The following is a 44,212-nucleotide window of genomic DNA, read 5'->3' as shown; positions in this document are numbered from 1 at the left end:
CCCGGAAGCATATAGGACGGTAAACGGCTACTCAGATAAGTGCGCAAATCAGAGGTATTCAATAAATCTACACATACAAGATAAGCAACCAACTCTTCCATTTCATCACCTAGCTTCCTGCCAGTCACTACCACTCCCTCCACGCCGGAATAATCCAATAATACACGCTCTATCTCCCCTGGCTCAATCCGGTAACCACGGATCTTCAACTGCTCATCCTTACGGCCTATAAGCTCGATGTTCCCATCACAAAGCCATCGCCCCAGATCTCCTGTCCGGTACATCAACTCTCCTAAACGGTAAGGATTCGCTACAAATTTCTCCGCAGTCAGCTCCGGAAGGTTCAAATAACCACGGGATAACCCGGCTCCACTCGTGCAAAGCTCTCCTACTACACCAACTGCACATAAACCATTATCCTTCCCCAATATATATTGGTAGGTATTCTGGATAGGCCGACCGATCAGTAAATGATCCTCTGAGCCTGACAATACATAGCTCATCGTATCATTTGATAACTCCGTCTGTCCATACGCATTCATCAACCGAAGTCCCGGATTCCCATCATAACAGCACTGCACAAAACGTGAACTTAACTTCTCCCCAGTCAGAATCAGAAACTCCAATCCCGTAAGGTCAATCTTATCCCCATGGCCAGACAGGTAACTGTTCAGCTGAGAAGGAATTACCTCCAGGATACGGCTATGATAAAATGACACCTTTTCCAATACAAGGCTCATGTCCTGCAACTCAGCCTGTGCACACAAAACAACAAACCCCCCACTGATCAGTGGCGACCACAGCTGCCAGAGACCTCCTACAAAATGTAATTGTGAATTATGACAAAGACCCTCTGAAGGGGCCATAGACAGCAAGTTGATCTTGCTGTATAACTGGTTCACAATACCTCCATGTTCAATCATCACCCCTTTTGGAGTACCGGTACTCCCTGAGGTATAAATCACATAGGCCAGGTCCGATGAACCATTGACCTTTACCAGGTTATCTTCACTATAATCACTTAGCAACGGTTCCAGCCGGGACAGCTCATGCTCATCAAGTAAAACACGGATTCCACTGTCCTTCTCCATATAACTGATCCGCTCCTGAGGATACTCAGGATCAATTGGCACACAGGCCCCGCCTGACTTTAAGATCCCCAGCAACGCAATCACCAGTAACTCGCTTCGATGTAATTTAACCCCCACCAGCTCATCGGGCCGGATGCCACCTGTTGTTCGCAGATAAGCCCCCAACTGATTCGAACGCCTATTCAACTCACCATAGGTCAGCTCATGCTCTTCAAATACCAGAGCCACCGCTTCAGGAGTCAATGCCACCTGAGCCTCAAACAAATCTACAATCGTCTGGTCACGAGCATATCCAACTTCGGTCGCATTGAACTCATTCAGCAGCTGATTCCGCTCTGCTCCACTCAGATACTCCAGATCACTCAAACGCATATCGGGAGCTTGATATAATGAGACCAGTAAATTATTAAAATGATTAAGTAAATTGTCAGCGACAAAGTTTGAAATAGATTCCTCTTTATAATCTAGAGAAAGAGTCACATCTCCTGTTTTAGAAAACTCAAGTAAATGAAAAGCCAAATCTTCCTGCTGTTCTCCACTGTGGATATATTTAATCGTTGCTGCCGCCTCACCAAGTTTAGCCTGGTAACTGCTTTTTTGATACGAAAAGGAGGCATTATATATATTCCCAGCGCTATCAAGTTTTTCTAATGCGCTATATAAAGGAAATCGTTCATGTCTGTAACACCCTTTCAGTTTATCCTTAACATGCTTCAGTATTTCTATAAATTTCCAGCTTTCTTCTAAATTGACAGAGAAAGGAAGCATATTCACAAAAGCACCAAATGTATTTTTATATTTTTTATTTCTTCTATTAAGCAGAGGCAAACCTAGTACAGCCCCTGAGTTATCATATAAATGATTTAAAATAAAAATAACAGCTGTAAAATAATGAAAAATGGTACAATTGTATTGAGTACTGAATCCATTGATACAATTAACCAATTCTCTAGATAATCGTATTTCTTTACGCTTAGAAGCAAAAGATTTCCGCTTTTCTGAATTTAAGCAAGATTGAAAAAGTCTGGATCCCATAAGAGGTTTCAATCTTTCCAGCCAAAATTCACTGTCTTTAACAAAGTCCTCAGATGATTTATATGTCACATACTCATCTATAAAATCCTGATATTTAAAAACTTCAAAAGAAGGAATATTTTCCTTCATCATTTCGGTATATAAATAAGATACTTTATTAAAAAACAATGACATAGAGTAACCATCAAATATCAAATGATGGACCTTCACATACCAATAAAATTTATTCTCAAAAGATTTAAGGACCCTAATTTTAAGAAAGTTTTCCTTTAAATCGAAAGCGTGATTAATATCTGAATTAATCCAGCTGGTGCAGAGATCATCTGCGTTCGATTCTTTGGAAAAATCTAAAACCGAATAATCTATTTTTTGAAAAGCATCAAATTTATCTTCTTTATCTTCATTAAAAGCACAAAAACCCACTTTAATGATATCAATATTCAGCAAAACCTGTTCAATTGACTTAAGTAAAATCACTGTATCAAGCTTTCCCTCAATTAAAGCATAACCACCTACATTATATATGATGGATTTACTAAAAATATTTTGGGTAAGTAAAATCGGCTCTTGAATAGGAGAGATATTTTTCATATAACTGATAATTTGTGGAAATACTGGCCAAAGAAGAAGTGACACTCCTAAAGCACAATTTAATAAGAATAAAGTAACACAATTCGATAAGCCAAGGGGAGTGAACAGCCAGATAAAAGCTCTCCTATATATAAACTCAGATACAGAACACCCAAAAACAAACGGTTTTTAACAATACCAACTTGATTAAAAAATAAATTGCAAGCGATATGTTAGCGACAGAAAAAATATTTTATTTATATATTGAATTTCACCTCCATTAAGATGTGTTTAAAAAACAGAAACAATTCTTTAAGTTTCACGGCATAAAAGGCTAAGCCCTAAGAATAAACCTCATTAGCCATTAAATCTTCAAGAAGTGCTAACCTTATTTTATCCTGTCAACAGCATCGCTGTTACCAAGATCTTTATTTGGCGTTGCAATCTTTGCTCTTCCGAAATTATAAGTGAAGCCAAGACTAATTCTTTGACTGTCTTGAAAAAGGCTATTTGAAGACCTATAAACACCAAAATCTTGGTAAGTTCGATTATTGTTACGTTTTAATATATCATTTCCCCCAACTCTTATTTCCCCCTTACCATTTAAAATACTTAATAATAGTGACGCATCAAAATTCCCTATGGCACCATTCTTAGTTAAGCCACCCGTGTAAGGAGAATAATAATAGCAGTCTACCTGCATTTTTAAATTCCTTGAAAATTTAAAAAAATGACTGGATTTAATATTCCACCAATTTGAAGAGATTTTAAAAAGTCGTCCTAAAACGAATCCATTAGCTTCTGAATGTCCGTAAGGGGAAATATTATTTTCAGTATTCCACCATGAGAACAATTGGAAAGGATAATAAAGATAAACATAGTAATCTTTTGAAGCATTAAGATTTTGAACGGAGAAAAAAGTAACTTTAGAATTAAAATCTCGATTTAAAGGCAGCTGAGTAAAGATCCCTTTACTATCGATGTAAGTTGCACCAATATTTAATTTTTTCAATTTAACACTTAAAACAAATTCATTATCAAATTTTGGTTTTAAATTTGGATTCCCCTGATAAACAGTATACTGATCAATAAATGTGATATAAGGAATTAATTCTTCATATGGTACTCTAGATACCGATCTTTTATACGATAAAGCAAAATTATAATTATCATTAATTCTGTGCTCATAGAGTACATTAGGAAATAGTTGTGTATAATGCTGAGACAAAATACTTGAAGTGGTTGCCTGGGTATTTTCTAATCTTAAACCCAATTGTAATTTGTCTTTACTCCATCCTTTGGACAGAGTACCATAGATACCGTAAATCTTTTCTGAAAAATTATTGTTACTGGAATTTTCAGGAATATTTATGAATTGATCAGCATTTTGTAAATCATAACTTATCATAGATTTTGAATTGGTATTTTGAAATTTAATTCCAGCTTCCAGCTTCAGCTGGTCTTCAAAAGAATGAATGTAATCCAATTGTGTAATAAATATTTTTATTATTGGGCTATTGGTAGTCTTAAAGACTTTAGGGATACGTATGACATTACCTGAGGCATCGACAAGTACTGAAGGGAAGCTCTGCCTTAGTGTATTTTCATAGGGTGTGAAAGTAGCTAAAGCTACTAATTCACTCTTTCCAGAATCCACTATTAAATGATAATTTAAATTGAAATTAAATGTTTCAGATTTGAAGTCAACAGTGCTTTTGGTAAACAGAACTGAGTCCGCGGGGGCATTAATTTCTCCAAATGAAACATTCGATGGGATATTGCCATTCCAGCGATTTACATTGCCGTTTATTAAGGCACCAATAGTTTGACCCTTACCGATTTCAAGATCTGCACCTACCTGGTAAGTATAAATATCGTCATCAATCCTGCGAATTGTCTTATCTACAAGCTGACTGGAGTTATTCCCGTCGCTAAATTCTCTGTGTTGTTCACTATTTATGTACACCTCTTTTCGTTCATATCCTATAGTACCATAAGCTGTTAAATTCTTTTTTCTATAAGTTAGGCTACTATTAATTCCGTACTGCCCATATCTCCCTAAAGAACCATTGATTCTCACATTTCCAGTAATCCCTTCTAATTGATTTTTTTTTGTAATGATATTTATAACAGCACCATAAGCGGCATCATATTTTGCAGACGGGTTGGTAATCAATTCAATCTTCAAAATGTTCCCTGCCGGCAGTGCTAGTAAAATATCTTTTATTGATACATCAGGAAAAGGTTTGTCGTCTATTAATACAAGGGTTTTTTTCCCTTGTAGAGATATTTCATTACTAGGTGAAACCTGTACAAAGGGTGCCGATTTTAACAACTGAATAGAATTCCCAAAAGCCATTGTGCTATTTTCAACATTGACTATATATCTGTCAACCTTCTTTTCCACTAAAGGACGAGTCGCACTAATCGTGACTTCATTTAAGGTTTTTGTTAATGATAAAAGAACAGTTTTACCTAAGGATAACTTCTGCCCCGCTTTTAAAGTAAAAGAAGGTAGAAAAGCCTGACGAAAACCCATTGAAGTAGCCTTAATTCTATAATTACCAGCGTTAACCGCAGAAAACACATATTTTCCATTTAAATCACTTAACGCATTCATTACAAAAGAAGAGTCGTTACTTTGTACAAGAGTTAATGTAACAAACTCAAGTGGCCGCTGTTCTTCATCAGCAACATAACCTTCAATATATCCGTTTGATAAGGAATCAGCTAAATCGTCACCCAAATTACCTGGATTAGAAATCAAAGTTTGATGCCGATTTAAAGAAGACATGTAATAATTTTTGCGGTTGACTTTATGCCATTTTAAGTGTAACGGAGTAGGTAACTCATCAAAAATAGCTGAGATCTTTCTGGCTGATAATCTATTGTCATGGACGGATATTTTTTTGGAAATCAAAGCATTTTCTTCATATAGTAAATTTGCATCATATTTATTGGTGCATTTTTTAAGCACTTCACCTAATGGAGTAGCGGTCATGTTCTTTCGAGTTACTCCAGCAGAGCCGTGTACAAATAAATTGCACAATAACAATATTAGGAGTATATAGGATGTAATTTGATCAAATCGACCCATTGGCTCTTAATAATTAATTGGTGAGTGTAGTTGTCTTTAAGTCTAAAGTAAATATAAGAGAGGAATATGCACGTTTAAGCAGCCTTTTTCCTGTAACGCATATATCACACTTTAAAAGTTCCCGTATGACTTTCTTTTCCTGCCGTGGACGGATATTAACTATGTAACGGCCTGCCAGAAATCGTCATATTTAAATTTCCTGAATTAAATAAATTGTTCTTTTGGCAGAGCTATCGCTACAATCAGTAACATTTACTTGAACCATTTTTTAACTCTCTTTTAAAATTTAATCTTCCAGTATTTGACTAAATAATAGGGAAAACCCTATATTTATTTTACAATTATCATAATTAGTGAGCAATCAGCTTGTACCGATATTTGCTGCTTTCGTATAAGCGAATATACCGGTAACAGTAGGCGGCAAAGTAGTTATTGTATGTGAAAAATTTATGGCTGAGTAATTCTGCAAGTTATGATAATTAACAACTGTTCTTTTATTCAATACTAATTTTTTCACTGCTGATTTGTTTTTCATAACTCTTTTTTATGTGGAATCAAAATGAGTACAATTATTACCTATCAAAAATCTATTACACGAAATGGACATTTCAATACACGAACGCAAGAAACTTTACCGTTTTTTTTATAAACTAAAAGCCAAGTTTCCTTTAAAATATAAATTCGGAAAAGACATCAACTCGAAAAAAGTACTTGTTCATCTAGCTATATGGGTTGCTTATTTCTTTTACGAAAACGGTTCCGTTCTGGTCATTAGCCCCGAAAGTGTATTCCTTCTCTCTTCCTTCCTTTATTTCCTTCTCAACGCATTGATCTTTTACGCACATGTGTACTTGCTTACTAGAAACACAAAGAGAACACTTAGCACTGCCTGGAAAGTATTTATTTACTTTCTAGCAATCTTAATCTATTTGACAAGTAATTATTTTCTGACAATTTTTATTAATCATGTCGGTATCCAGACGATAATGACAATCAGCCCACTAAAAAACTTTATTATCCTTCGAATATTCAGGTTGTTGTATCTCATTACAATGAGCTACACTTATTGGTTGATTATATATAAGATAAATAATGAAAAAAAGCTCTTTCAGATAGAAAGGGAGCGAGTTGAACAACTTGAAAGAACAACCATCCTCGAAAATTCCAATTTAAATGCGGAATTAAATTACCTTAAATACCAAATCAATCCTCATTTCTTGTTCAATACACTTAGTTTTATTTATGCAAGAGTTATCAAATTTTCAGATGAGGCTGCTAAAAGCGTTATGCTACTATCTAATATTATGAACTATGCTTTATTGAATAATGATATTGAAGGAAAAATTGAATTGAACCAAGAGCTCGAGCATTTAAAAAATCTCATTGAAATTAATCAGCTTCGTTTTAACAAAAATCTACACATATCTCTTGAACTACCTTCAAGTGAAGAGTTAGCAGAAATAAAAATCCCTCAACTAACACTTGTAACTTTTCTGGAAAATGTATTTAAATATGGTGATCTCAGTTATAAAGATCACCCTGTTAAAATAAGTGTCACTGTAACCAATAATTTTTTAAGATTCTACATCTCTAACAAAAAATCGACTTCAATAAGACAAAAAATACAGAATGGCATAGGCATTGCTAATGTTAAGAAAAGATTAGACTTGCTTTATTCAAAGGAAGATTACAATCTTATAATTGACGACGAACCCTTAACTTTTTCGGTAACATTTTATTTACGTATACAGCCATGTTAAACTGCATTATTATCGACGACGAGCCACATGTGATTGATCTTCTAGAAATACATGCTAAAAAGATCCCCAACGTTAACATAGTCAAAACTTTCAATAATGGATTTGAGGCACTTAATTTTCTGGAAAACACAAATATTGACCTCATTTTTGTTGATATACAAATGCCAGAAATATCAGGGCTTGAATTCATCAAGGTTATTGGTAAAAGATTTGACATCGTAATAATTTCGGCATTTCGGGAGTATGCTATTGATGGCTATGAAAATGAAATTGTAGATTTTCTCCTTAAACCCGTCTCTTACAGCAGATTCGTTAAAGCGCTTGACAAGGCAAATGAAAAAAAATTAACAAGGGAACAAAACATCACTTTACCAACTAATGATGACAATTTTATTGTGCTTAAAACTGAATTCAAGACAAAGCTTTTAAAGGTTGATATTGACGATATCATGTATGTAGAGGGGCTAAAAAATTATGTATCTGTTTTTACTAAGGAACAAAGAATCATAACGCTACTTAACATGAAAGCTTTTGAGGAAAAACTCCCAAAAAATAAATTTATCCGTACCCATCGTTCATACATAATATCTTTGAGTAAAGTCAGGCTTATTGACGGGAATCGAATTTATTTGAAAGATCTAGAGACGGGTATTCCCCTTGGCGATAACTATCGTGAAAATTTTTATAACAGAATGAAACAGAATATGGTATACAATAAGTAACCTGTAAACTCATTCCACATATTTCAGGCCGTTAGATTAAATAACATTTCACGCAGACTAACAAACTTGACTACCAACGTTTATGGTTATATTGGAGCAATTTGATAGAAGCAGGCTTGTCTTTTCGGCTTTCATATGGTCAGCAAAAAAAGCGATGATTGCGACTGTGCGAGCTGCAGTTATACCATTATTATTGTTAGATGCACGTATGAACCGAATGGATAGTCAATTAAAAAATTCAATTTAGAAAGATTGTTGCTTCAAATTCTCATAAGACGGCTATGTTTAATATCAAGTTAGATATCTCGACAATTTGATCGATTTTCCCTGATTTTACATAATCATAAAATAATGGTTAAGGTGGCACTTTAAATTTCGGAGAAACCTATTCCGGCAATGCTTATTCTGACACGATCGACTTCTTCTATTATAAGAAGGACTTGGTGGTTCCAATGCAATTACACTGGATGCCGATATGATTACAGTACTATAATTACAGAATTTTTTTAATGTGATCATTGATAATAATGAAGGTGGAGATATAATTGTTAACTTGGTGATGAAAGTAAACCTATGATCAACTGTAACAGATTAATCCAATCGTCCAATGACTCCTTACAAATTTGTGATATTAAGGTCTACCCTACTAAGTTTAAACAAGATCCAAGAAAAACCTGAAGTCTCAGGACATTTTGAAGAAGGTATTTATTTATCGTCACCGGATCTTTGGAAAGTCATAAAAAAAAGATAACCAGGACAACACCAAGATAGCAGAAACAATTCTTAAATACTGGTTAAGATCATGTTCAAGATGCACACCATTTGGAGTATTTGCAGGAAGTTGTCTAGTAGCTCTAGGAAACAAAACAGAATTAACTCAAAACAAGGCAGATCTGCATGATAAAAAAGTAAGAATAGATACACATTACTTTAGTAAAATTCTCTCCTTTTTAGAAAAAGCTCCTCGAGTTAGAGAACAACTATTATTTTATACTAATAACTCATTGTATGAAAATCTATCTGAATGGCGTTATGCAGAATATGCTAAGGAAGGTCAATTGAGGGCCTATAAACTAACAGATGTAGATAATAGCGTCAACTTGGCTCCCATTCTGCAACGAGCAAAAAGCGGCGCGACACTTGATACATTAGCCAAATTACTTCAAGTAGCTGAAACCGTTAGTTACCAGGATGCATCAGACTATATAGAAGAGCTTTGTGAAGCTCAAATTTTAGTTTCGGAACTTGAAATAACTGTATCAGGTTCCGAACCGCTTACACAACTAATTAAAAAACTTGACGAATTGGAAGATGTCCAGGTCTATAAAGATTTCTTCAATAAACTTTACAACCTGCTGAGTAATCCTATTAATGACGTCGCTTATTATCGACAGATTATTCTGTTCCTTGAACAAATAGTTGGTGGAAAAATTAGCGAAAATGATATCTTTCAAGTAGATATGTTTATTTCTCAAAAAAAAAAGGTGATAGACAAAAAAGTTATTAATAAGGTAATTGAACAAGTAAATAACTTGCTAGCATTTGCTCCACCATACAAAAACGAAGTTTTAAATTCATTCAAGACCTCGTTTAAAAAAAAAATTGATGTTGCTGAAATACCGCTAGCAATGGTAATGGATTTAGATTCAGGCATTGGATATGGAAATTTTATTGAAGCGAATCCCGGCGATAGCGGATGGGGCGATGATTTACTAGTTACAAATCGCGTAGTATCCGCAACAAATATTGACACGTTACAGCAATTTGTAATCGAAAAACATCTAAGTATTCTCAATACTGAAATAACCGTAGTTGATATTACAGACGACGACATTGCGAACATAAAAAAAAAATTGCAAACAGAGTTTTTCTAATGGCATGTATATCATGGGCTCCTTGTCTGCTGTTAATGAAGAATTCAACCAGAAGAAATTTATCTTCGAATTGACCGCCGTCGGCGGTCCCTCAGCAGTAAATCTTGTTACAAGATTCACACATGGCGATCAACAATTATTAGAACTCACCAAAGATATTATCGAAATAGAGGAAAGTCAGTATCCAGATCTTATTTTCGCCGAAATAATTCACTTGCCAAACGCACGGACAGGCAATATACTTTTAAGACCCGTATTAAGAAAATATGAAATACCGTATATGGGGCGATCTGGGGCTTTAATTCAAAATCAGCTTCCTATCGAAGACTTGATGGTTAGTGTCCAACATAATCAGGTAATACTCCAAAGTATTAAATACAATAAAAGAGTAATACCCCGTCTTAGTTCAGCACACAATTATTCGGACAGCAACCTACCCATCTATAAATTTTTGAGCGATGTCCAAAACCAGGGACTTTCTGATCTAATTTTATGGGATTGGAACGTTTTTTCCGATGCTAAGTTTTTGCCAAGAGTAACTTATAAAAACATTATAGTAAGCAGGGCACAATGGAAATTATCAATAGAAGATCTAAAGTCATTTCGACAAAATAATGATGAGTATCTCCGATTTTTCAAGGAGTTCAGTGACAAATACAAAGTTAACTCAGTATTACAAATAGAAGCCGATCACAAACTTTTAATCGATTTAGGTCATAAAGAATCAGTTCTACTCTTAGTAAACACAATTCTTAAAAAAAAGGTTGTTAGATTGGAGGAGTGTTTAATCTCTCCTGAAAATTGCATCATACAAGATATAGATGGCAACTCGTTCGCTAATGAAGTTATAATCCCAGTAAAAAAACACTTCCCATTTAATTGAAGATTACGTTGTTCCAATGAAGAATATCATTAATTCAACAAAGTTTTTACCTTCCAGTCAATGGCTATATTACAAATTTTATTCGGGTATGTTTACCCAGGAAAAATTATTAATCGATTATCTTTTGCCATTTATCAAAAGCGCTAAGTCTAAAAATGAATTCGAGATTTTTTTTTCATACGCTATGTTGATGACAGGCCACATATCAGGTTGAGGTTTTACAATACAGATAGCGCCAAACAGACTGATCTGATGATAAAATTTAATATACTACTTAACTCTCTTTATAATGAAAAATATATTGATTCTGTTGCAATTGATAGCTATGTACAGGAAACACAGCGTTATAATCCCGTGCCTATAGATGTGGCTGAATGTTTGTTTAATTATGATAGTCTTGCAGTTTTAGAAATCATCTCCTTGCTAAAGGGACCAGACTCAGAATTAAACAAAATCGCGATTGCGATAAGAAGTGTCGACATGTATTTAGATGACTTCAGATTTTCTATCGAAGAAAAATATCTATTCATTAAAAATCATGCAAACAGTTTCTTTAATGAATTCGGCGCAGCAACAAAACTTAAAACGCAATTGAATCAAAAATTTAAAGACAATCAAAAAGATTTAATACCAGATATCGATTCATTGTACACTGTACCAAAAAAACTGGAAGCACCTTTGAATCAGCTAAAAGTACGGTCGTCTTTAAACCAGCAACACATAAGCAGGATACTAGAGGTACTGGGGCAAGACAATAATTTGAAAATGGAAATAGTTTCAAACTTTATTCATTTATCGTTCAACAGAATGTTTTTCGCTAACCAACGTAAATATGAGTTGATGGTATACACTTTTATTGAACGTTTTTATCATTCATTTCTGGCAAGAAAAAAAAATTATGGTATGACGTCTGAAGGCCAAATGAATAAATACCTGACAACAACTATGAATATTATTGGTTCTTAACTAACAGTTTACAGTTACGCAGTTTATTGTCAATCACTAAAATGACAGGACAAATTTTTCAATATCGATCTCTTCGTTGTCTAAGGAGCAAACACAGCATTTATATGCTGCATTAATCTCAATCTCTTTAATATGCCAAAGTAACTCATTATAACTGACTATATCGGGCAAACAATTGTACTCAGCACTCTGATTTGTTAGCCCTAACCCTGTCGCTTTTAAGAATGCCTCTTTTCTTACCCAAACATTATAAAAAGAATCTGTTGGTTTTTTTGATGCAGATATGTAATGAAATTCGTCCGGATGAAGGAAGTCGATGAATTCAAGATGATTTGAATCACTTATCACTTCAATGTCAACTCCTACCAAGTTATCGCCGTAACAGAATGCAACCATACTACCGGAATGTGATATATTAAACTCCTTCCAATCGATAATGAATGGCTTATTATTTAGACCTTTTTCCCAATCTTGGATCAAATAAGGCTTACCTTCCCCCTGCAAAACTTTAAATAACATTAAGCGACCAACCAAACTAAGTTTCCGGTCTGACACATAACGATAGCGTAACACATATTCTTGCATTTTAATTGGTAAATGTTCAGCCAATGTCAGGAGTTCCTGTTCTCCAGTTGTATTCGTATCAAAATAGAGTAATTTGATCATATCTTTTGCAATTACCGTAAAAATAATTAACATTGTATTGAGAGCGTTAATTTTGAAAGCGGTATTTGTCTCCAAGACAGATATCGCTTTCTTCTTTTTGTAATTCATCTTTTATCCCATGTACGATAAATCTATAATATTGATTACTCAGACTGTTGTTCTCTCTACAGCAGTGTAATTAAAGTTTGTCAACTTAAATTCGATTGTTGATCTTTAGATAAGATCTGATAACATGTTACCAATATTCTACCCACTTCAGAAAAACTGAAAAAATACGTTAGCAGCTTTACTGTTTCACTATTATGAAAAAACTATTATTTTATCTTATCATTATAACTGCGGTATCATGCAAAAAAGATGGAGAAAAAAAATCTATTTATGAACCTATTCCTGTAAACTCACAACTAACCATTGAAAATGCCAGAAAGATTTTAAACAGTGATAAGAACCAAAACAAAATTCATTTGGTTAATCCATCAGAGAAAATTACTGAGAAAATTAAAACCAAAGTGTCTTGGGCTGATGCCGTACAGTATGTTTCGAATGGGTTAGATGTCGTGGAGGTACCATATAAAATGGACACATTGGTGGTTAGAGATTATGCTGCCTCATCTTTGCCTCGCAAGTTTAGTAAAACTCTAAGCGATTTTGTACAATCCAACCTTATAATTTATAAAAAAAGAACAGATTCTCTTGTTACAATGGAAGTCGTAAAATATATTCCTAATGAAGAATCTTTCAATAATCCTTTTTACAAAATTCACAGCTTATCTTTAAATAATTTAGGTGAATGGACAGGATATATTGAATATTCGCATACAAATGGTGAACTTTTTTATATAAGCAAAGTAACCAATGGTACTGTCGTAAATGTAAAAGCCGCAACATTGAAGAAATCGTCCAATAGAGGAGATATGAGTATCCAATCAGGACCATGTGTAGTCTGATACCTAAAACTGTTAGAATTTGTGCTGGACCCTACCCAGGGTCGCCTTTAGAGGCGTGTTATTACTATCCAATAGGAGAAGAATGCATAGACTATTGTGCCGGGGCTCCAACTACGCCTCCCGGAGGCACGGTTCCGGGAGACAGTGGTTTACCTCCTGATGGTTCCGTTGCTTATACAATCGAGTTACAAACATTTGAAGTTGGATATAAAGCTCAGATGAAGCCGGGAGAACTTGTAATATTTAACAATATGACCCGGATAAATCAACTACGATACTTAGTAAATGCACAGGGCGCTATAGACTTGGCTAATGAATTATTTCCTGTAAATCAATTAAATACAAAGGCTGATTCATTCAGGCACGCTTATTTTAGCTTATGGAATACTTATAGCATAAATAGAGATCTTGCAAAACAATTAGGTGATGCGCATGAAGAAGGCACTACTAATAACCCAATGGAAGAGATGGCTAAATCAATGGATTTATGGAATAATTACGCCGGGAGAAATTTAATTTCTAGCATTAATTCTTCTTCATTAAATCGTAGAAATGATTTTAAAAATCTAGTTCTTTCATTGATGAATGCAGGAGAATTAAAATATATGAAATTGGTCGGCTTGGAATATTATCTGGTATATACTAATGAATAAAATATGAAAAAAAATGCTTATATATTGCTAATAGCATTCACACTTTTTTTTGCTTGCAAGCAGGTAAAAGTTCAAAACGTGGATCTGAAAAAACCTATTGATGCTCAAATTCTCACTATGAGAAATAATAATAAATCTGATAGTTTAAAATTAGATCTATGTTCTTTCATTCCTTTAAAATGGGATAGCTTAGTTGTAGTAACAGGATATACGACATCTAAGACTTTAAAGGCTTTTAACTTTGAAAATCAAAATGTGGTGGGACAATTTATAGATATGGTCCCTGAAAACTCTATTATTTTACTTTACATCAAAAGCAATAATATTGTTGGATATAGTGACCTTCCTTCACCATTACTGGATTTCGGGAGAATCAGCTACCACCGCAAGTTAGGCTTTACTATAATGCATGAAAACGAATGCGATAATCTTTTGATTAGAAAATATATTAAAAATGGAAAGACATATTTCAAATTTGATAATCAGCTTTAACAAATTGATAATTAAGTGTAATCCAGCTTTTAATTTATCAAGCCTCTTAAAAATACTTAGTTCTGATAGGCTTCGAGTAATTATTTGTTATAATAAATAATGATTCGCTTAGGGACCCCGCTGCCGTTGAATTATTTTATATTACTGCAACCTAGTTGACTAGTTCAATGAATAACGTATGGAAATTGATTGAAATAAACATAATAAAAATTAAAACAAGTTAGTTCGATTGAAATAGAACCTAAACATCTAAACCATAATTAGTTAACTTACATTCTACAATATTACACATAAGTAATTCACTAAAATTCAATTTATTAAGGGTTGCGTGATTGTGACAAGATGGGATCAAGTGCAATTGGTTTACCAGTCAAAATACAGCTCCAGACAATTTAATAAATAATAATATACATATTAGTAAAAGCACAAAAAACTTTACTAGTTAACTTTCAATATTTGTCATCTAATTCATCACCCAAATTAATTATAAGCTTTAAATCTGATACAAAGGTGTTCGAGAAAATGTCAGTAAGGTTCACTTGATGGGATAGACTAGAAAAATCTGGTTCTATCACATTTTTGCTTCTTTACAACTCTTTGTTTAGCAATGTAATAAGCGCAATTACAGGATTGGTTTTAGGTGTTCGATAAGTGCCGTTATCAAATACAATTTTTGTGGATAAATGGCGTCTACAAATTTTCTTTGAAAAGAAACTGTCTGTTCAGGATATTTATAAACGATTTTTAAATCGGTGTCAATCATTTGTTTTACCATTTCAGGTATGTTTGTACGATCGGTAGCCAATTCCATGAGCCTTAGTATAAGAATTTCAGCCAGCACATATACAGCGCATGCTAAGACCTTTGATTACACTTTCATATACATGAACAATAGGTTCGCCTTTGCCTGGCATTGAGAGGACATATAACAGTGGAATATAATGGTCAGCAGTAGGCGCAGACAATTTCGCCATCTTTTCCATTTTTTGATATTGGAACAAGCTCAGTAGGTCACGCTGATTCAAGAACAGTATTAGCGATTTATTAGGTACTCGTTCAAGGACATCTGAGGTTCTTATCCGGGAAACGAAAACATAAGCTTGTCTTTGATCCGAAAATTAACAGATGTTCTTCACATCCCGGCTAATGTTTTAATCCAGCCTTATTAAATACAAAAATTAAAAAATAAGTGAATCAAAATCTAAGTTCTATTATCTTTGAAAGATAACAAAGGAGCTAGAACATACTAAAAAAATGATAAGCGATAAGGTGATTTGAATTGCAAAACCGATATAAATACTATTATAAGGTGATTATAAATTATGTTGAACTTTGCAAATCAATCTTGATGTATTCTGGTGATCTGCTTTTAAGTTAGGAATGAAGACATTTAAATTTTTAAAAAACAAGTATGGTGTTGAGCTCCTAATAGACATAGGCACTTATCATGATATTCCAAATTATTTTTTTGAAAGTGAACTTCACCATACAGATTTTTACGAACTTATATTTTTCTCTAAAGGAAATGGCTATTTAGAGCTTGATCAGCAAAGAATTGAAATCGCACCTCACACCATCATTTTTATTTCTCCATTTCAGAAAAGAAAATGGTTTTTGGACAAGACTAAAGTAGAATCCTATTTCTTGTTTTTTCAAGATAGCTTCCTGTCCAATTTCTTCTCGGACAAGCTATTCTCTTACCGGCTACAATTTTTCTATAACAAGACTAAACCGCTTTTCCTATTGGTTAATGATGGCTTCTTTTCGCAGTTGGTCACTATCATTCAGGAGTTGCTTATCGAGATAAAAACGTTTCAATCAGATAGCGAACATATTATAAGGGCCCTCCTGTACTTGATGTTGATCAAACTCAACAGAGCTTATGCCGATCATTATCGTCTATCTTCGGAAACAGAAAATAACAGCATTGCATTTATGTTTAAAGAGATTTTACAAAATGAAGTTAGTAAGGTAAGGAACATTGACTATTACGCGCAACAATTAGGGATTAGCAGGGTAACACTAAATAAATGTATTAAAAAGCAGTTCGGCGTTACCGTATCTGAAATGGTTGATGAATTTATCCTCTTTGAAATTAAGTCTTTACTCTCTTATACCAAGCTTAATATCAATGAAATTTCATATCAGTTACAATTCTCTCAAGCCAATCATTTGACCCGTTTCTTCAAGGCCCAGACAGGAATTTCTCCTAAAGAATTCAGGAATGCTTATCAAAATGGTAGTTCTGCTTTCTAACTGGTAATTATTTTGTTTTCAGGGATCATATTTTTGTGCATGAGCATCATTATATCAAAAACGCGAACCAGAATCATTTATATCATCACTTTGATGTTGTTACCCTGCTCACTATTTGGGCAGACGCAGCAAACCATCGAACTTGCCAACCTGTATAAGAGTGCAAAGCTTAAGGCTGTAAACAGAGATATCGAAATCGTTTCGAGCGACACTGGAGCTTACCTGAAGGTATCGGAAAGTAAAAAGGAAGGTATTGTATGGCTACCTTTTAAGGACTTTAATAACGGTACAATTGAAATTAAAATGCGTGGAAAAGACGTTTTTCAACGGAGTTTTATTGGGATTGCCTTTCACGGCATTGATGATATGAACTATGATGCTGTCTATTGTCGTCCCTTCAATTTTTTCGCAACCGATTCTGTTAGGCGAATTCATGCAGTGCAATATATTTCGCATCCTAATTTTACCTGGGAAAAACTGAGGCAGGAAAGAAATGCCGTCTTTGAGAAAGAAATCATCAATCCACCAAACCCCAATGATTGGTTTATCATGAAACTTTTGGTTAACAACACAACTGTTAAAGCCTACATCAACAATGCACCCCAAGCTTCGCTAATAGTTAAAAAACTCAATAATACCACTTCAGGAAAAATAGGTCTTTTTACAGCAGATAGCAGTGGCGGAGACTTCAAAACAATTAAAATAACTCACACAAAATAAAACCATGAATTTTGATATCAAGTTGGGATAATAGTGCTGTGGTAATGGGATAAATATTGTACTCAATGAAAATCAAGTTAAATACATGCAAAAGCCCTTAATTGATTAAGCACTAACCATTCAACTTTTACACTAATTAAGCTATGCCCTATTCTTCGTAACCATAATCTTCCCTAATTAATTGGCTCCTGATAGCCTCAACTTAACTTCTCCTCACAGAATTAAACTATTCATACAAGGCACATTTAATTAAATTAAAAAAAAGTTAGAAGAGTAGCACTATTGTAGTCATATATACTATATTTGTGACAACAAAAATTAATCACATGAGAAAATTAGCATTTGCATCTCTTCAAGTTAGAGATTTAGAGGTATCAAAAGCCTTCTACACTGAAAAATTAGGGTTTGAATTATCTGGAATGACCAATCCATATGCTTGTGTTTTTAAGTATAATAACGGCGAAGCAAGTTTTGCGATCAGAACACCTATTGCTAATATAGATGGAAAAGAATTAGGTGTGGGCACTTCCCTATGGTTTGCTATAGATGAAAATATTGAATTACTGCAAAGCCAACTTATTAAAAAGGGCGTATTCATACTGGGAACAATTAATCATACGCCTTTTGGTCAAACATTAATGGTAAAAGATCCTGATGGTTATATCATTACATTTTTAGCCCAAACGGAAGCCACGCAGAATGACTAGTCGTACCTTAAATATTCATTAATCATAAATACTATGATCAAACGATCAACAAAATATTGGATACTGGTGGCATCAAAAGACCATGTAAAAAATGGCATAGCACAAGGCATTGCGCAAGCCTGCCACGGAAAGGCTGCACCATTAAAGCGGATGAAAAAGGGCGACTTTGTCATTTATTATTCGGGAAAGCAAACTTTAGGAAGGCCAGACAAATGCCAGGAATTTACCGCATTGGGGAAGGTAATAGATGATGAAATATATCAATTTCAAGTTTCTGAAGACTTTTGCCCAACCAGGCGTAATATAGCGTTTCTTGAAAGTCAGGATACCTCAATTCTTCCATTGATTGCTGATCTGGTATTTATCAACAATAAAAAAAGTTGGGGTTATCCATTTAGATTTGGTTTCTTTGAAATTAATCAACACGATTTTGATTTAATTTCATCAAAAATGCTTCAACATCAATATGCCTAAAGAAATTGATTTTCATTTTAAGAGTCCGAACGATAGTCCGGGTTATTTACTGGGTCAACTCACCATGCTGTGGCAGCGGAAACTAAAAAAGGTGTTAGATCCTTTGGATTTGACACAGACACAATTTGTACTATTGGCAGCATTAGGGTGGCTTTCAAAAAAGAATAAGGCCGTAACACAAGTTGATATTGCCAACCAAAGTAATGCCGATAGAATGATGGTATCAAAAGTATTGCGAACCTTGGAAGATAAAAAATTCATCACTCGTCAGGAACATGAAACGGACACCAGGGCAAAAACAATTCAACTTACTACTGGTGGCGAACTTGTTTTGCAGCAAGCCATTATAGCGGTAGAAAATGCTGACCTGGATTTTTTTGCGACACTAGGAACGAATCTATCTTCATTCAATAAAAATATGGTGCAACTTATTGATAAAAACAGCGATTAAATTACCAACCCTAACAAGCTAAAGTTGCTGCATTTATTTTTATTTTAGGAATTGTGCTGATGAACTTTGACCATCACTATCCAATCAGCTTTTTTTCTGATCAATGTACCCCGTATTAAAGGAGGCGTTGGGCATCAGGTAGATGATATCATGTTGAAAATCGAGAAAAGTATTAAAGCGGTTTAATACCTCATTTCCTAAAATGTGGATATTTATTCCCCTCATCGGTTTGTTTTCCTTCACAATTTGGGCAGGAACATCATGCAAATCAAATGGACCCAGCTTAAGTTTTTCCAGATTTGCAGTGATAATCGGGATTTCATTGTTTTGTGTTCCACGGATGGTTGTTTTTTTAATGATTTGCATTTTATCCGTTGGAAAGTGGTCTGCGTTTAAAAGATCCCTGTCTAACATAACGGTTCTTTGATAGCCTAAATCGAATAAAAACCAATTGGAATGAATCTTACCGTCCTGATTAATTTTGCTTTCTATAAATGGCCTGTCGTTCATGTAACGGATCTTAAAACTAGAAAAGTGGGGGTTTTTCTTAACCATCTTCGGTATTTTGGAATGCACAACCATTACATTTTTATCATAATTGAGTTCCACAACCATACCATCGAAAATATCCCATCCCAAAAGTCCGTCTGCCTCGTGTCCAACCGCCTGGGTATCATAGATTTTACTTTGATAAACATGCTGACCGAGTTTAATATCATAAAAGGTATCGTAAAGGCTTGGATGAGATTTGACCTTTTTTGCTAGCACCTCAGTAGTGAGCGACATCTCAGTAGCACCAGTATCAAAGTTCATTTGTAGGGAATCAGTTTTATTAAACACGACCTTCACCAGGTTGGTGTTATATTGATTGACAAAAAAAGGAATGGAATCATGTACTTCGGGTTTCAAAAGGCTATAATTTTTAGAAATGCGTGCCTGAATTCTAGTCAGGCAGGAATCTTTACCATTCAGCACCACGATAAAATCCTGTTTTTGGCCGGGCTTTATCCGGAATGTAATCGAGTCGATATCAGTTTTGAACCTGACAGTTTTTGCTTTATTGAGCTTATTGGTAACGTAAGTATCCAGTACAATTTTTGGATTAATCCCCCACCCAGACACTGAATTGCCTTCTTCGTAAATTTTCGCACTTTTAGAATGTGCCTGAATGACTGGTAATTTCTTTTGGGCAATAGCTGTTAAAGATGCGAATGCCAGGATGAGGGTAAGTGATAATTTCATTGATGGTTAATTTATTTAGAAAGAAACCAAAATAAATAAAATTAATGGTTAAAGCTGTGTTCAGGTTAGCATTTGATGTTAAACAGAATAATCAAAACAACCGTCCGATTTAATTATCATCACATGATTTTAACCAACTTTAGCTTAAACAGTTTCTTTAATTCTACACCGGACTATTCAGAATCTCAAGAGCGGTCTATTTACTTGTAATGAGCACATCTTATTTTTGACAACAGCACTAATGAACGGTTGGATGCATGGATTGAACTCATGCAAATACCTGTTAAAGTTAAAAAAACAAGCAAAATGAAAGTACAAAAAACGACCAGACATGATTGGAGTAAGGAAGAGATTCGGGGCATACATGATCAACCTTTAATGTCTCTTGTATTTGAGGCTGCCAGTGTGCATCGGCAATGGCATGCGCCAGAACAGGTTGAGCTTTGTACCTTGTTATCGATTAAAACTGGTGGATGCCCGGAAGATTGTTCTTATTGCCCACAGGCTGCCAGATACCATACCGATGTTAATGTCCAGACGTTATTGCCCACAGAAACGGTATTGCAACATGCAAAAAAGGCTAAAATTGCAGGAGCCACCCGATTTTGTATGGGAGCGGCCTGGCGCGAGGTAAGGGATAACCGGGATTTTGACCGCGTAATTGAGATGGTAAAAGGTATAAATGAGATGGATATGGAAGTGTGTTGCACTCTTGGTATGCTTACAGAAAATCAGGCGATTCGTTTAAAGGAAGCCGGACTTCATGCCTACAATCATAATCTGGATACTTCAGAACAGTATTACGATCAGATTATCAGTACCAGGAAATTTGATGATCGGATTAGTACCATTAACAATGTCCGCAGAGCTGGAATTACGGTATGCTCAGGTGGGATAATTGGACTTGGAGAATCAATAGATGATCGTATAAGTATGCTGGCCACCCTCGCTACCATGGAAAAACATCCGGAATCTGTTCCTGTAAATGCATTGGTTCGTGTGAAAGGCACTCCTTTGGAAAAAAACTCGCGAATCAATATATGGGAAATGGTTCGCATGATTGCAACAGCGAGGATAATTATGCCAGCCTCAAAAGTTCGTTTAAGCGCAGGCAGAGCGGAGATGTCTGAAACTGAGCAGGCCTGGTGTTTCATGGCTGGTGCCAACTCAATCTTTACAGGTGAGGACAGCAAATTACTGACTACACCCAACCCTACCACAGCAGGAGACTTGAGCATGCTCACTAACCTGGGATTAAAACCTATGAGAAAAGTTCATTAATTTTTATTTTAGATTGAACAAATAAATCATTGCTTAATTATATGGATGTTAAAACTTAATTGCAATCGGCATACCCCCTATTTATTATTCAAAATTTCATAAACTATCAATCTGGTATAGCACGTCATTCTTCCCTCCGCTCAACTTTTTATGCTCTGCATTGTATAAGTTATAAACCATAATTTAAATATGAGTAATCTGGCAATTGGCATAGATGGATGCAGGTATGGATGGGTTACCGCCTGCTACGAAAGTGAAACGGTAAAGCTTTTTAAAAATATTGCTGAGGTTTGGGCATACTTCGGAAAAGATTGTGATTTTCTGATCGACATGCCGATAGGTTTGCCAAGTGCCGAAATCCCGAATCGAACCTGTGAGCAGGAAGCCAGGGCAGTCTTACCAAAAGGAAGAAAATCAAGTCTCTTTCCGGTACCCTGCCGGGAAGCATTTGCTGCTGAAAACTTCCAGGAGGCAAATGAGATGAATCGACGTATTTTAGGTAAGGGGCTGTCAAAACAAACCTGGTTTATTATGCCTAAGATGCAAGAACTGGATGAATTGCTCATCAGTAACCAGGCGGCTAGATTGCGTTTTAAAGAAGCACATCCTGAAATTTCATTTCAGTTACTTAATTCAGGTAAGCCACTAATGGCCAGCAAGAAAACCAAAGAGGGCATTCATGAACGGCTTTCTATTTTACAACAGTTTAATTTACGAACAGAAAACCTTTATCAATCTGCTATTCATGCGTTTAACAGAACAGCAGTGGCTCCGGATGATATACTTGATGCTTTATGTTTATCTGCTATGCAAACCATCATTCAGCAAAACGGAAAATTACAACCACAATACACTTTTCCACAAAAACCTATTGCAGATGAACATGGAATTGTAATGGCGATTCATTATGGAAGGAAACATTAAAATCCCCTCAACAACAAAATAATCATTTACAAGCGAATGATAAATCTTACTGTATGAAACACTGGTGAAACAAACTTGTGTTACACTTAAAATTTAATAAAAAACCTAAATCCGATTCCGCGTACACTTTCAATCTGAATGTTTGGATCGTCCGCTAAATATTTACGTAATCTACTGATGAAAACATCCATGCTACGCCCGTTAAAGAAATCAGATTCCTTCCACAAATAATTTAAAATATCATTTCTTTTAATTAATTCGTTTTGATGCTTACTTAAATAAAGTAGTAATTGGCATTCTTTTTCAGTAAGCAATATTTCAGACGAGGGCGATGTTAAGTTTGTGGCGGGTACTCAAAATAGCGTAAATGCAGCCATTTCAAAAAAAATATCAACAAGTACAAGTTTAAAATTAGTTGTTAATGATCTGTTTCATTCTTATGTAAATAGCGGTACCATTAATAATCTTCTCCAAACACAGGCAAACTACCGCAATGTATTAGATACCAGAACAGCAATCCTTACTTTAAGTTATCGCTTTGGCAAATCAATTTCTGGTCAGCGTAAACATGATGAAACGAGTACAAACAGCGAACAGGGTAGAATCAAAAACTAGGGTGGTTAAATTATTATTTTTTTTACAAGCCCCATAATCTCATCCCTACCTAAAATCACCTTCATTGATTTGCAAACAACTTTCAGGGTTTTGCATACAGTTGCGCTTTCGATCTTCCCGAGCTTTGAACCATAAAATAAGTAATTATGGAAATCAAAAAAATAAAGCTAGGTAATCAAGGTTTAATCGTTCCGGTAATGGGATTAGGCTGTATGGGCATGACAGGCTTTGAAGAGGCTGATATGTATGGAAAGGCTGATGAAAAAGAAGCCATTGCCACCATTCATAGATCAAGGGAATTAGGCGTTAACTTTTTGGATACCGCTGATTTATATGGTCCTTTAAAAAATGAACAGCTCATTGCAAAAGCGATAGATGGTCATAGGAATGATTATATTATTGCCACTAAGTTTGGTTGGGAAATAGACGACAATAATAAAGTGACATGGGCAATTAATGGTCAGAAAAAATATGTAAAAAAAGCGTTGGAGCGTTCGCTTAAAAACCTTAAAACTGATTACATCGATTTATATTATCTTCATCGTTTAGATCGGAACACTCCTATTGAAGAAACCGTTGAAGCCATGAGTGAATTGGTAAAAGAAGGAAAAATTGGCCATATTGGTTTGTCGGAAGTCTCTTCAGAAACAATAAAAAAAGCACATGCTATTCACCCAATCAGTGCAGTACAAAGCGAATATTCACTATTTGAACGCACTGTAGAAGAAAGAGGGATTTTGCAAACATTGGAAGAACTGGAAATCAGTTTTGTAGCTTATTCACCGCTTGGGCGAGGATTCCTTTCCGGTCAGATTCGTACCATTGACGATTTACCTACTAACGATTTCAGAAGATCAATTCCTCGTTTTCAGGAAGCGTATTTCCACAAAAACATCGAACTGGTTGAAGCCATTGAAGCTATGGCGGCAGATAAAAACATAACTGCTACACAATTGGCATTGGCCTGGATAATGAATAAAGGCATTATCCCAATCCCAGGAACTAAAAGGAGAAAATATTTAGATCAAAATATCGCTGCAGCAGCTATTCATCTTAGTGAAAGCGATGTTTCAAAACTGGAAGGCATCATTCCATTGGGTACCGATACAGGTAGTGCTTATGACGAATTTAGCATGGGACTTATTGATTAAACCACAGGCACAACTTTCAGAATAATTGGAGTTGTGCCTTTTCAATTTATTTATCTTTAAATTAGCATCATCATGAACGCCATTTCATCCATATCAGCATTTCATCGTTTATTATCGCTTCCGGAGCCCTATCACCCTTTAGTGAGTGTAATCAATCTGGCAGAATGCATATTTATTGAAGATGAGGTGTGGAAGGGATTTGTTAACCGCTTTTATTGCATCGCACTGAAACGTGAGGCTACAGGAAAAATAAAATATGGTCAGCAGCATTACGATTACGACAAAGGCGTACTTAGCTTTACGGCACCCAATCAGGTTCAGTCTCTTGATTTACAAAACATGGAATGTGGTTCAGGTTATTTGCTCATCTTCCATCCAGACTTTTTACTTAAACATGCCCTGGCAAATACGATAAATAACTACGGTTTCTTCTCTTACGCTGTAAATGAGGCTCTGCATCTTTCCGCAGAGGAGGAAGATAATTTAATTACCATCCTCAAAAAAATTGACAAGGAGTGTTTGCATATCGACAGGCACACGCAGGAAATTATTTTATCGCAGATTGAATTGCTGCTTAATTACTCTAATCGTTTCTACGAGAGACAGTTTATTACCCGAAAAAACAATAACCATCAATTGCTGGTAAAATTTGAACAGGTTATTGATGACTACTTTAATGCAAACCATACGGCAAGTATGGGCTTACTTACGGTACATTACCTGGCAGACAAGCTGAATTTATCGCCTAATTATTTAAGCGATTTATTGCGGGTTCATACTGGGCAGAATACACAGCAGCATATTCACGAAAAATTAATTGCGAAAGCGAAAGAAAAACTTTCTACCACAAACTTGTCTGTTAATGAAATTGCCTATGCGCTAGGTTTTGAGCATGCTCAATCTTTCAGTACACTATTTAAAAAGAAAACAAATCTTTCTCCTGTAGCATTTCGAAATATGCTCAATTAAAAGAATATCAAAGCTTGCTATGGTTTATGAATAATAAAATTTAAATCTCGCTTTATATCTTAAGTCACTATCCTTAACTTACCGGTCAAATTAAATTTATGCATATGACGGAGATTAAATGGGGAATTATTGGTTGTGGAGATGTAACTGAAGTAAAAAGCGGACCTGCTTTCAACAAGGCACCCAATTCTTCGCTTGTAGCTGTAATGCGGAGAGATGCTGCAAAAGCTGAAGATTATGCACAGCGACATGGCGTACCAAAATGGTACAGTAACGCAGACGAATTAATTAATGACCCGGAAGTAAATGCCATCTATATTGCTACTCCTCCCCTTCAGCATGAAGAATTCACGATTAAGTCTCTTGCAGCGGGCAAGCCTGTGTATGTGGAAAAACCAATGGCTTTAAATAGTGAAGCGGCTAAAAGAATGGTCGTAGCGTCTAACCAATATGGTATAAAACTCTCTGTTGCACACTATAGAAGGCTGCAACCCTTGTTCTTAAAAATCAAATCACTTCTGGAGGAACAGGCGATTGGCGATATCCGGTTTATTGACTTAAAGATGTTGCAACCTCAAAAAAGCGTTATCATTGCCAGTGCTGAATCTGATTGGAGAACTAATCCGGAAATTGCCGGTGGTGGACTTTTCCACGATCTGGCACCTCATCAGCTTGATTTAATGTTATATTATTTCGGAGAAATTAAAACCGCTCATGGTATTGCTGTCAATCAATCCGGAAACGGGCAAGTGGATGATCTGGTAACCGGGCATATTTTATTTGAAAATGGTGTGGTGTTTAATGGTACCTGGTGTTTTACCGTAGCGGAAGAACAGCAACTTGATCGCTGTGAAATTTTTGGCACGAAAGGAAAAATTAGTTTTCCAATGTTTGGCCATCAGATTATCCTAACGATAAACGGAGAAGATGAAAAATTAGATTTTCTTCCTTTGGCACATGTAGAGCAACCCATGATTGAAAAAGTAGTAGCCTATTTTCTAAATCAGGCTGAAAACCCATGCAGTGGAGAAGAAGCTGTAAAAACAATGGAATTATTGGATGGATTTACAAATCAATTACAAAAAGAATAAATTTCAACTTTTTTCAAAAACCAGAAAACAATTTAAGTTTTACTTTGTCTATTATTTAGTTTGTTTGGTTTATGCTTTAAACGATGGATGTCTTTAAAGCAAAAATAATTCAGCCTCATAGAAATATGGGGCTTTCTCATTTTACAACTTACAGGAAACGGATTATTCAACATAAACAATTATAATGTAAAACTTATCATCAGATATTACGTTCATACCTTGACTGTTTAAATTACTTGCAGTTAAATAGCTTGATGAACTCGGAAGTATCGACCCTGTACATAGGGTGGTTAGAGAAGAGACATGAAAGCAAAAACAAAATTTCCGGCGCAGAACGGTGCCAATTTTTATGCAACATTAAGGCAGAATGTAAACGCCGATTTTGCATCACGCAATTTAAGTATTCATGCAAATGGCCTGATGTGGCTCAAAACATTTATTTTTCTCAGCTTGTTTATTGTGCTTTACCTTACTATTATTCTGGCTGATTTAAATGGAATTACCCTTACTTTCCTCACCTTATTACTGGGCATGGTTTGCGCATTTATTGGGTTTAACATTTGTCATGATGCCATTCACGGGGCCTTTTCTGCCAGCAAGCGAACCAATAAAACTTTAAGCATGCTATTTCACCTGGTGGGTGCGAGTCCTTATGTATGGAACATCACCCACAATATTGTTCACCATACCTATACCAATATTCCAGGTCACGATGAAGATATTGAGATTGCGCCCGGATTAATTCGCATTAACCATGAGGATAAACTGGAACCGCATCAGCGCTATCAACAATGGTATGCATTTCCTTTATACGGATTGGCTTCTTTATCATGGGTATTGCGGAAGGATTATAAAAAATTCTTTCAGCAACGTATCGGCGCACGTGAAAATATACACCCTAAAATAGAGTATTTCAATCTGTTTTTCTTCAAATTTTTATATTACGGACTTTTCATTATTCTTCCAATGGTGGTGATGAATCTCCACTGGTGGCAGGTATTGATTGGTTTTGTTTTATTGCATCTGGCACAAGGCATTACCATGGGGCTGGTTTTTCAGCTGGCACATGTGGTAGAAGAAACAACCTTTCCTAAGCCGGATGAAAATGGAAATATGGAAGAAGCATGGGCAGAACATCAGATGCGTACCACGGCAAATTTTGCTACGCAATCTCCAATGGCGGCTTTCTTTCTTGGTGGCTTAAACAGGCAGATTGAACATCATCTTTTTCCAAAGGTTTGTCATGTTCATTATGGGCGTATCGCTGTGATTGTGAAGCAGACAGCTTTGGAATATGGTATCCCCTATCATGAGAACAATACTTTTTCATCTGCATTGGTTTCGCATTTCCGTCTTTTGAAAAAATTAGGCCGACCTGCTGTTGTATAATCTTTTATAAAAAAGATAAAATAAAAAATGGAGCAATCGAATGAACGCTCCATTTTTTATGTGATTAAATGAAAGCTTAAACCGCAGCTTCCATAGCCTCACGCAATGCTTTTGCCGCAGCTGCAGGATCTTCTGCACCATAGATGGCCGCACCAGCTACCACAACTTCTACACCCGATTTAACAACCGCTGCAACGTTATTAATATTTACTCCGCCAGCAATTGATACTGGTACACCTACTCTGGCAGCCTCATCAATTAAAACCTGGATAGAATATCCATCTGTCCATTGCTCATCTAAGCCTGCATGTAGTTCTACGAATTTTACACCCAGTTCTGTTACTTCCTGCGCCCTTTTTACACGGTCAGGATAACCAATAGTATCTACCACTACACCTTTTCCATGTGCTTTAGCTGCTTTAACTGCACCAATAATGGTGGCATTTCCGGCTGCGCCCATAACGGTCACTAAATCTGCACCTGCTTTAAATGCGATATCAGCCTCCAGTTCACCTGCATCAGCAGTTTTTAAATCAGCGAAAACCAATTTATCAGGATGTGCATTTTTCATTGCGGTGATTACCGATGAACCAACGTTTTTGATTAATGGTGTACCCAACTCAATAATATCTACATAAGGAGCTACTTTTGCCGCTAGTGCCAGTGCCTCTTCGGTAGTTAACAAATCTATTGCTACTTGTAATTTTGCCATGATGGTATTGATTTATAATTAAAATTTAAAATATATTATTCGAGATTAGCGTGTCTTTTATATAATTCTTCCGCAGGTGTGCCATCAAGTTTCCATAAAGATTGAAATACGGCATCCATTAAAAGCAGTAAAAACTGTTCAAATAAACTTCCTGCGTATTGTTGTGACTTTCCGCTACCATGCTCTTCCTTTCCAGCAGCGGGAATATAAACGATATGATCTGCCAGCTTAGCGAGTGCAGATTGCTGATCAGCGGTAATGGCCAAAAGCTTTGCCCCTACTGAAACTGCTTTCTCTGCAGCCCTTACAATTCCACTGGTGGTGCCAGAGCCAGAAGCTGCAATAAGTAAATCATCTTTCTGAATAGCTGGAGTGGTGGTATCGCCCACAACATGTACAGCTAAACCTAAATGCATCAGTCGCATGGCAGCAGAGCGCATGGCAAAACCTGATCTTCCGGCAGAAATTAGAAAAATACGTGGGGATTGCTGAATGTAATTGATAAAAGGAACCAGACTTTCCAGATCCATTTTTTTAGCCAGTTTTAAATTCTCATTCAGTACCAGTTCTAAATTCGATTGTAAATCCCAAACCAATTGCTGATTATCTATTGATTCTTCTATTGTATTTTGCATTTCCATATCATCGTATTCGATATGTCAAAGGTAAATGGATGTCCAAGGTAAGTAGTTATACAATCGCCACATAATGTGGGACAATCAGCTAAACGCATCATTAAAAAGTCATCCTTTTAACATAAATATCCACTCATTTCCGAATAGTCCACCAAAATGCGCTGAATATCCAAAGCGATAAAATACAAGTACTTATCTTTGGATCAACATGATTGTAGCTACACCCACTCCACTTGAAAAATCACTTATTTATATTCGGAATCTGAACAATTGCCCACCTAGTTACTTAAATGATCCTGGCAGGAAAGATTTTTTTGAAGTGGTATGGTTAAAGAATGAAGATCCATTGCACAGCATATCAGATCCTAATTTTAATATTAAAGGTGATTGGATTTATCTGATACCACCTTATAGGGTACACCAATTGAATAAGGCAGGAAAAAATGGCGAACTGATTTCTTTTAAAAGGTCAATGCTGGAGGAAGAGGATAAAGATTTCTTACTCGATCTTTTCAGGATTTTTAATGTTCAGGGCGAATTTTCCTGTTTAAGGTTAGATGCAGCATCTTCAAAAGAGTTGGGTGCCATCTATCAAATTATGGAAGATGAATATAACCGTGATGGAAATAGTTTCATCATGCTTAAGGCTTTACTTAAAGTATTTCTGCTTAAATTAATCAGTGTTAAGGAGCATGAGTTTACCAGTCATGATGTTCATCAAAAGAGAGTTTACGAATTTCTAATGCTGTTGGAAAGTAATTTCCTTACTGTAACCAATATCGATTTTTATGCAGGTAAACTCGGAATCAGCTCCAAGCGATTAAACCAAATACTGAAAGAAAAGTTAGATAAAACCGGCACACAAATTATTCATGATAGAATTATTTTGGAAGCCAAAAGACGAATGATCCACAGCGAGGTGACTATTAAAGAAATTGCTTATGATTTAGGCTTTTCTGATCGCCCCTATTTTAGTCGTTTCTTTAAAAAGCAAACTGGTGAAACTCCTGATGAATTTCAAAAGAAGGCAAGGGCGCACATTGAATCTAAATTTAATACTTTGGTTTAAATCCAAGAATCTTTATAGCAAAACTAGTTAATAATCAAATAGATATACCTGCTTTTTGGTGAGATACCATAAGCCTTCGGAGGATTATGATTTGTCAATAGAAAACTGCTATTTTTCAATAAACTATCTACTGGTAGGTGAGACACCAACCAGTAGATTAATGTTTAACCACCCCCTGCCCCTCCTAAATTAGGAGGGGAGTTCCCCTCATAGTTGTGTATTATAGAAAAATAACTACTTCGATTTTTGCTTTCTGATAACCTAAATAAAATGTCCTGATTGGTGAGACACCAACCAAGACATTTTATTGAAAAGGAAATCATGTTAATAACGCTTATCAGCCTTTTTCGCTCTAAAGATTTCGAAAAATACGCCAAGTGAGCTTAGTATTAAAAATACTCCAGTGATTAAGTTGGTTCTATCATCCATAAGTTTAAAGAGTTTAGGAAATCCAAGCTAAGACTTTACAATGACATTTCAAAGACATAAACATTAAAGGAGTATTTATTTATTGATTGAATCCAAATACAACATCTAATTTTTAGAGATTGGATCACCTATAGGAAATATTACTTTAAAATCTCCGACAAAAACATCAGGGTATGCTTCCATGCCCTCTTGGCCATAACCTCATTATAATCAGGAGACTTTGGATCAGTAAAGGTATGTTTACTATTGGCATAGGTTATGATTTGCCAATCTGCTTTTCCATCATTCATTTCTTTAATTAAATTACTCATGTTTTCAGGCGTTACACTTTGGTCATCAGCAGGGTTTTCGATCAACATTTTAGTTGTTAAGGCACCATTGTTTCTATCTGCTGCTTTACCTAAACTTCCGTGAATGGATACTACGCCAAGTACCGGAAAACCCGCCCGGGCAGTTTCTAATGCGCCAGCGCCGCCAAAACAATATCCTATTACCGCCAACTTATCTGCCGTTGCGCCTGCTTTCTTCAATTCTGTTAAAGCCAGGGATATCCGTTTTTGGTAGGCCTGATAATCTTGTTTATATTTTCCAGATAGCTGAGCAGCCGCAGCATTATCTTTTGGTGCATTGCCTTCTCCGTAAATGTCAGCAATGAATGCAATGTATCCTTGTTTCTGTAATTCCAACGCAGCCGTTTTCGCTTCTTCATCTATTCCTTTCCAGGCTGGCAATATTAATACACCTGGCAATTTCTTACCTGCATTAGCGGTAACCATTCCATTAAGTTTTTGTGTACCATCAGCATAGTTTACTGGCTTTAATTGTGCATTTGCAATTCCTGCGGATAACAGAAAAATGCTTAATAATAATTTGTTCATTTGGTTGTCTTTTATTGTATAATGAATAGATTTTGATAAGATACAAATAAATGGTTCATTTGTTTAATTCGCAGAATTTACTTAACTGATTCTGATAGTATTTCAGGTTTTGAGGTATTATATCTGAAGCGTTACAAAAGGAACAGCATTTTTTATCAATCCACTTGATATCTTTGCCTTAGCTAAACCGATAAATCATCCTTATTGGTTTAATAAATCACATCCCATATGAAAAAGTTTGCCGTTCTGTTTGCCATGATGTTCTCCTTTTACCTGGCTAAAAGTCAAACGATGGTTTTAGCCAAAAACGCAGGGCAATATATTGGAAAGGTTGTAACAATTTGCGATTCCGTTTACAGCACTAAGGCACTGGATAAGTTAACACTGATTAATCTGGGTGGTGCTTATCCAAAAGAATTAATTACAGTAGTGATTAACAAAGTCGATCTGGCCAAATTCACTTCTGAACCTGCAAGTATGTTTTTAGGAAACAATGTTTGTATTACCGGAACTGTAACCGAATTTAAAGGCAAAACACAAATTGTGGTAACAGATCCCAAACAAATTACCTTAAAATAATTTTTGCTAAACGGTAAGCAATCGGAATATTCTGATGTGGTATCGAGACATGCCAATTCATTAGCTATCTATAAAGCTAACTCTTCATTCTAGAGCATTATTCTTTACAGAAATCAAGATGTTCTATTTAATTGAATTCATTAATGTATAATATCGGTTAGTTAATCATAACGCACTGAAATAGAGCTACAATTGAGCATTTTAAATTAATTCTCTGTAACATGCATTAATAATTTTTGGTCTAAAATTACTTACCTATCCTATAATTTGATAGTTTTGAAAATTCAATGATATAGCCAAATGAGGTTTAAACCCAATACTCTTTTATCCATACTTGTTCTACTAATCCTCGCGTTTACCACTTTGAGTGTGTTTATAGCCAAACACCCCATCCTTCCATTTGATATTAAAGCATCTTTGTTGGTTCAAAAATTACAATCCAGCTGGATGGATAAAGTAATGTTAGCCATTAGCTTTTTTGGTGAATTGCCTTACTCCTTGCTTTCAGTGCTGGTGGTGGCTGCTATATTTTATTGGCAGAAATTCAGGCGTGAAGCCTTTTATATTTCAATGGTCTTATTTTCGGGTCTCATCATTCTTGGTGTTAAAAACATCATCAATCGACCGCGTCCAACTACTTTCTATGTCAGGCTGGTGGAAGTTAACCGGTTTCAAAGCTACCCTAGTGGGCACGTACTCTCTTATGTACTGTTCTTTGGATTCCTGATTATATTAATGCGAACCTTAAAGCAAATCCCCCAGACAACCAGAAATACAATTACTTATATATCAGCATTTCTCGTAATCATGATTGCGCCTTCCAGGATTTATCTAGGCGCACACTGGCTTACAGATACGATTGGCGGCTTTCTGCTGGGAATCATTTGCCTATTCCCTTTATGCTACTTTTACTTCCGTAAGAAACCTGTAAGGGATAATTAATACCTGAGTCTCCGCTTCAATTTAGCATTAGTAATGAAAGCACTGATTGAAATGAATAATCCTGTAAATCGTATACGGCAAAGTATGAGAAGATACTGACCTATTGCTCAAAAAAATCTAATATTTTTGCAACCATGATGGATATAAAACCTAAAGCATTTCTTTTTGATTTAAATGGAACAATGATTAATGATATGGCATTTCATAATCATGCCTGGCACGATATCCTAACCAAAGATCTTGGTGCAAACATCAGTTTTGCTGCTGTAAAAAAGGAGATGTATGGTAAAAATCAGGAACTTCTGGAAAGGGTTTTTGGTGTTGGTTATTTTTCTCAGGAGCAGATAGACCAGATTTCCATTGAAAAGGAAAGACGTTATCAGGCTGCTTACAAAGAACATCTTACCCTAATTCCCGGCCTAAAAGAATTTATGAACCGTGCTAAACAGGCAAATATCTCGATGGCTATTGGCTCAGCAGCCATCCCTTTCAATATCAATTTCGTATTAGATAATTTGAATATACGATCTTACTTTGATGCGATCGTAAGTGCAGAAGACGTAAAAAAAAGTAAGCCTGATCCTGAAACGTTTATCAAAGGCGCCAACATTTTAGGTATAACTCCTGATGAATGTATCGTTTTTGAAGATGCGCCTAAAGGTGTTGAAGCTGCACAAAATGCAGGAATGAGATGCGTAGCCATAACGACCATGCATACTGCCGATGAATTTACAGCTTATCAGAATATCATGGCATTTATTGATGATTACAATGACCCTGTTTTGAATCAGCTATTTTAATCACTTATTATTATAACCCATCCTCCCTAATATATACTAAACCCTAACCAAATGAATAATAGCATTTCTCCTGACCGATATCATAAAATGAAATATAACCGTTGTGGCCACAGCGGATTAAAATTGCCTGCTATATCACTTGGCCTTTGGCATAATTTCGGGCATGTAAATGACTTTGACAACAGTAGAAACTTAATTTTTACGGCTTTCAATAATGGCATTACCCATTTTGACCTGGCCAATAATTACGGACCACCTCCAGGATCGGCAGAGGCAGTTTTCGGCAAAATATTACAGGAGAATTTTCAGGGCTACCGTGATGAAATGGTCATTTCAAGTAAGGCTGGCTACACCATGTGGGATGGACCTTATGGCGATTGGGGCTCGAAAAAATACCTGGTTTCCAGTTTGGATCAAAGTTTAAAACGAATGAAACTGGATTATGTTGATATTTTTTATCACCATCGCCCAGATCCGGAAACACCGTTGGAAGAAACTATGGATGCCTTAAGCTTAATGGTACAACAAGGTAAAGCGCTATATGTAGGGATTTCCAATTACCAGGCACCTGAAGCAGAAAAAGCCATCAAAATATTGAAAGAAAACGGTACACCCTGCTTAATCCATCAGCCAAAATATTCGATGTTTGAACGTTGGGTAGAAGGCGGATTGCTTGATGTGCTGGAACAAAACGGTGTGGGTTGCATTCCTTTTTCCCCGCTTGCTCAGGGTTTACTCACCGATAAATATTTGCATGGAATTCCTGCAGACTCGCGTGTGGCCACTAGTGGTGTCTTTTTAAAGGAAAGCAGTATCACGCCCGAAAAAATTGAAGTGATCAGCAAGTTAAATGATCTTGCCCGCACCCGCCAACAAAAGTTATCGCATATGGCACTTTCCTGGATTTTAAAGGATCAACGGATTACATCGGTTTTAATCGGAGCCAGTAAACCCGAACAAATTACAGATGCAATTATGGCATTAGATCACACCACCTTCAGCGACGAAGAAATTAAGCTAATTGATCAGATCTTAGCATAAATTCTTTTATATCAGGCCAGGATCAAACAATAGATGTTTTGATCCTGGTATTTTTTTTAGCCCGTCAAACTAAAAACTAAGGATTTGGTTTAAGGTATATCATTTACAATTTCTAATTATGGCAAAAGCCAACAAATCGATATACAGCGCACTTGCAGCTAACTTACTAATTGCAGTGACTAAATTTATTGCCGGTGCATTCACCAATAGTTCTTCTATGATTGCGGAAGGAATTCATTCTACGGTAGACACCAGCAACCAACTTTTACTGCTTTATGGCTTAAAACGAAGTATTAAACCTGCAGATGAGTATCGGCCCTTCGGCTATGGAAAAGAACTCTATTTCTGGTCTTTCATCGTTTCCATTATGATTTTTGGCCTGGGCGGCGTACTATCGGTTTCGCAAGGTATTACGCATATCAGGCATCCGGAAACTTTGGTTAATCCAGGATGGAATTATATTGTTTTGGCACTGTCTTTTGTGTTTGAGGGTGCCTCGTTTATGGTAGCCATTAAAGAGTTTAACCAAACCCGAAAAGGCTTATCATGGTGGAAGGCAATTATAAAAAGCAAGGATCCTTCAGGATTTCTGGTGCTTTTTGAAGATGGTGCAGCCGTATTAGGACTTTTAATTGTTTTTATATTGATGGTGTTAAGCCATAATTTAAATATGCCATTCTTAGATGGGTTGGCCTCTGTTTTAGTCGGAATCTTGTTGATCTTCGTTTCATTTATCTTAGCCAGAGAGAGTAGAAGTTTATTAATGGGTGAAGGATTAAGTCCTGAGACACAACAAAAGCTAAAAGATTTAACAGAAAGTGATCCTGATGTTGTTGCAGTAAAAAGTATACTTTCCACTTATCAGTCTCCGAAGGAAGTTTTATTGATATTGGTTTTAACGTTTCGTCCGGAGTTGGATACAGAAGATTTAACCGGCGCCATAGACCGAATAAGAGAAAAGATTAAGGCCGAATATGAATTGGTTAAATTCGTTATCATTCAGCCTCAATCCGTTAACAACACTGGCAAAGAAATCGCCTAAGTTTAAGCCTGAACATTTCCGATCTTTAAATCAAATATTCAAGATGAGATAATTAAATCACCTGTAGTACAATTTTTCCACGCATATGCCCTACTCACCATTTATATGTGCTTTGACCTCATGAATCTGAAATTACAAAACCAACTCATGCTAAACTAGCTTTGCTTTCAATTTTTGTTTCAAAACACCTGCAGCTTTTGTGTAACCACCGTCTGCCCCATCCACAAAATGAATGTGTTCATCTTCAAAATCACGAACATAACAAGACATTACAGATTCACCACTAACATAGATTCCAAAGGATATTTCTCCAGCATTCTCCATCCGTTGAAGCGCTTGTTCCAAGGCCAGGCGTTGCTTTTCCGTCCCCGTGATAACAGTATTGATCCGGCCATCCATGACAAGTGTATCAGACATTTCGACCAATTGCCGGAGGTATTTTTGACCACTATCGGTTCTAAAATATACGAAGGCATACATATTGACAAACCAGTTTTTGACCAGTTCCAGCCATTTTATTTTACCCAGTTGATGCCGCATTTCTCTGCCGAGGTTATTGAAGGAGGTACGAAACACCAGTTTGGGGATGGATATTGGCTTGCGTTTTTCAGGCGAGCCATAAATCTGATCCAGGTGATGAATAATTTTACTAAAAACCTCTGCCTGTTTATTAAAATCCTGTACAATTGCAATAAGTGTTACCACCTCTTCGCTATGCTCAGGTGGTTGAATTTTATCCCAACGGCATTGCATCCCCGTTAAATCTATTTCTTCTTCTGCACTCTCGTGGCCCGAAAGCAGATAATCTTCACCCTTGATGATCTTTTCTGCATAATCCAGTCCATCACCTAAAACAATAGGAATGGAAAAAGTTTCACCGCTGTTAAACCTGGCGATTTTAAGGGAATGGCCTTGCTTGTAAATCTCTTTAACAGTCACGATTCCTGCACGCAACTCCAATTTGAAATTTGTTAAGGTATTTGCACGATATTTTAATAGTGCTTTCATGGCTACATCTACAATGCTGGATGGCACGATGAAAGTAGCACCATCTCCACCAAAAAAGAATGGAACCAGAATGCCCGCTTTAAATGCGATATTTAAGACCGTTACAATGCTTCCGGTGGCAATAAGGTTAACCTCTTCATGCAAGCCCGAATCTACTGCGTTGGTAGAACTTTTTATATCCGTGATAATAACAGACCAATCATCAGGAACAGCTGCAAACAGATTTTTCTTCAGTAGCAACTTGCTTAATTTTAACTTATTAATGATCAGATTAGCGTAGAAATGATCTTGGTTTAATGCCATAAAAAATCGGAAATTACGCTACAATATACGTAAAGGAAAGGGGCTAAAGCTTCATTTTAAACAGAAATATCCTGATCTAAATAATCACCAGTATTGTTCCTGACTTTCCTAAGTAGAAGTAATAATGCTGTTCATTACTGTAACAGATTTTTTCAATATCGGATACTTTTCCAGATTTACCAAACTCGTCCTCTACGAGATCACCGACTTTTATTTTTTCAAGCTGATGCCTGCTTGCAGAGGATCTTTTAATTTGTGTAGCATATTTTTCCATGATTGCGTTTTCTAAAACTTACGCAAAGTGAAAGCATCTGGATTTTATCAGGAACAATATACCAACATCTGAGTATAAATCATTTTACATTGATGGAGTGATTTAAGAGTATACTAATTCATACACCTTTTTCATATATAGAGCTTCTTCTATTTTAATAAAAAACTCATGCCATTCATCCCGGGTGAAAACCAGGCTGATATCAGGAAAGGGTGTTGATAAGATTACCACTTCTTTACCGTCAGGATGATTTTCCTGATAATCATCAAAACATAACTTTTTGGTCGCCGAACAAAAGGCATCAAACTGTTCAAATGAAAAATTCATTAATACACCAGCACGCCAGATATTCATCACTTTACAATTATTGCATTGTGCTATAGTGATATTTTGATTATGAGCAAGTATCGTTGTTTTACACATGAGCTTATTGAATTAGAGGAGATTCAACAAATATCACACTATTTAGAATAATTCCAAATAAAACACATTTAAATTTATTCTTCTTAATTCTTTTAAACCCAATTCATTTAAATAAAAAATGCCGGACAATGCCGGCATTTTAAACTTTATTATGCTTATTTAGTGGGCATCGTAAATGATTACCTTTTCAAAATAAACTTTAAATTCATCCAAAAATGCTTTATGTAGCGGATGAACCTGATAAACATCATGTGCGGTTAAATCTTCAAACATTATCAATAAACTAAAGGTATAGCTCGTATCTACCACTGCGCGCTCAATAGGTGCTGGTGTACCCAAATGAAAAGTTTTTACGACTTCAATTTGTTCCAGGGTTTCTAAACTTTTACGGAAAGCTGCTTTCTGCGCTTCGGTGATATCGGCTTTAAGCCAGAATAAAACATGGTGTGCAATCATTATTTCAATTTTTTTTCCAAATATAGGGAATGAAAAAGATTATTATTTACTAACCAAAAACGGTTTTAGCTTTATTCACGGCCTTTTTTAAATCAATGCCTCTTCCTAAAACTCCTTTAAATAAATCTCCTTCTGCCTTTAATCGATCCAGCGTGTTAAAAATATTAAAATCCTTCATTTCCAGTCCTTTTTTAACCTCATCCCAATGTAGCGGTGTGGAAACCGTAGCTCCCGGTTTAGGTCGGAGCGAATAAGGCCCCGCAATAGTGGCTCCTGGCCTATTTTGAAGAAAATCAAGATACATCTTACCTTTTCTGGCCGGAATCATTCTTTCAAGCGAGGTGTAGTCTGGAATTTCCTTTTGAACCAAACTAACTACCATCTTGGCAAACATCTGACTTTGATCGTAATTATATTTTGCATTTAAGGGAATGTAAACATGCATCCCGGTAGAGCCCGATGTTTTACAATAAGATGGAACATCAATCGCATCAAGGATTTTTTTTGTAACCTGCGCGGCTTCTACCACCTGATCAAATGAATGCTGATCCGGATCCAGATCAATTACGCAATAGTCTGGATGATCTGGATGTTGAGTTCTGCTAAACCATGGATTCATTTCAATGCAGCCCAAACTAGCCATCCAAAGCAAAGAAGCTTCATCGGTTCCCACCAGATATTCCTTTTTTTCTCCCTCGCCATTCTCATAAGGGAAAGTTTTAGCCCAATCTGGCGCTTTCCCCTTCACATCTTTCTGATAAAAACTTTTCCCATTGATTCCTCCAGGAAAACGATTTAAGGATTGCGGCCGGTCTTTGAGGTAAGGTAAAATATAATCAGCCACCTGATAGTAATAGTTGAACAGATCTCTTTTGGTTACCTGATCATCAGGCCAATACACTTTACTTAAGTTGGTAAATTTTAGCTCATGCCCTTTTATTTTACGAACCTGGGTTTGTTCTTTTGGATTGAGTAATGTTTTGCGTTCCGTTTGTTGAGGTGCTTTGATGGCTTCACTGTGCTTTTCTGTTTTAGCTACTTTATCGCTGATTACCTTTTCTGTATCCATTTCTTCTTCACGGACAACGTCTTTTGCTTTTTTATCTTCACGCATGCCCTGAAAAGATGGATGCCTGAATACACCATCCTCTGTCACTTCTGTAAAAGCCACCTCGCAAACCAATTCTGGTTTTAACCAGGTTGCTTTTGCTTTAGGAGGATTTGGCCTGAACCGAGAGGGTTTATTCACATCAGGTAATTCATCGAAAGGGCTCTTGCTGATAATTAAGGGTTCAAACTGCTTGATCATTTCGCGTTGCATCTGATCAGAAAAACCTGTTCCCACCTTGCCTACATACAGTAGTTTTCCTTTGTCATACACGCCAAGTAACAAAGAACTAAATGCTTTTGAAGTATCTTCATTTTTAGTAAATCCTGCAATAACCACTTCCTGACGCTTGCTTACCTTTATTTTTAACCAGTCTTTTGATCTCCTGTCCGATACATATGTACTGTTTATTTTCTTTGCAATAATACCTTCCAGTCCCATTTTCTTCGCTGCGGCAAAAAAATCAATTCCACTCGCTTTAAAAACCTTTCCAAGCCGTACCCGATCATCATCTGCTGGCAAAATTTCATTTAAAATGGCCTGACGTTGAAACAAAGGAAGCTCCATCAAATTCTTGCCATCATACCACAGCAAATCAAATAAATAAAAGACGAGTTCACCATCTGCTTCGCTGCGCCAGTTTTGCAATGATCCAAATTTAGAAATGCCCTTTTCATTTAACACCAGTATCTCTCCATCTAATACCGCATTAATTTTCCATTCGCTGAGTAAATCATAAATGGGATAAAATTTATCATTGAAAGATTTATTGTTTCTGGAAAGCAGTTCAACCTCACCATTATTGATTGTAGCCAGGGCTCTATATCCATCCCATTTTACTTCGTATTGCCAGCTATCATCATCAAACGGTTCATTAACCAATGTGGCCAGCATGGGTTTTATTCCGGTAGGCATAGCAGATTTTGGTGATTTCTTTAGCAAAGCCTTCACATCTACATCATCTTGCTCACCAATGGTTTCCTCTTTAGGCATGATCTTTTTAGCCGGGGATTTTTTCGGAACTTTTACTTTTTGGGCTTTACCATCTTTCCAAACCTCTTCTGATGTTTTTTCCATTGCACTAATGGTTTTTCCGGAAAGGACAGATTTATCTTGTTTGGTAATGTCTTTGGTCGTAGCAAAATCATCCCGATGTTTGATTAAAAGCCAGCCATTTTCGCCCATGCCTTTGGTTTTCACTAATGCAAATTCGCCCTTTAGTTTTTCTCCATTGAGTTTAATTTTAACCGACCCTTCTGAAAGTTGTTTTAAAAGATGCTTTTCTTGCGCTTTTTTGCCTTTTATAGTTTCTATTGGCTCGTAGGTACCCTCATCCCAAACAATTACTGTTCCGCCTCCATACTCTCCTTTTGGAATAATCCCTTCAAAATCTTTATAATCGAAAGGATGATCTTCAACCATCATGGCTAAGCGCTTGTTTTTAGGGTCTGTAGACGGACCTTTGGGCACAGCCCAGCTTTTGAGTACACCATCCATTTCCAAACGAAAATCATAATGCAAACGGGTGGCATCATGTTTTTGAATCACAAATTGCAGTTTGTTTTTATCCTTGCTTTTCCCTGCTTTAGGCTCAGCAGTATTAGAAAAATTACGCTTGGCCTCGTATTGTTTCAAACCCATAATGATGTATTTTGTAGTAAGGTTCTAATCGGATTAGAATTGTTAAAACAGTGTTGAAACAGAAAAGGTTTTTAATATCAACTTGCGAAGTTTTAAAGGCCAAAAGCGTGGCAGAACTTCGCCAGTTTAAAAGATGAATCTAATGCTAAAGTAGCGCAATGTGTAAACATGATGTGTTTAGACTGACGAAGTTTCCCCTGCACACCAATCCATCAAAACTTCGTAAGTCGATTCAACGTCAACTTGCGAAGTTTCAAAGGCCAAAAGCGTGGCAGAACTTCGCCAGTTTAAAAAATGAATCTAATGCTAAAATGGAGCAATGTGCAAGACATAATACTTAGACTGACGAAATTTCCCCTGCACACCTTTCCATCAAAACTTCGTAATTCGATTCAACGTCAACTCGCGAAGTTTCAAAGGCCAAAAGCGTGGCAGAACTTCGCAAGTTTAATGATAAAAAACGCCACAGAATGAAATCTGACAATAAGAAAACAAAATCCAATCAACGAAACAAAACCAATAGGCACAATACTTTGTTCAATCTATATCAATTAGCCAAATTATAGACCTATGGAAATTCAAAACACTTCGACCACAGCTCGTAAAGAGTTAATCGACATTTCTGATGAACAAGATCGCAACTACTGGGCAGAAAGACTCGGAGTAAGTAGTGAAAAGTTAAAATCAACAATTAGAGCTATCCATAGTATGGAGTTTTCTAAACTAAATGACTTTTTAAGAATGGAGAAAATTAAATCTGCCAGTACTTATCAGCGATTTATTAATTCTTAAAATACAAGTAATGTTAGTAGAAAAAAATAATAAGAAAAGTGTGAAAGCGATTACTAAGCCAGCCGTTACAGATGCTATTCATCTGATTGACTTACCAGTTCAAGAGAAATTTTTTAGTCGGAAAACGCAAGGTGATGCTGTAAAACATCCAAAAGCAACCATTAAAATCCTGACCTTTCCGTATCCAAAAAACGGATTGGCGAATTTGCTTTAATCATTATAAAAAAAGGAGATTTTAAAAATCTCCTTTTTTTATTCTTCAGATTTTAAAACCAATATAGATCTTCCACCAACAGTAAGAATATCTGCAGCTTCATGTAAAGATAAATCTTGTTTAGAGATTTCTCCGGTACCCGTATCCAAGACCTTTCTCCATTTTTTAGCATAATCTTCTTTTGGCAATTTATAATTAAGCCCTTCATAGTGTGCATTAAATATAATGAAGAAATGATTATCTAAAATATCCTCGCCCATAGGTCCTTTGCTCTGAATACCTTCACCATGAAAGTAAATCCCAATAGACCGGGCAAAGTCACTTTCCCAGTTATAGCCTTTCATCGGATTACCATCAGGTGTAAACCAAGCGATATCTTTTACGCCGTCCTCTCCAACTTCCTGTCCGTTAAACCATTTCCTTCTTCTTAAACTCGGATGATTTAAACGTAACTCGATCAATTGTTGTGTAAAGTACAATAACGATTCATCAGCAGCACTCCAATTTAGCCAAGACAATTCATTATCCTGACAATAGGTATTGTTATTTCCACGCTGTGTTTTACCCATTTCATCACCAGAGACCAACATCGGGATACCCTGAGATAAAAATAATGTGGCCAGAAAATTTCTTTTTTGCTGTTGACGTAGCTTGATGATATTCTGATCATCGGTTTCACCTTCCACACCACAATTCCAGGATCTGTTATGGTCTTCACCATCTGTATTGTGATCTAAATTGGCCTCGTTATGTTTTTCGTTATAGGAAACGAGGTCATGAAGTGAAAATCCATCGTGAGCGGTAATAAAGTTTACACTGGCAGTTGGCCTTCGGTAATCTTCCTGGTATAAATCCGGACTCCCTAAAAATCGCTGTGCAAATTCACCCAACATATTTGGATTTCCACGCCAGTAATCACGCATCACATCCCGGTACATTCCATTCCATTCGGCCCAACCTGGCGGAAATTTACCAACCTGATAGCCCCCGTCTCCTACATCCCAGGGTTCTGCAATTAATTTTACCTGAGAAATTATAGGGTCTTGATGGATGATATCAAAAAAGGAACTCAGCCTGTTCACTTCGTGCAATTCTCTGGCCAGTGTAGAAGCCAGGTCAAAGCGAAAGCCATCAACGTGCATTTCCTGAATCCAATACCGCAAACTGTCCATAATAAAACGAAGCACATTTGGTAACATGGAGTTTAAAGTATTTCCAGTTCCTGTATAATCGGTATAATAACGTCTGTTTTCTTCTAAGCGGTAATAGGCACCATTGTCTATTCCTTTAAAAGATAAAGTTGGACCAAGCTCATTACCCTCGCCCGTATGGTTATAAACCACATCCAAGATCACTTCAATGCCTTCTGCATGAAGCGCCTTAACCATATCTTTAAATTCATTTATCTGTCCTCCCCTAACATCTGATGAGGCATAGCGAGAATCGGGTGCAAAAAAACCGATGGTGTTGTATCCCCAATAATTGGTTAGCCCTTTTTCCTGTAAATGATGATCAGAAATGAATTGATGTACCGGCATCAGCTCTACAGCGGTAACACCCAGTTTCTTTAAGTATTCGATGGCAACTGGATGTGCCAATCCGGCATAGGTTCCGCGGATATTTTCAGGAATTTCAGGATGCGTTTTCGTAAAACCTTTGACATGCATTTCATAAATCACCGTTTCATGATAATCAGTTTTAGGATGCGTATCACCTTCCCAGTTATAAGCTGGATCAATTACTACTGATTTAGGAATAAAGGCCGTATTATCACTCTCGCTAAAACTCAGGTCCATCAGTGGATCGCCAAGCTTGTATCCAAAAAGCGAATTGTCCCATT

Annotated in this window: 41 protein-coding genes and 1 pseudogene (1 of these 42 running past the window's edge); 28 read left to right on the top strand and 14 right to left on the bottom strand. The window is 36.2% G+C overall.

The window, feature by feature from the left end:
- On the bottom strand, positions 1-2,717 hold a 2,717-nt coding region (locus tag EV200_RS21035), incomplete at its 3' end, for an amino acid adenylation domain-containing protein (RefSeq protein ID WP_132536320.1).
- Positions 2,718-3,084: 367 nt separating this feature from the next.
- Complete coding sequence (locus tag EV200_RS21030; RefSeq protein ID WP_165877996.1) at positions 3,085-5,697, bottom strand: outer membrane beta-barrel family protein; 2,613 nt, start codon at positions 5,695-5,697, stop codon at positions 3,085-3,087.
- 1,148 nt (positions 5,698-6,845) lie between these two features.
- On the opposite strand from EV200_RS21030, the gene EV200_RS21835 reads away from it, so the two are divergent.
- From EV200_RS21835 to EV200_RS21005, 5 genes and pseudogenes are all read left to right on the top strand, one after another.
- On the top strand, positions 6,846-7,553 hold the full coding sequence (locus EV200_RS21835; RefSeq protein ID WP_165877995.1) for a sensor histidine kinase: 708 nt from the start codon (positions 6,846-6,848) through the stop codon (positions 7,551-7,553).
- Positions 7,547-8,275: a LytR/AlgR family response regulator transcription factor gene (locus tag EV200_RS21020; protein WP_132536314.1), complete on the top strand. Its 729-nt coding sequence runs from the start codon at positions 7,547-7,549 to the stop codon at positions 8,273-8,275. The genes EV200_RS21835 and EV200_RS21020 overlap by 7 nt, the downstream gene beginning before the upstream one ends.
- 761 nt (positions 8,276-9,036) lie before the next feature.
- Positions 9,037-10,149 (top strand): annotated as a pseudogene (locus EV200_RS22135) (lantibiotic dehydratase); the annotation flags it as partial.
- A gap of 4 nt (positions 10,150-10,153) precedes the next feature.
- The gene (locus EV200_RS22130; RefSeq protein WP_132536310.1) at positions 10,154-11,032 is read left to right on the top strand and encodes a lantibiotic dehydratase; all 879 of its coding nucleotides are present in this window, start codon (positions 10,154-10,156) and stop codon (positions 11,030-11,032) included.
- 159 nt (positions 11,033-11,191) lie between these two features.
- Positions 11,192-11,998 carry a thiopeptide-type bacteriocin biosynthesis protein gene (locus EV200_RS21005; protein ID WP_132536308.1) on the top strand — a complete coding sequence of 269 codons (807 nt, stop codon included), beginning with the start codon at positions 11,192-11,194 and terminating at the stop codon, positions 11,996-11,998.
- A gap of 36 nt (positions 11,999-12,034) precedes the next feature.
- Here EV200_RS21005 and EV200_RS21000 read toward each other — a convergent pair whose 3' ends face one another.
- Positions 12,035-12,772 (bottom strand): 4'-phosphopantetheinyl transferase family protein, encoded by a 738-nt coding sequence (locus tag EV200_RS21000; protein WP_132536306.1) that lies wholly within the window; start codon positions 12,770-12,772, stop codon positions 12,035-12,037.
- Between the two features lie 194 nt (positions 12,773-12,966).
- Here EV200_RS21000 and EV200_RS20995 point away from each other — a divergent pair, with 194 nt between their 5' ends.
- From EV200_RS20995 to EV200_RS20960, 8 genes are all read left to right on the top strand, one after another.
- A complete protein-coding gene (locus tag EV200_RS20995) occupies positions 12,967-13,611 on the top strand; it encodes a hypothetical protein (RefSeq protein ID WP_132536304.1) in 645 nt (214 codons plus the stop codon).
- Complete coding sequence (locus EV200_RS20990; RefSeq protein WP_132536302.1) at positions 13,599-14,264, top strand: DUF6973 domain-containing protein; 666 nt, start codon at positions 13,599-13,601, stop codon at positions 14,262-14,264. The genes EV200_RS20995 and EV200_RS20990 overlap by 13 nt, the downstream gene beginning before the upstream one ends.
- Before the next feature lie 3 nt (positions 14,265-14,267).
- Positions 14,268-14,756: a hypothetical protein gene (locus EV200_RS20985; RefSeq protein WP_132536300.1), complete on the top strand. Its 489-nt coding sequence runs from the start codon at positions 14,268-14,270 to the stop codon at positions 14,754-14,756.
- 1,380 nt (positions 14,757-16,136) lie between these two features.
- Positions 16,137-17,012, top strand: coding sequence for a helix-turn-helix domain-containing protein (locus tag EV200_RS20980; RefSeq protein ID WP_132536298.1), 876 nt, complete (start codon positions 16,137-16,139; stop codon positions 17,010-17,012).
- Positions 17,013-17,051: 39 nt separating this feature from the next.
- Entirely contained in the window at positions 17,052-17,732 is a 681-nt protein-coding gene (locus EV200_RS20975) for a hypothetical protein (RefSeq protein WP_132536296.1), read from the top strand.
- A 326-nt stretch (positions 17,733-18,058) separates the two neighbouring features.
- Positions 18,059-18,439, top strand: a complete 381-nt coding sequence (locus EV200_RS20970; RefSeq protein WP_132536294.1) for a VOC family protein — start codon at positions 18,059-18,061, stop codon at positions 18,437-18,439.
- 33 nt (positions 18,440-18,472) lie between these two features.
- Positions 18,473-18,913, top strand: a complete 441-nt coding sequence (locus EV200_RS20965) for an EVE domain-containing protein (protein ID WP_132536292.1) — start codon at positions 18,473-18,475, stop codon at positions 18,911-18,913.
- Positions 18,906-19,364 (top strand): MarR family winged helix-turn-helix transcriptional regulator, encoded by a 459-nt coding sequence (locus EV200_RS20960; RefSeq protein WP_132536290.1) that lies wholly within the window; start codon positions 18,906-18,908, stop codon positions 19,362-19,364. The genes EV200_RS20965 and EV200_RS20960 overlap by 8 nt, the downstream gene beginning before the upstream one ends.
- Positions 19,365-19,448: 84 nt before the next feature.
- Here the strand turns inward: EV200_RS20960 and EV200_RS20955 are convergent, their stop codons facing one another.
- Positions 19,449-20,606 (bottom strand): hypothetical protein, encoded by a 1,158-nt coding sequence (locus EV200_RS20955; protein WP_132536288.1) that lies wholly within the window; start codon positions 20,604-20,606, stop codon positions 19,449-19,451.
- 306 nt (positions 20,607-20,912) lie between these two features.
- Here EV200_RS20955 and bioB point away from each other — a divergent pair, with 306 nt between their 5' ends.
- On the top strand, positions 20,913-21,887 hold the full coding sequence (gene bioB, locus EV200_RS20950) for a biotin synthase BioB (protein WP_132536286.1): 975 nt from the start codon (positions 20,913-20,915) through the stop codon (positions 21,885-21,887).
- Positions 21,888-22,076: 189 nt separating this feature from the next.
- On the top strand, positions 22,077-22,811 hold the full coding sequence (locus tag EV200_RS20945; protein ID WP_132536284.1) for a DUF429 domain-containing protein: 735 nt from the start codon (positions 22,077-22,079) through the stop codon (positions 22,809-22,811).
- Positions 22,812-22,897: 86 nt separating this feature from the next.
- On the opposite strand, the gene EV200_RS22260 is transcribed toward EV200_RS20945, so the two are convergent.
- Complete coding sequence (locus tag EV200_RS22260) at positions 22,898-23,125, bottom strand: winged helix-turn-helix domain-containing protein (RefSeq protein ID WP_208864589.1); 228 nt, start codon at positions 23,123-23,125, stop codon at positions 22,898-22,900.
- Between the two features lie 28 nt (positions 23,126-23,153).
- On the opposite strand from EV200_RS22260, the gene EV200_RS20935 reads away from it, so the two are divergent.
- The 5 genes from EV200_RS20935 to EV200_RS20915 all read left to right on the top strand — a co-directional run bounded on the left by EV200_RS20935 (position 23,154) and on the right by EV200_RS20915 (position 28,026).
- The gene (locus EV200_RS20935) at positions 23,154-23,426 is read left to right on the top strand and encodes a hypothetical protein (RefSeq protein WP_132536282.1); all 273 of its coding nucleotides are present in this window, start codon (positions 23,154-23,156) and stop codon (positions 23,424-23,426) included.
- Positions 23,427-23,572: 146 nt separating this feature from the next.
- Positions 23,573-24,577, top strand: coding sequence for an aldo/keto reductase (locus EV200_RS20930; RefSeq protein WP_132536280.1), 1,005 nt, complete (start codon positions 23,573-23,575; stop codon positions 24,575-24,577).
- 72 nt (positions 24,578-24,649) lie between these two features.
- On the top strand, positions 24,650-25,546 hold the full coding sequence (locus EV200_RS20925) for a helix-turn-helix domain-containing protein (protein ID WP_132536278.1): 897 nt from the start codon (positions 24,650-24,652) through the stop codon (positions 25,544-25,546).
- 104 nt (positions 25,547-25,650) lie between these two features.
- Positions 25,651-26,637 (top strand): Gfo/Idh/MocA family protein, encoded by a 987-nt coding sequence (locus tag EV200_RS20920; RefSeq protein WP_132536276.1) that lies wholly within the window; start codon positions 25,651-25,653, stop codon positions 26,635-26,637.
- Between the two features lie 303 nt (positions 26,638-26,940).
- Positions 26,941-28,026 carry a fatty acid desaturase family protein gene (locus tag EV200_RS20915; protein ID WP_132536274.1) on the top strand — a complete coding sequence of 362 codons (1,086 nt, stop codon included), beginning with the start codon at positions 26,941-26,943 and terminating at the stop codon, positions 28,024-28,026.
- Between the two features lie 76 nt (positions 28,027-28,102).
- Here the strand turns inward: EV200_RS20915 and hxlA are convergent, their stop codons facing one another.
- The gene (gene hxlA, locus EV200_RS20910) at positions 28,103-28,738 is read right to left on the bottom strand and encodes a 3-hexulose-6-phosphate synthase (RefSeq protein WP_132536272.1); all 636 of its coding nucleotides are present in this window, start codon (positions 28,736-28,738) and stop codon (positions 28,103-28,105) included.
- Between the two features lie 35 nt (positions 28,739-28,773).
- On the bottom strand, positions 28,774-29,373 hold the full coding sequence (gene hxlB / locus EV200_RS20905; RefSeq protein WP_132536270.1) for a 6-phospho-3-hexuloisomerase: 600 nt from the start codon (positions 29,371-29,373) through the stop codon (positions 28,774-28,776).
- 208 nt (positions 29,374-29,581) lie between these two features.
- Here hxlB and EV200_RS20900 point away from each other — a divergent pair, with 208 nt between their 5' ends.
- Positions 29,582-30,442 carry a helix-turn-helix domain-containing protein gene (locus EV200_RS20900; protein WP_132536268.1) on the top strand — a complete coding sequence of 287 codons (861 nt, stop codon included), beginning with the start codon at positions 29,582-29,584 and terminating at the stop codon, positions 30,440-30,442.
- 569 nt (positions 30,443-31,011) lie between these two features.
- On the opposite strand, the gene EV200_RS20895 is transcribed toward EV200_RS20900, so the two are convergent.
- Positions 31,012-31,749 carry a dienelactone hydrolase family protein gene (locus EV200_RS20895; protein WP_132536266.1) on the bottom strand — a complete coding sequence of 246 codons (738 nt, stop codon included), beginning with the start codon at positions 31,747-31,749 and terminating at the stop codon, positions 31,012-31,014.
- Positions 31,750-31,977: 228 nt separating this feature from the next.
- Between EV200_RS20895 and EV200_RS20890 the strand changes: the two genes are divergently transcribed.
- From EV200_RS20890 to EV200_RS20870, 5 genes are all read left to right on the top strand, one after another.
- Positions 31,978-32,328, top strand: a complete 351-nt coding sequence (locus EV200_RS20890) for a single stranded DNA-binding domain-containing protein (RefSeq protein ID WP_132536264.1) — start codon at positions 31,978-31,980, stop codon at positions 32,326-32,328.
- Between the two features lie 369 nt (positions 32,329-32,697).
- On the top strand, positions 32,698-33,270 hold the full coding sequence (locus tag EV200_RS20885) for a phosphatase PAP2 family protein (protein ID WP_165877993.1): 573 nt from the start codon (positions 32,698-32,700) through the stop codon (positions 33,268-33,270).
- Between the two features lie 137 nt (positions 33,271-33,407).
- Positions 33,408-34,070, top strand: coding sequence for an HAD family hydrolase (locus tag EV200_RS20880; protein WP_132536330.1), 663 nt, complete (start codon positions 33,408-33,410; stop codon positions 34,068-34,070).
- 51 nt (positions 34,071-34,121) lie between these two features.
- Positions 34,122-35,111 (top strand): L-glyceraldehyde 3-phosphate reductase, encoded by a 990-nt coding sequence (mgrA, locus tag EV200_RS20875; protein WP_132536260.1) that lies wholly within the window; start codon positions 34,122-34,124, stop codon positions 35,109-35,111.
- Positions 35,112-35,229: 118 nt separating this feature from the next.
- Positions 35,230-36,153, top strand: a complete 924-nt coding sequence (locus EV200_RS20870; protein WP_132536258.1) for a cation diffusion facilitator family transporter — start codon at positions 35,230-35,232, stop codon at positions 36,151-36,153.
- A 150-nt stretch (positions 36,154-36,303) separates the two neighbouring features.
- On the opposite strand, the gene EV200_RS20865 is transcribed toward EV200_RS20870, so the two are convergent.
- The 5 genes from EV200_RS20865 to ligD all read right to left on the bottom strand — a co-directional run bounded on the left by EV200_RS20865 (position 36,304) and on the right by ligD (position 41,366).
- Positions 36,304-37,464 (bottom strand): DUF3095 family protein, encoded by a 1,161-nt coding sequence (locus EV200_RS20865; protein ID WP_132536256.1) that lies wholly within the window; start codon positions 37,462-37,464, stop codon positions 36,304-36,306.
- Between the two features lie 76 nt (positions 37,465-37,540).
- A complete protein-coding gene (locus EV200_RS20860; protein ID WP_132536254.1) occupies positions 37,541-37,738 on the bottom strand; it encodes a hypothetical protein in 198 nt (65 codons plus the stop codon).
- Between the two features lie 102 nt (positions 37,739-37,840).
- Positions 37,841-38,092, bottom strand: a complete 252-nt coding sequence (locus tag EV200_RS20855) for a hypothetical protein (RefSeq protein WP_132536252.1) — start codon at positions 38,090-38,092, stop codon at positions 37,841-37,843.
- Positions 38,093-38,320: 228 nt separating this feature from the next.
- Entirely contained in the window at positions 38,321-38,617 is a 297-nt protein-coding gene (locus EV200_RS20850) for a Dabb family protein (protein ID WP_132536250.1), read from the bottom strand.
- Between the two features lie 49 nt (positions 38,618-38,666).
- Positions 38,667-41,366: a DNA ligase D gene (ligD, locus tag EV200_RS20845; RefSeq protein ID WP_132536248.1), complete on the bottom strand. Its 2,700-nt coding sequence runs from the start codon at positions 41,364-41,366 to the stop codon at positions 38,667-38,669.
- A gap of 570 nt (positions 41,367-41,936) precedes the next feature.
- Between ligD and EV200_RS20840 the strand changes: the two genes are divergently transcribed.
- Positions 41,937-42,158: a DUF3606 domain-containing protein gene (locus EV200_RS20840; protein ID WP_132536246.1), complete on the top strand. Its 222-nt coding sequence runs from the start codon at positions 41,937-41,939 to the stop codon at positions 42,156-42,158.
- A 10-nt stretch (positions 42,159-42,168) separates the two neighbouring features.
- Positions 42,169-42,372 (top strand): hypothetical protein, encoded by a 204-nt coding sequence (locus EV200_RS20835; RefSeq protein WP_132536244.1) that lies wholly within the window; start codon positions 42,169-42,171, stop codon positions 42,370-42,372.
- 38 nt (positions 42,373-42,410) lie between these two features.
- Here the strand turns inward: EV200_RS20835 and glgX are convergent, their stop codons facing one another.
- Positions 42,411-44,212 carry the 3' portion of a glycogen debranching protein GlgX gene (gene glgX / locus EV200_RS20830; RefSeq protein ID WP_132536242.1) on the bottom strand. Its footprint extends 328 nt past the window's final position, so only the last 1,802 of its 2,130 coding nucleotides appear in the window; its start codon lies beyond the right edge, outside the window — the gene reads right to left on this strand; its stop codon occupies positions 42,411-42,413.

It is taken from the genome of Pedobacter psychrotolerans (genome assembly GCF_004340665.1).
Classification (GTDB): domain Bacteria; phylum Bacteroidota; class Bacteroidia; order Sphingobacteriales; family Sphingobacteriaceae; genus Pedobacter; species Pedobacter psychrotolerans.
The sequence above is the reverse complement of the archived record's forward strand: the minus strand, read 5'-3'. Positions and strand labels throughout refer to the sequence as shown.

Excerpts from the sequence above, each read along its gene's own strand:
- EV200_RS21030 (WP_165877996.1), bottom strand. The coding sequence starts at position 5,697 with ATGACCGCTACTCCATTAGGTGAAGTGCTTAAAAAATGCACCAATAAA.
- EV200_RS21835 (WP_165877995.1), top strand. The coding sequence starts at position 6,846 with ATGAGCTACACTTATTGGTTGATTATATATAAGATAAATAATGAAAAA.
- EV200_RS21020 (WP_132536314.1), top strand. The coding sequence starts at position 7,547 with ATGTTAAACTGCATTATTATCGACGACGAGCCACATGTGATTGATCTT.
- EV200_RS22130 (WP_132536310.1), top strand. The coding sequence starts at position 10,154 with ATGTATATCATGGGCTCCTTGTCTGCTGTTAATGAAGAATTCAACCAG.
- EV200_RS21000 (WP_132536306.1), bottom strand. The coding sequence starts at position 12,772 with ATGAATTACAAAAAGAAGAAAGCGATATCTGTCTTGGAGACAAATACC.
- EV200_RS20995 (WP_132536304.1), top strand. The coding sequence starts at position 12,967 with ATGAAAAAACTATTATTTTATCTTATCATTATAACTGCGGTATCATGC.
- EV200_RS20990 (WP_132536302.1), top strand. The coding sequence starts at position 13,599 with ATGTGTAGTCTGATACCTAAAACTGTTAGAATTTGTGCTGGACCCTAC.
- EV200_RS20985 (WP_132536300.1), top strand. The coding sequence starts at position 14,268 with ATGAAAAAAAATGCTTATATATTGCTAATAGCATTCACACTTTTTTTT.
- EV200_RS20980 (WP_132536298.1), top strand. The coding sequence starts at position 16,137 with ATGAAGACATTTAAATTTTTAAAAAACAAGTATGGTGTTGAGCTCCTA.
- EV200_RS20975 (WP_132536296.1), top strand. The coding sequence starts at position 17,052 with ATGAGCATCATTATATCAAAAACGCGAACCAGAATCATTTATATCATC.
- EV200_RS20970 (WP_132536294.1), top strand. The coding sequence starts at position 18,059 with ATGAGAAAATTAGCATTTGCATCTCTTCAAGTTAGAGATTTAGAGGTA.
- EV200_RS20965 (WP_132536292.1), top strand. The coding sequence starts at position 18,473 with ATGATCAAACGATCAACAAAATATTGGATACTGGTGGCATCAAAAGAC.
- EV200_RS20960 (WP_132536290.1), top strand. The coding sequence starts at position 18,906 with ATGCCTAAAGAAATTGATTTTCATTTTAAGAGTCCGAACGATAGTCCG.
- EV200_RS20955 (WP_132536288.1), bottom strand. The coding sequence starts at position 20,606 with ATGAAATTATCACTTACCCTCATCCTGGCATTCGCATCTTTAACAGCT.
- bioB (WP_132536286.1), top strand. The coding sequence starts at position 20,913 with ATGAAAGTACAAAAAACGACCAGACATGATTGGAGTAAGGAAGAGATT.
- EV200_RS20945 (WP_132536284.1), top strand. The coding sequence starts at position 22,077 with ATGAGTAATCTGGCAATTGGCATAGATGGATGCAGGTATGGATGGGTT.
- EV200_RS20930 (WP_132536280.1), top strand. The coding sequence starts at position 23,573 with ATGGAAATCAAAAAAATAAAGCTAGGTAATCAAGGTTTAATCGTTCCG.
- EV200_RS20925 (WP_132536278.1), top strand. The coding sequence starts at position 24,650 with ATGAACGCCATTTCATCCATATCAGCATTTCATCGTTTATTATCGCTT.
- EV200_RS20920 (WP_132536276.1), top strand. The coding sequence starts at position 25,651 with ATGACGGAGATTAAATGGGGAATTATTGGTTGTGGAGATGTAACTGAA.
- EV200_RS20915 (WP_132536274.1), top strand. The coding sequence starts at position 26,941 with ATGAAAGCAAAAACAAAATTTCCGGCGCAGAACGGTGCCAATTTTTAT.
- hxlA (WP_132536272.1), bottom strand. The coding sequence starts at position 28,738 with ATGGCAAAATTACAAGTAGCAATAGATTTGTTAACTACCGAAGAGGCA.
- hxlB (WP_132536270.1), bottom strand. The coding sequence starts at position 29,373 with ATGCAAAATACAATAGAAGAATCAATAGATAATCAGCAATTGGTTTGG.
- EV200_RS20900 (WP_132536268.1), top strand. The coding sequence starts at position 29,582 with ATGATTGTAGCTACACCCACTCCACTTGAAAAATCACTTATTTATATT.
- EV200_RS20895 (WP_132536266.1), bottom strand. The coding sequence starts at position 31,749 with ATGAACAAATTATTATTAAGCATTTTTCTGTTATCCGCAGGAATTGCA.
- EV200_RS20890 (WP_132536264.1), top strand. The coding sequence starts at position 31,978 with ATGAAAAAGTTTGCCGTTCTGTTTGCCATGATGTTCTCCTTTTACCTG.
- EV200_RS20880 (WP_132536330.1), top strand. The coding sequence starts at position 33,408 with ATGGATATAAAACCTAAAGCATTTCTTTTTGATTTAAATGGAACAATG.
- mgrA (WP_132536260.1), top strand. The coding sequence starts at position 34,122 with ATGAATAATAGCATTTCTCCTGACCGATATCATAAAATGAAATATAAC.
- EV200_RS20870 (WP_132536258.1), top strand. The coding sequence starts at position 35,230 with ATGGCAAAAGCCAACAAATCGATATACAGCGCACTTGCAGCTAACTTA.
- EV200_RS20865 (WP_132536256.1), bottom strand. The coding sequence starts at position 37,464 with ATGGCATTAAACCAAGATCATTTCTACGCTAATCTGATCATTAATAAG.
- EV200_RS20860 (WP_132536254.1), bottom strand. The coding sequence starts at position 37,738 with ATGGAAAAATATGCTACACAAATTAAAAGATCCTCTGCAAGCAGGCAT.
- EV200_RS20855 (WP_132536252.1), bottom strand. The coding sequence starts at position 38,092 with ATGAATATCTGGCGTGCTGGTGTATTAATGAATTTTTCATTTGAACAG.
- EV200_RS20850 (WP_132536250.1), bottom strand. The coding sequence starts at position 38,617 with ATGATTGCACACCATGTTTTATTCTGGCTTAAAGCCGATATCACCGAA.
- ligD (WP_132536248.1), bottom strand. The coding sequence starts at position 41,366 with ATGGGTTTGAAACAATACGAGGCCAAGCGTAATTTTTCTAATACTGCT.
- EV200_RS20840 (WP_132536246.1), top strand. The coding sequence starts at position 41,937 with ATGGAAATTCAAAACACTTCGACCACAGCTCGTAAAGAGTTAATCGAC.
- EV200_RS20835 (WP_132536244.1), top strand. The coding sequence starts at position 42,169 with ATGTTAGTAGAAAAAAATAATAAGAAAAGTGTGAAAGCGATTACTAAG.